The 54,593-nt window shown below is 62.1% G+C and carries 61 protein-coding genes and 2 pseudogenes (2 of these 63 cut by a window edge); 41 read left to right on the forward strand and 22 right to left on the reverse strand.

The features are described 5' to 3' along the window. The 4 genes from PQR54_RS22440 to PQR54_RS22455 form a co-directional block, all read right to left on the reverse strand. A protein-coding gene (locus tag PQR54_RS22440; protein WP_408249453.1) for an FUSC family protein crosses the window boundary here: on the reverse strand, window positions 1-683 show its 5' portion. It extends 1,393 nt beyond the left edge of the window; 683 of the gene's 2,076 nt are visible here — the first part of the coding sequence; it begins with the start codon at window positions 681-683; its stop codon lies off the left edge, out of view. Window positions 684-778: 95 nt separating this feature from the next. Continuing rightward, window positions 779-2,257, reverse strand: coding sequence for an aldehyde dehydrogenase (locus tag PQR54_RS22445; RefSeq protein WP_408249455.1), 1,479 nt, complete (start codon window positions 2,255-2,257; stop codon window positions 779-781). A 138-nt stretch (window positions 2,258-2,395) separates the two neighbouring features. Then, the gene (locus tag PQR54_RS22450; protein ID WP_408249457.1) at window positions 2,396-2,722 is read right to left on the reverse strand and encodes a DUF4148 domain-containing protein; all 327 of its coding nucleotides are present in this window, start codon (window positions 2,720-2,722) and stop codon (window positions 2,396-2,398) included. Between the two features lie 183 nt (window positions 2,723-2,905). Next, window positions 2,906-3,817 carry a LysR family transcriptional regulator gene (locus PQR54_RS22455; RefSeq protein ID WP_408249459.1) on the reverse strand — a complete coding sequence of 304 codons (912 nt, stop codon included), beginning with the start codon at window positions 3,815-3,817 and terminating at the stop codon, window positions 2,906-2,908. Between the two features lie 332 nt (window positions 3,818-4,149). Between PQR54_RS22455 and PQR54_RS22460 the strand changes: the two genes are divergently transcribed. Continuing rightward, complete coding sequence (locus PQR54_RS22460) at window positions 4,150-4,605, forward strand: NAD(P)H-dependent oxidoreductase (RefSeq protein WP_408249461.1); 456 nt, start codon at window positions 4,150-4,152, stop codon at window positions 4,603-4,605. A 124-nt stretch (window positions 4,606-4,729) separates the two neighbouring features. On the opposite strand, the gene PQR54_RS22465 is transcribed toward PQR54_RS22460, so the two are convergent. Next, on the reverse strand, window positions 4,730-4,915 hold the full coding sequence (locus PQR54_RS22465; protein ID WP_408249463.1) for a hypothetical protein: 186 nt from the start codon (window positions 4,913-4,915) through the stop codon (window positions 4,730-4,732). 353 nt (window positions 4,916-5,268) lie between these two features. On the opposite strand from PQR54_RS22465, the gene PQR54_RS22470 reads away from it, so the two are divergent. Next, complete coding sequence (locus PQR54_RS22470) at window positions 5,269-5,415, forward strand: DUF3563 family protein (RefSeq protein WP_408249465.1); 147 nt, start codon at window positions 5,269-5,271, stop codon at window positions 5,413-5,415. 152 nt (window positions 5,416-5,567) lie between these two features. Further along, the gene (locus PQR54_RS22475; RefSeq protein ID WP_408249467.1) at window positions 5,568-6,407 is read left to right on the forward strand and encodes an alpha/beta fold hydrolase; all 840 of its coding nucleotides are present in this window, start codon (window positions 5,568-5,570) and stop codon (window positions 6,405-6,407) included. 100 nt (window positions 6,408-6,507) lie between these two features. Here PQR54_RS22475 and PQR54_RS22480 read toward each other — a convergent pair whose 3' ends face one another. Next, on the reverse strand, window positions 6,508-7,572 hold the full coding sequence (locus PQR54_RS22480) for a LysR family transcriptional regulator (protein WP_408249469.1): 1,065 nt from the start codon (window positions 7,570-7,572) through the stop codon (window positions 6,508-6,510). An 18-nt stretch (window positions 7,573-7,590) separates the two neighbouring features. On the opposite strand from PQR54_RS22480, the pseudogene PQR54_RS22485 reads away from it, so the two are divergent. From PQR54_RS22485 to PQR54_RS22495, 3 genes and pseudogenes are all read left to right on the forward strand, one after another. Next, a pseudogene (locus tag PQR54_RS22485) lies at window positions 7,591-8,175 on the forward strand (porin); the annotation flags it as partial. Window positions 8,176-8,270: 95 nt separating this feature from the next. Then, a pseudogene (locus tag PQR54_RS22490) lies at window positions 8,271-8,522 on the forward strand (cupin domain-containing protein); the annotation flags it as partial. A gap of 477 nt (window positions 8,523-8,999) precedes the next feature. Continuing rightward, window positions 9,000-10,481, forward strand: a complete 1,482-nt coding sequence (locus tag PQR54_RS22495; RefSeq protein ID WP_408249471.1) for a diguanylate cyclase domain-containing protein — start codon at window positions 9,000-9,002, stop codon at window positions 10,479-10,481. 294 nt (window positions 10,482-10,775) lie between these two features. On the opposite strand, the gene PQR54_RS22500 is transcribed toward PQR54_RS22495, so the two are convergent. Continuing rightward, window positions 10,776-11,495: a hypothetical protein gene (locus tag PQR54_RS22500; protein WP_408249473.1), complete on the reverse strand. Its 720-nt coding sequence runs from the start codon at window positions 11,493-11,495 to the stop codon at window positions 10,776-10,778. 219 nt (window positions 11,496-11,714) lie between these two features. On the opposite strand from PQR54_RS22500, the gene PQR54_RS22505 reads away from it, so the two are divergent. Beyond that, on the forward strand, window positions 11,715-11,987 hold the full coding sequence (locus PQR54_RS22505) for a hypothetical protein (RefSeq protein ID WP_106313780.1): 273 nt from the start codon (window positions 11,715-11,717) through the stop codon (window positions 11,985-11,987). A gap of 248 nt (window positions 11,988-12,235) precedes the next feature. Here PQR54_RS22505 and PQR54_RS22510 read toward each other — a convergent pair whose 3' ends face one another. Further along, complete coding sequence (locus PQR54_RS22510) at window positions 12,236-12,523, reverse strand: hypothetical protein (protein WP_106313672.1); 288 nt, start codon at window positions 12,521-12,523, stop codon at window positions 12,236-12,238. Window positions 12,524-12,883: 360 nt separating this feature from the next. Then, entirely contained in the window at window positions 12,884-13,075 is a 192-nt protein-coding gene (locus PQR54_RS22515) for a hypothetical protein (RefSeq protein ID WP_408249476.1), read from the reverse strand. A gap of 339 nt (window positions 13,076-13,414) precedes the next feature. Between PQR54_RS22515 and PQR54_RS22520 the strand changes: the two genes are divergently transcribed. The 6 genes from PQR54_RS22520 to PQR54_RS22545 all read left to right on the forward strand — a co-directional run bounded on the left by PQR54_RS22520 (window position 13,415) and on the right by PQR54_RS22545 (window position 16,812). After that, window positions 13,415-13,546 carry a hypothetical protein gene (locus PQR54_RS22520; RefSeq protein ID WP_408249478.1) on the forward strand — a complete coding sequence of 44 codons (132 nt, stop codon included), beginning with the start codon at window positions 13,415-13,417 and terminating at the stop codon, window positions 13,544-13,546. Between the two features lie 137 nt (window positions 13,547-13,683). Further along, window positions 13,684-13,881: a hypothetical protein gene (locus PQR54_RS22525; protein WP_012433354.1), complete on the forward strand. Its 198-nt coding sequence runs from the start codon at window positions 13,684-13,686 to the stop codon at window positions 13,879-13,881. A 233-nt stretch (window positions 13,882-14,114) separates the two neighbouring features. Further along, complete coding sequence (gene phaP / locus PQR54_RS22530) at window positions 14,115-14,681, forward strand: TIGR01841 family phasin (RefSeq protein WP_408249480.1); 567 nt, start codon at window positions 14,115-14,117, stop codon at window positions 14,679-14,681. 156 nt (window positions 14,682-14,837) lie between these two features. Next, window positions 14,838-15,581, forward strand: a complete 744-nt coding sequence (gene phbB, locus PQR54_RS22535) for an acetoacetyl-CoA reductase (protein WP_408249482.1) — start codon at window positions 14,838-14,840, stop codon at window positions 15,579-15,581. Between the two features lie 39 nt (window positions 15,582-15,620). Then, window positions 15,621-15,767, forward strand: a complete 147-nt coding sequence (locus tag PQR54_RS22540; RefSeq protein ID WP_408249484.1) for a hypothetical protein — start codon at window positions 15,621-15,623, stop codon at window positions 15,765-15,767. Between the two features lie 379 nt (window positions 15,768-16,146). Then, window positions 16,147-16,812: a protein-L-isoaspartate(D-aspartate) O-methyltransferase gene (locus PQR54_RS22545; RefSeq protein WP_408249486.1), complete on the forward strand. Its 666-nt coding sequence runs from the start codon at window positions 16,147-16,149 to the stop codon at window positions 16,810-16,812. Between the two features lie 77 nt (window positions 16,813-16,889). Here PQR54_RS22545 and PQR54_RS22550 read toward each other — a convergent pair whose 3' ends face one another. Continuing rightward, a complete protein-coding gene (locus tag PQR54_RS22550) occupies window positions 16,890-17,234 on the reverse strand; it encodes a hypothetical protein (RefSeq protein WP_408249488.1) in 345 nt (114 codons plus the stop codon). A 705-nt stretch (window positions 17,235-17,939) separates the two neighbouring features. On the opposite strand from PQR54_RS22550, the gene PQR54_RS22555 reads away from it, so the two are divergent. Beyond that, a complete protein-coding gene (locus PQR54_RS22555; protein WP_408249490.1) occupies window positions 17,940-18,203 on the forward strand; it encodes a DUF2934 domain-containing protein in 264 nt (87 codons plus the stop codon). A 191-nt stretch (window positions 18,204-18,394) separates the two neighbouring features. Here the strand turns inward: PQR54_RS22555 and PQR54_RS22560 are convergent, their stop codons facing one another. Further along, a complete protein-coding gene (locus PQR54_RS22560) occupies window positions 18,395-19,312 on the reverse strand; it encodes a YihY/virulence factor BrkB family protein (protein WP_408249492.1) in 918 nt (305 codons plus the stop codon). Between the two features lie 227 nt (window positions 19,313-19,539). Beyond that, window positions 19,540-20,445, reverse strand: a complete 906-nt coding sequence (locus PQR54_RS22565) for a DUF72 domain-containing protein (protein ID WP_408249494.1) — start codon at window positions 20,443-20,445, stop codon at window positions 19,540-19,542. A 155-nt stretch (window positions 20,446-20,600) separates the two neighbouring features. Here PQR54_RS22565 and PQR54_RS22570 point away from each other — a divergent pair, with 155 nt between their 5' ends. After that, window positions 20,601-21,119 carry a hypothetical protein gene (locus PQR54_RS22570; RefSeq protein WP_408249496.1) on the forward strand — a complete coding sequence of 173 codons (519 nt, stop codon included), beginning with the start codon at window positions 20,601-20,603 and terminating at the stop codon, window positions 21,117-21,119. Between the two features lie 13 nt (window positions 21,120-21,132). Here the strand turns inward: PQR54_RS22570 and PQR54_RS22575 are convergent, their stop codons facing one another. Then, a complete protein-coding gene (locus PQR54_RS22575) occupies window positions 21,133-21,876 on the reverse strand; it encodes an SDR family oxidoreductase (RefSeq protein WP_408249498.1) in 744 nt (247 codons plus the stop codon). Window positions 21,877-21,974: 98 nt separating this feature from the next. Here PQR54_RS22575 and PQR54_RS22580 point away from each other — a divergent pair, with 98 nt between their 5' ends. From PQR54_RS22580 to PQR54_RS22615, 8 genes are all read left to right on the forward strand, one after another. Beyond that, window positions 21,975-22,877: an AraC family transcriptional regulator gene (locus PQR54_RS22580; protein ID WP_408249500.1), complete on the forward strand. Its 903-nt coding sequence runs from the start codon at window positions 21,975-21,977 to the stop codon at window positions 22,875-22,877. 195 nt (window positions 22,878-23,072) lie between these two features. Then, complete coding sequence (locus PQR54_RS22585) at window positions 23,073-23,510, forward strand: hypothetical protein (RefSeq protein WP_408249502.1); 438 nt, start codon at window positions 23,073-23,075, stop codon at window positions 23,508-23,510. Between the two features lie 11 nt (window positions 23,511-23,521). Continuing rightward, window positions 23,522-24,415 carry an RNA polymerase sigma-70 factor gene (locus PQR54_RS22590; RefSeq protein ID WP_408249504.1) on the forward strand — a complete coding sequence of 298 codons (894 nt, stop codon included), beginning with the start codon at window positions 23,522-23,524 and terminating at the stop codon, window positions 24,413-24,415. Window positions 24,416-24,597: 182 nt separating this feature from the next. Continuing rightward, window positions 24,598-25,077 (forward strand): carboxymuconolactone decarboxylase family protein, encoded by a 480-nt coding sequence (locus tag PQR54_RS22595; protein WP_012433340.1) that lies wholly within the window; start codon window positions 24,598-24,600, stop codon window positions 25,075-25,077. Between the two features lie 70 nt (window positions 25,078-25,147). Continuing rightward, complete coding sequence (locus tag PQR54_RS22600; RefSeq protein ID WP_408249506.1) at window positions 25,148-25,555, forward strand: cupin domain-containing protein; 408 nt, start codon at window positions 25,148-25,150, stop codon at window positions 25,553-25,555. A 102-nt stretch (window positions 25,556-25,657) separates the two neighbouring features. Further along, window positions 25,658-26,668, forward strand: a complete 1,011-nt coding sequence (locus PQR54_RS22605) for a LysR family transcriptional regulator (RefSeq protein ID WP_408249508.1) — start codon at window positions 25,658-25,660, stop codon at window positions 26,666-26,668. A gap of 250 nt (window positions 26,669-26,918) precedes the next feature. Continuing rightward, entirely contained in the window at window positions 26,919-27,674 is a 756-nt protein-coding gene (locus PQR54_RS22610; RefSeq protein ID WP_408249510.1) for an SDR family oxidoreductase, read from the forward strand. 23 nt (window positions 27,675-27,697) lie between these two features. Continuing rightward, window positions 27,698-28,213: an Ohr family peroxiredoxin gene (locus tag PQR54_RS22615; RefSeq protein WP_408249512.1), complete on the forward strand. Its 516-nt coding sequence runs from the start codon at window positions 27,698-27,700 to the stop codon at window positions 28,211-28,213. 201 nt (window positions 28,214-28,414) lie between these two features. Here the strand turns inward: PQR54_RS22615 and PQR54_RS22620 are convergent, their stop codons facing one another. Both PQR54_RS22620 and PQR54_RS22625 read right to left on the reverse strand, forming a co-directional pair. Then, window positions 28,415-29,890, reverse strand: a complete 1,476-nt coding sequence (locus PQR54_RS22620) for a UdgX family uracil-DNA binding protein (protein ID WP_408249514.1) — start codon at window positions 29,888-29,890, stop codon at window positions 28,415-28,417. A gap of 9 nt (window positions 29,891-29,899) precedes the next feature. Further along, window positions 29,900-31,108: a putative DNA modification/repair radical SAM protein gene (locus tag PQR54_RS22625; protein WP_408249516.1), complete on the reverse strand. Its 1,209-nt coding sequence runs from the start codon at window positions 31,106-31,108 to the stop codon at window positions 29,900-29,902. A 328-nt stretch (window positions 31,109-31,436) separates the two neighbouring features. Between PQR54_RS22625 and PQR54_RS22630 the strand changes: the two genes are divergently transcribed. Next, window positions 31,437-32,042, forward strand: coding sequence for a 2'-5' RNA ligase family protein (locus PQR54_RS22630; protein WP_408249518.1), 606 nt, complete (start codon window positions 31,437-31,439; stop codon window positions 32,040-32,042). Window positions 32,043-32,085: 43 nt separating this feature from the next. On the opposite strand, the gene PQR54_RS22635 is transcribed toward PQR54_RS22630, so the two are convergent. Next, window positions 32,086-32,319: a hypothetical protein gene (locus tag PQR54_RS22635; protein ID WP_408249519.1), complete on the reverse strand. Its 234-nt coding sequence runs from the start codon at window positions 32,317-32,319 to the stop codon at window positions 32,086-32,088. A gap of 271 nt (window positions 32,320-32,590) precedes the next feature. Between PQR54_RS22635 and PQR54_RS22640 the strand changes: the two genes are divergently transcribed. From PQR54_RS22640 to PQR54_RS22685, 10 genes are all read left to right on the forward strand, one after another. After that, window positions 32,591-32,992 (forward strand): DnaJ family domain-containing protein, encoded by a 402-nt coding sequence (locus PQR54_RS22640; RefSeq protein WP_408249521.1) that lies wholly within the window; start codon window positions 32,591-32,593, stop codon window positions 32,990-32,992. 104 nt (window positions 32,993-33,096) lie between these two features. Continuing rightward, window positions 33,097-33,726 carry a tRNA adenosine(34) deaminase TadA gene (tadA, locus tag PQR54_RS22645; RefSeq protein WP_408249523.1) on the forward strand — a complete coding sequence of 210 codons (630 nt, stop codon included), beginning with the start codon at window positions 33,097-33,099 and terminating at the stop codon, window positions 33,724-33,726. Between the two features lie 28 nt (window positions 33,727-33,754). After that, a complete protein-coding gene (gene ldcA / locus PQR54_RS22650; RefSeq protein WP_408249525.1) occupies window positions 33,755-34,681 on the forward strand; it encodes a muramoyltetrapeptide carboxypeptidase in 927 nt (308 codons plus the stop codon). A 313-nt stretch (window positions 34,682-34,994) separates the two neighbouring features. Beyond that, the gene (locus PQR54_RS22655; protein ID WP_106285568.1) at window positions 34,995-35,735 is read left to right on the forward strand and encodes a GntR family transcriptional regulator; all 741 of its coding nucleotides are present in this window, start codon (window positions 34,995-34,997) and stop codon (window positions 35,733-35,735) included. A 333-nt stretch (window positions 35,736-36,068) separates the two neighbouring features. Continuing rightward, on the forward strand, window positions 36,069-37,550 hold the full coding sequence (locus PQR54_RS22660) for an NCS1 family nucleobase:cation symporter-1 (RefSeq protein ID WP_408249527.1): 1,482 nt from the start codon (window positions 36,069-36,071) through the stop codon (window positions 37,548-37,550). A gap of 26 nt (window positions 37,551-37,576) precedes the next feature. Beyond that, on the forward strand, window positions 37,577-38,443 hold the full coding sequence (locus PQR54_RS22665; RefSeq protein WP_408249529.1) for an aspartate/glutamate racemase family protein: 867 nt from the start codon (window positions 37,577-37,579) through the stop codon (window positions 38,441-38,443). A 240-nt stretch (window positions 38,444-38,683) separates the two neighbouring features. Continuing rightward, entirely contained in the window at window positions 38,684-39,634 is a 951-nt protein-coding gene (gene puuE, locus PQR54_RS22670) for an allantoinase PuuE (protein ID WP_012433325.1), read from the forward strand. After that, window positions 39,631-40,152: a 2-oxo-4-hydroxy-4-carboxy-5-ureidoimidazoline decarboxylase gene (gene uraD, locus PQR54_RS22675; RefSeq protein ID WP_408249531.1), complete on the forward strand. Its 522-nt coding sequence runs from the start codon at window positions 39,631-39,633 to the stop codon at window positions 40,150-40,152. Before puuE ends, uraD begins: the two co-directional genes overlap by 4 nt. Window positions 40,153-40,224: 72 nt before the next feature. Next, window positions 40,225-41,238, forward strand: coding sequence for an allantoicase (gene alc, locus PQR54_RS22680; RefSeq protein WP_012433323.1), 1,014 nt, complete (start codon window positions 40,225-40,227; stop codon window positions 41,236-41,238). Beyond that, window positions 41,235-41,747, forward strand: a complete 513-nt coding sequence (locus PQR54_RS22685) for an ureidoglycolate lyase (RefSeq protein WP_408249533.1) — start codon at window positions 41,235-41,237, stop codon at window positions 41,745-41,747. Before alc ends, PQR54_RS22685 begins: the two co-directional genes overlap by 4 nt. A gap of 115 nt (window positions 41,748-41,862) precedes the next feature. Here PQR54_RS22685 and PQR54_RS22690 read toward each other — a convergent pair whose 3' ends face one another. The 4 genes from PQR54_RS22690 to uraH all read right to left on the reverse strand — a co-directional run bounded on the left by PQR54_RS22690 (window position 41,863) and on the right by uraH (window position 45,627). After that, a complete protein-coding gene (locus tag PQR54_RS22690; protein ID WP_408249535.1) occupies window positions 41,863-43,212 on the reverse strand; it encodes a type II toxin-antitoxin system HipA family toxin in 1,350 nt (449 codons plus the stop codon). Further along, entirely contained in the window at window positions 43,209-43,475 is a 267-nt protein-coding gene (locus PQR54_RS22695) for a helix-turn-helix domain-containing protein (protein WP_408249918.1), read from the reverse strand. Before PQR54_RS22695 ends, PQR54_RS22690 begins: the two co-directional genes overlap by 4 nt. Before the next feature lie 265 nt (window positions 43,476-43,740). Continuing rightward, complete coding sequence (locus PQR54_RS22700) at window positions 43,741-44,934, reverse strand: urate hydroxylase PuuD (RefSeq protein ID WP_408249537.1); 1,194 nt, start codon at window positions 44,932-44,934, stop codon at window positions 43,741-43,743. Between the two features lie 339 nt (window positions 44,935-45,273). Beyond that, window positions 45,274-45,627 (reverse strand): hydroxyisourate hydrolase, encoded by a 354-nt coding sequence (uraH, locus tag PQR54_RS22705; protein WP_408249538.1) that lies wholly within the window; start codon window positions 45,625-45,627, stop codon window positions 45,274-45,276. A gap of 186 nt (window positions 45,628-45,813) precedes the next feature. Between uraH and PQR54_RS22710 the strand changes: the two genes are divergently transcribed. Together PQR54_RS22710 and PQR54_RS22715 are read left to right on the forward strand one after the other, a co-directional pair. After that, the gene (locus tag PQR54_RS22710; protein WP_408249540.1) at window positions 45,814-46,167 is read left to right on the forward strand and encodes a hypothetical protein; all 354 of its coding nucleotides are present in this window, start codon (window positions 45,814-45,816) and stop codon (window positions 46,165-46,167) included. Continuing rightward, window positions 46,164-47,561, forward strand: a complete 1,398-nt coding sequence (locus PQR54_RS22715) for an 8-oxoguanine deaminase (protein WP_408249542.1) — start codon at window positions 46,164-46,166, stop codon at window positions 47,559-47,561. Before PQR54_RS22710 ends, PQR54_RS22715 begins: the two co-directional genes overlap by 4 nt. A gap of 54 nt (window positions 47,562-47,615) precedes the next feature. On the opposite strand, the gene PQR54_RS22720 is transcribed toward PQR54_RS22715, so the two are convergent. Next, window positions 47,616-48,548 (reverse strand): LysR substrate-binding domain-containing protein, encoded by a 933-nt coding sequence (locus PQR54_RS22720; RefSeq protein ID WP_074764203.1) that lies wholly within the window; start codon window positions 48,546-48,548, stop codon window positions 47,616-47,618. A gap of 251 nt (window positions 48,549-48,799) precedes the next feature. Between PQR54_RS22720 and PQR54_RS22725 the strand changes: the two genes are divergently transcribed. The 4 genes from PQR54_RS22725 to PQR54_RS22740 all read left to right on the forward strand — a co-directional run bounded on the left by PQR54_RS22725 (window position 48,800) and on the right by PQR54_RS22740 (window position 53,719). After that, window positions 48,800-50,401: an ABC transporter ATP-binding protein gene (locus tag PQR54_RS22725; protein ID WP_408249544.1), complete on the forward strand. Its 1,602-nt coding sequence runs from the start codon at window positions 48,800-48,802 to the stop codon at window positions 50,399-50,401. Between the two features lie 75 nt (window positions 50,402-50,476). Beyond that, window positions 50,477-51,583 carry an ABC transporter permease gene (locus PQR54_RS22730; protein WP_408249546.1) on the forward strand — a complete coding sequence of 369 codons (1,107 nt, stop codon included), beginning with the start codon at window positions 50,477-50,479 and terminating at the stop codon, window positions 51,581-51,583. A gap of 44 nt (window positions 51,584-51,627) precedes the next feature. Continuing rightward, window positions 51,628-52,557, forward strand: a complete 930-nt coding sequence (locus tag PQR54_RS22735; RefSeq protein WP_012433315.1) for an ABC transporter permease — start codon at window positions 51,628-51,630, stop codon at window positions 52,555-52,557. 67 nt (window positions 52,558-52,624) lie between these two features. After that, the gene (locus PQR54_RS22740; RefSeq protein WP_408249549.1) at window positions 52,625-53,719 is read left to right on the forward strand and encodes a BMP family ABC transporter substrate-binding protein; all 1,095 of its coding nucleotides are present in this window, start codon (window positions 52,625-52,627) and stop codon (window positions 53,717-53,719) included. Window positions 53,720-53,850: 131 nt separating this feature from the next. Here the strand turns inward: PQR54_RS22740 and PQR54_RS22745 are convergent, their stop codons facing one another. Further along, entirely contained in the window at window positions 53,851-54,057 is a 207-nt protein-coding gene (locus tag PQR54_RS22745) for a dodecin (protein WP_408249550.1), read from the reverse strand. Between the two features lie 171 nt (window positions 54,058-54,228). Here PQR54_RS22745 and PQR54_RS22750 point away from each other — a divergent pair, with 171 nt between their 5' ends. Continuing rightward, window positions 54,229-54,593, forward strand: partial view of an NAD(P)-dependent oxidoreductase gene (locus PQR54_RS22750; RefSeq protein ID WP_408249552.1) — the 5' end (the start) only. It continues 565 nt past the right edge of the window; 365 of the gene's 930 nt are visible here — the first part of the coding sequence; the start codon lies at window positions 54,229-54,231; its stop codon lies beyond the right edge, outside the window.

Raw genomic sequence — 54,593 nt, forward strand, 5'->3', positions numbered from 1 at the left:
CATAGCGCAGGCGACTCGGCGACCGCACTGTGAACGGCGCCGTCAAGCGTCAGGATATCGCTCAACTGGTTGCGCAGCCGTTGCGGGCCGGTGCCATCAGAGGCCCATGCGCGCGGCAAGCCGGCAAGCCGGTCCGCGGCCCAGGTGCATGCCGTCGCAATCGCGCGACGAATACGTCGGCTTGCGTGTCCGCTTTGCACGTCGCGCGACAGGAGAAGCACAAGCAAGGCGCTGGCGATACCGATGAAAATGCCGGCGCAACGATCTCGCCCCACCTCGAACAATTGACCGGCTTCGCCCGTGAGCGACATGGCAATGATGACCGCGCTATAGCCGGTCAGCACCGCCGCGTAGGCGCGGTAATGGCGCAGCGAGAGACCGGCATACACAGACACGGCGAGCCATGCTGCCAGCAAGCCGACGAGCAGCGGCTCGCTGCCTTGCGCCGCGAAAGTAAGCAGAACGCCGGTTGGCGCGCCGATTGCCGTCCCGATCGCCCGGTTGAGCGACTTCAGCAGACCGTCCCCGCGTGCTGGAAGCCCGACGGAAACCGCGGTCCATGCGGCCCAATGCGGTTCGTGCAGACCGAGGAGCAGCGAGCAGAGTAAGGCGAGCGTCGCGGCCAGTGCCACCCGGCCTGCGAACATCACGAGGCTATAAGAGGGTATCCATTTCGAACGCATTGCCTTGCCAACCTTTCAGTCAGTGTCCTTGCTTAAGGACGATCGTCAGCGTGTGACTACGTTGGCGATCGTCCTGGCCGCACAGCCTGCTCAGCTCAACTCAGCACGAACGGGTTTTCGACACCCGGTGTGGGATTGATGAAGACACTTTTGGCTTCCAGGTATTCGTAAATTGCACGAATACCATTCTCGCGGCCGATTCCCGACGCTTTCACACCGCCAAACGGCGCGAGATAGCTGACGAGGCGATAGGCATTGACCCACACGCTGCCGGCTTCGAGCTGCTTCGGTACCGTCATTGCGCGGCGCAGGTCACGCGTCCAGACGCCGGCCGCCAGGCCATAGTTGCTGTCGTTGGCAATCGCGATCGCTTCTTCTTCCGTATCGAACTTGATGACCGCTACGACCGGTCCGAATACCTCTTCCTGGGCGATGCGCATGTCGTTGCGAACATCGACGAAAATGGTCGGCTCGACAAAGAGGCCGTTCTCAGTGCCCGGCTGCGTGGAACGTCCGCCACCCAGAACGAGGCGTGCGCCTTCCTGCTTCGCCACGTCGATGTAGTACAAGGTCTTTTCGAGTTGCGGCTGGGTCGAGACAGGGCCCATGTTCGTCTCCGGCGACATCGGATCGCCCAGTCGCACGTCCTGCATGAACTTCACCAGCCGCTCGACGAACTCGTCATGGATGCTCGAATGCACGAGCAGCCGTGAGCCGGCCATGCAACTCTGACCCGTTGCCGAGAAGATGCCGGTCACGGCGCCCTTCACGGCATCGTCGAGGTTCGCGTCCTCGAATACGATATTGGCCGACTTGCCGCCCAGTTCCAGTGAGACGCGCTTGAAGGAACGTGCCGCGTTTTCGTACACATGGCGGCCACCGCCCTCGCTGCCGGTGAAGGCGACGCGTGCGACCAGCGGATGAGCGACGAGCGGTTCACCCACTTCTTTGCCGAAGCCGGTCACGATATTGACGACGCCGTCCGGCACACCGGCTTCCTCACACAGCTTCGCGAACAGAATGGACGATGCCGACGAGAATTCGGATGGCTTGATGACGACCGTGTTGCCTGCTGCGAGCGCCGGCGCTATTTTCCATACCGCGAGCAGCAGCGGCGAATTCCACGGCGCGATCGTCGCCACTACGCCGAGCGGCTCGAAAGTGCTGTAGTGGAAAATGCCGGGCTTGTCGAACGGCGTGACGTCGCCCTGAACCTTGTCGGCGAGGCCGCCGTAGTAGTAGAACCATTGCGGCAGATACTCCATCTGCTTGAGCATTTCGGCTTTCAGCTTGCCGTTATCCTTCACTTCCATGTCCGCCAGCTCTTCCGCATGCGCGGCGATCGCATCGCCGATCTTGTGCAGGACCATGCCGCGCTGGCTCGCTGTCATCGTTGCCCACGGGCCGCGCTTGAACGCTGCATGAGCGGCGCGCACCGCGGCGTCGACATCTTCGGCGGTGCCGCGCGGCACCTCGGCCCAGATCTCCCCGTTGTAGGGGTTCAGGCTTTCGAATGTCCGACCATCGCTCGCACCGCGCCACTCGTTGCCGATGCGCATCTTGAACTGTTCCATCACGTTACTCCTTGACTGATTACGGTGAGTTCATCGTAGTTGCCTGGCCGGCGTCACGGAACTCCCCATCGCTGCACGTCGCATGTGAAGAAATGCGCATCGGGTTCTGGAGATGCGCATGCCTGCTTTACGCGACGTTCATTGACCGAAATAGATGCTGTCCCGTGCTTCGGGCGCGCTCACGGTGCGGCGTCCGCTTTGAGAGTGGCCCGTGACAGTGCCGCCCACGGCCGCTGCGTTGGCGTTCGTGGCACCCGTGTTAGGGGCCTGCAGTGCGGCTGCCGCGCGCAACTGGGCAGCGGGGTACGTGGCATCGGGCGCGTCGAGCAGACCCGCTTCGCGAGCCTGGCTCAGTTCGGCCCGCACCTGCGCGCGAGTCTTGCCGTAGGTGGCCGGTTCGGCGAACACAGTGGATGATGCGATGAGAGTAGCAATAACAACTGCCGGGATCAGTACGCGTTTCATTTCATGCTCCTTGGAAGATCGAAGAGAAGACGTTCAACGACGAGGCGGAGGATCTACGCTCTGTCTCGTGTCGTTCGTCGATCGGTGAACTGATTATTGCTACCGGTCTTCTATCTGCCAATCCCCGAAATATGCGGATGATCCGTGAAGAAATGCACAAGCTTTTATGCTGTGCCGCGGGTATCAACCGTCGCCGGGGAAGCAGCTGGCGATGAACTGCATGACGCTGCGAATGGCCGGCGCGTGCCGCAGATCGTTGTGGATGGACAGCCATACTTCACGCGTCAAGGCTTCACCTGTACTTTCGACGAGGCTCAGGCTTTCGTCCCAATCGCCAAGAAAATAGGGCAGGGCGGCCACGCCGACGCCCGCCCGTGCCGCTGATACCTGCACATCGAGACTGTTGCTGCGGAACACAACCGGGCGCGAATTCGCCTGAGCGTCCAGCCACGTTTGTTGCACGGTTCCGTCCATGCTGTCGTCGTATCCAATGAACTCATAGTCCTCTGCGACATGGGACGCCAGATAGTCCGGCGACGCATAGAGTGCAAATGGAATAACGGCGATCTTGCGCGCGACAAGGTCAGCCTCCGTCGGCCGGCTCAAGCGCACGGCGATATCGGCTTCCCGCCGTATGAGCGACACGTTGCGTGTATCCGCGATAAGCCGTACATGTACCGCCGGATGTTGCACACGCAGTTTGCCGAGATGCGGCGCGATCACGCTGCTTGCCATCGAGGGCGGCGCGCTGATCACCACCTCGCCGGAAACGACTTCCTGCCCGGCGATCGACATCCGCTCGACAGCGAACGACTCTGCCTGCATGCGCTTGCCGCGTTCGGCGATGCGCTCGCCGTCTGTGGTCAGAACATAGGCGCGCGGGCGGCGATCGACCAGCTTGAGTTCGAGGGCCTGTTCGAGTGAAGCAATTCTCCGCGCGACGGTCGCGTGGTCGACCTTCAATTGCCGCGCCGCTTTGGCGAGGGACTCTTCCTGACTGAACGCAACGAAATAGCGTAAATCCTCCCAGTCGAACATGGATGCTCTCCTTTTCTCTTTTAATCGTCCGAATCTTGAGGTGACGCAGCTGGACAAAGATATTAGAGGCCGACTGGGCCGATCTCAATCAAATATTTTTGTGCCTACGATTGACTTTAGATGCAAGGCTGTGGATTTGCGCGGACTTGTGCATTGCTGCACACACGGCCCGCATGTTTGGGGAATTGGCGCAGGCCGCTCATGCGGGCAAGAATGGCTCAACGGATCGACGCACCGGAGCGCGAAAGCAGATCTTGCGCAGACACCGGGCCGCTAGGTCCCTTCTTATCCGTCAAGGAGCCTGACATGAAACGCATCGTGATCACATACAGCCCGGCTGCGCGTATCGAGCGCGACCGCATCGATTTCCGTCATTGAGGGAGGACATCATGAGCAGGAAAGCACTGGTCATACTCGCTCATCCGAAGCTTGCCGAGTCGCAGATCAATGCGGCGTGGCGATCCAGGCTCGAGGATGCTCACGGTCCGGTCACGATTCGGAATATTTATGAGCTATATCCGGACTGGAATATCGACGTCGCCGCGGAGCAGGTGCTTCTCGAACGCCATGAGAGGATCTTTCTGCAGTTTCCGCTGTATTGGTACAGCACCCCGCCGCTGCTGAAAAAATGGCTCGACGACGTGCTCGCTTATGGCTGGGCATACGGTCCGGGTGGCGACCGGCTGGTGCACAAAGAAATAGGGCTGATCGTATCGACCGGCAGTCCGGAAGCCGCTTATCAGACAGATGGCCGTGTGGGACATACGCTGGCCGAGCTGCTTCGTCCGCTCGAACAAACGGTTCGTTTTGTCGGTGCGTGTTATTTGCCCGTTTTCGCGTTATAAGGCGCGAATCACGTTATTCCGGCGGATCGGTTGAGTCGTAGCACGAACGACTATATCGAGCACATTCGGGCACCGCATGACCAGGGCGAAGCCATGGGTCACCAACGCATGCGAAGAGAGGCGCTCAGTTTGTGAAGACGAGTATCACGATCAACGGCCGTGCGGCGCACGCCACGCCCTTGACCGCAGGCTTCGACACCGCACTGTCGGCTTCCACGAGACCCGGCAGCACCAGTTCCTCTATCAACGCCGGGGTCCCCAGGCAGAACTTGTTGCCCGCAGCGCGTTCGGCCTCCGAAAAGTGTGCCATCGCAGACACGATCGACGACTCTTATCCGCCGGGACGTGCCGCCCGACACAGCGCGACACAGCGCGACACGTACTGATTACGTGTCTGCCGCAACCCGACTCCCACGCGCATAGCCGTCGGCCACACGACGACACTTCACCCCATCCGCATCCCTCAAAGTCCGCTGAAACGCCCATCAAACAAGGCTTGCTGAAATGTGGCATGGACTCTGCATGACATAGCGTCCAGCCGTAGCACGACCCGCCCATCCATCGAACCCGGATGTCCCGCACCGGATGCGCGCCTGGAACCCAGGTATCGCGCCCCGTTCGTGCCGATACGCAATCGACCAGCTCGCCGACCCGGAGGACATCTTGTTCATCTTGTTCATCTATCTATACCCGTTGTTGAGAAAGGCGTTTGACCGTGCTGAACATAATCGTCGTGACGCGTACCTCGCGTCCGCCGCCGACATGGGCGAACTCGAACGCCGCATGCATTGGACTGAGATTGACCGCTGAGGTCACACAAAAACGCGCCGTCGATCGAACAGTCTGGACGCCTGGACATGCGCGCCGGTGTTTCGATCATAGCCAGCCGCCCGCGCCGCGCCGATAGTGAGGACTTCCGCGTTCCGGCGTCCGTGCGCCCAACTCCTGAGCTCGTGAACCCTATGAATAACACTCTCACATCGCAAGCCTTTACGTCCGCGACGTCGGTGATCGCACTGCATTGCTCCGGCTCGGGAGCGGCCCAATGGCGCAAGCTCGGCGAGGCGCTCGGCCCGCGCCACGCGTTCGTCGCGCCCGAGCATTACGGCTGCGACAGCACGGGCCCGTGGAACGGCGAGCGCGCCTTCACGCTCGCCGACGAGGCGGCGAGGACCGTCGGCATCATCGACGCGTCGCATGGCAAGGTGCATCTCGTCGGCCATTCGTATGGCGGCGGCGTGGCGTTGCGCGCGGCACTCGAACGCCCGGAGCGCATCGCGAGCATTACGCTCTACGAGCCCTCGGCATTTCATTTACTGAAGGTGATGGGCGCGCACGGCGCGCATGCGCTTGCGGAGATCATCGATATTTCAAAGCGCACCGCCGATGGCGTGACCTGTGGCGACTATCGGGGAGCGGCGGCTTCGTTCGTGGATTACTGGGGCGGCCGGGGCGCGTGGGAAGCGTTGCGGCCCTCGGTACAGGCGGCGCTCACGCGCTGGGCGCCGAAGGCGCCGCTCGACTTCCGCGCGCTGCTCGACGAGCGCACGCCCGCCAGCGCCTACATGGGTCTGCGTGTTCCTGCGCTGATCATGCGCGGCCAGCACGCGCCCATCCCGACTCGCGCGATCGCCGAGCGTCTGCCGATGCTATTGCCGGCGGCGCGTCTCGCGATCGTCGAGGGTGCGGGGCACATGGGGCCGCTCACGCACGCTGAAAGCGTCAACGCGATGATCGTGCGGCATATCGCCGAGGCGGATGCGACAGCGTTCGAGGACCAAGCGCCGCTGTGCGCCGATTAAATCTGGTTGGAACGGGTCTGCTTCGCCAACTGAACGCAACTACGCGTCCGAAAGCCGGGCGATTTTCTTGCGCTATTCAAGCGCGTGCACGTGCGCTTGATCAGTTGTGCGACGCGGTCAGCATCCGCAGTTGCTCCAGCAACTTCACTGCCGGGCCGGGCAAAATTCCCTGCCGCCGCCGGAACGCAGTCAACGTGCGCCGTCCCAGTACGCCGGCAATTGCCAGCGTATCGAACACGCCGGCTGCGGCCTCGGTGTCGTACATCGGCGTGGCCATCCAGCTCAGAAATCCCGCGCGCGTCACGAGGCTTTTGAGTACGGTGATCGAGCGCGTCTCGACCGCGATCGGCGGCATGCCGAACCCGTGTTCCGCAAATACCTGTTGCATGTGCTCGAACGGACCCGTGCCGCGCGGCGGCACGCACCATCGCTGATCGAGCGTGTCGGCGAGGCGCAGGTCTGCCTTGCGCCGCAGCGGATGATCGAGCGCGGCGACCACATAACTCGTGTCTTCCCACCGGCAATCGGTAATCGCCGTGATCTCGTCCGTGTCGGGCACGGCCATGCTGAGCGCGAGGTCGATTTCGTGCTTCATCAGACTATCGGCAAGCCGGTCCCACACACCCTCCATGATCTCCACGCGTAGATTCGGCCAGCGCGCGAGCACGCCGCTCACCGCGAGCGGCAGCACGAGCGTGGCGATGCTCGCCACCGCGCCGACGCGTATCGTTCCTTTGGCGAGACCGCGCATCGCATCGATTTCCTCGCGCGCGTGCTCGGCTTCGCGTTGCAACAGAGTGGCATGAGGCAACAGCGCGCTGCCGATCGCAGTAAGCTGCATGCCCTTCGAGTGCCGTTCGAACAGCGGCGCGCCGACCTGATCCTCGAGCCGTTTGATGGTGCGGCTCAGCGCGGGTTGCGTGACGTGCAGCACTTCCGCCGCGCGGCCAAGACTGCCGCTCGCGACGATGGTTGCAATGCCCCAACGCGACGGCAATTCGCCGGTAATGCCCGGCATGCGCACGACGCGATCGCCCGCCGCGTCGGCATGCGTCACCAGTTCGATGCCTGTATCGATGATCCCGTACAACGTCACACTGCTCTGCGCGAACGATGAAGCGCTGATCCCGAGCAACACACTGCCCAATGCGAGTTGGTATTTCATGGTCTCCACGTCTCCTTGCAGGGCACGTGCGCCGGATCGATTCCGGGCAGTTCACAAAGCTGCCGCGAATGGTCGGCCATGCTGCGTTACGACATGAACGGCTATGGCGTCGCGGGTGCCTACGACGAACAACGCGGCGGCCCGGGCGCGGCGGCCAACCTGTACGACGGCACGGCGCCCTTTGCCTTGACGAATTCGGGCGACAAGGACGTGCGGATGCAACTCAACGGCTACGGGCACATCGGTCAGGTAAAGCTCGGCGCGGGCTGGCTTGGCCGTCACGTCGAAACGGTAGCGCCTGCTTTGCCGGACGTGCGCTCGAATCTGTACTACGTGACGACGGCGTATAACGTGACGCCTGCCTTTATCGTCGACGGTGGCGTGTACCGCATCGTCAATCGGGCCGACGACACGCGCGGCACGATCGCCGCGCTACGCACTACGTATCTGCTATCGAAGCGCTCCGCGGTCTACCTGCAGGGCGCTTATCTGTTCAACAGCGCCCATGCCGCGTACACCGTGAGTCAAGGCGGCGGAGGCACGACGCCGGCGCCGGGAATGGGGCAACTGGGTGTCATGGCAGGTATCCGCCACTCGTTCTGAGAAAAATCAGGTCCTGTCTATGACAATCCGGAGAGGTCGGTCATTGCCCTCCGCAACCCGTTATCATCGTTTGTCGTCCCCAAGGAGAACAAGCGATGGGCCGCCCCGATTTCATCAAACACTGGACCGAACTGGAAGAACCCGATGCGCATTGCTATCGCGGCGATTCCGAACCGATGGGCCTCGACGCGCCGCTCTCCGCCGCGATGGGTATTACGCGGATCGGCATTCATCATGTGAGGCTTCTGCCGGGTCGGCGCACCTCATATCCGCACGCCGAAAGTACTGAACAGGAGTTCGTCTACGTGCTTCATGGCAAGCCGGAGGTGTGGATCGACGGCGTTTTGCTTGCATAACCTTCACGATCTTTGGTATTGCCTGTCGTCGCTCCCCTTGACTGGGGTGATTATTTTATAAATTAAAAATCATTCAATCGCCGAATTTATTTATATGGAATTTGAATCGTCCGGATTTAAATAGATATAAACTTTTCTCGTTTTGACGGTATTGAGCCGCGATTACTCCCGTTGACCGTTTTGCCAGGCCTGGCGTGGCTTGCTTCGTTATCGGTTCTGTGCCTACTACAAGCATGGCATTCCATCTATCCTCAGACGAAACGACCGTCTTTTTTTATTTCATCAAAAACAATAAACTTTTTTTGCGGTTTGTCGTTATAGCATTGCGCGACCCGAAAACGGCCGACTCGCCATTTCATTTGAAAAAGCCAGGAATCGTGCTGGCGTCGTCAAGCGTGCTGCCGAAACGTCGTGATCATTCGGTGCACTGAGAGACTCGCGTTCGCCTGTGCAGTGTGAAAATGAACCATGGATCGAACAATCTACGCCACGAAAAGCACCAGATCCTCCCGCCACGCGCTAATTCTGGTGCCCGCGCTGACCGTCCTCGTCCTCGGCATATTGTGGGTCACCATCCTGTTGCGCCTGCAGGTCGAGAAGGCTTCCGTGATGCGCGACACGCGCGTGGCGGCCCGCACGTTGGCCGATGCTTTGGAAACCCATACGCTGAAGACCGTCCACGATGTCGACGAGATCGCGTTGCTGGTCAAATACGGTTACGAACGTACGCCGCAAGCCTTCGACCTGGCAGCGTACCGGGCATACGGACTGATTACCGCGGACACCGCGTTACAAGTCACTGTCGCGGGTGCCGACGGCCGCGTGATCACGTCGACTTTGCCATTTACGGGCACGGTGGATCTCAAGGACCGGGAACATTTTCGCGTCCACCTGTCCCCTGAAAACATCGGGCTCTTCATCAGCCAGCCTGTGATTGGACGCATTTCCAGGCAGTGGTCCGTTCAGGCAACCCGCCGTATCGACCGTCCCGCCGGAAGTTTCGGTGGGGTGGTGATCGTCTCGGAAGACCCGGCGTATCTGACCGATGGCTTCTACAACAATGCTGCGTTGGGCGAGCGCGGCATGATTGCCGTTTTGTCCGGTCGTGGGTTCATGTTGTCGCGTCGTGCGGGCAATTCCCCGAGCCGGTCCGGCGAGGCGCTGCCGAGCAGCTATGTGCCCCTCGGCAAGACGGGGCTGGCCGACTTCTTCGATCCGATCGATCACGTCGAACGTGTGGTAGCAAGTCGCCATCTCGAGAAATATGGTTTGACTGTCGTCGCCGGTCTTTCCGTGGATGAGGCGCTGGACGATTACTTCAGGATGCGCCGCGTGTATGTGACGATGGCCTCGACCATCACGGTGATGCTCGCCGCACTATCGGCCTGGATTACTGCTCTGATCGTCAAACTCCTCAACGGCAAAGAAGAATTGCGGCGTCTTTCTCAAACTGACCGGCTGACGGATTTGCCGAACCGCGGCAAGATTGTGGACCTGCTCGATGAAGCGATCGCGGCGCCGGGTGCGGTCGGAAAAGTCGCTGTCGTTTTTGTCGATCTGGATAACTTCAAGGAACTCAACGATACGTACGGCCACCAGTGCGGCGACGAAATTCTTGCGTTGGTGGCCGCGCGCCTGCACGCTACCGTACAGGCGCGTGGCGTAGTAGGGCGCCTCGGCGGAGATGAGTTTCTGGTTGTACTCGAGGCTGACGCTATAACCGGCGTAGTCGAGCAAATGGTCGCTGAATTGACGGCTGCACTGCGGGTTCCACTGAATTCACGTTGGGGGGTCGAGGCGGTCGGTGCGAGCTTCGGAATGGCTATTCTGAAAGCGGGTGAGGACTCCAATGAACTCATCCGGAAGGCGGACTTCGCGATGTACCAGGCCAAGAATCGCGATCCCGCTTGTCGAATAGACTCGAATACTGACCGCATTCTCGCCGGGTGAGTCTTCCTTTGCGCGGAGCAGGAGAGGCGACTCGGTTGGCTCATCGAAGAAGGCGATTCATCGTCAATGCGACTTTACGGACCGGTCAGCGAGATCGGGACGCTGGGATAGATCGCCATCCTAACCGATGCTTATCTGCCTCGAAGCAGCATGCCAAGCGGAGCGAGCGGGCCGGCGGCCGCCGGAAATCACGGCGATGTCCGTCTCGTCTAACGAAGCAAGCGCGCTCCGTTGGTCAGGGTCCGCTTTCAGAGCAGTACGGTGCGCAGGTCGGCTACGTCGCGCGCTCTGGCGCTACGCCAACGAGTTCGCGAGAGCGCGCAGAGTCTGGCCCGGATCCTCTTCGATGGGCGAACCGTGCGACACGAGAATGCGTTTCAGCGACTGAAGTTCCGCCCATTCCAGAAGCTGGACGCGCAGCGCCTCTTTATCCGCGACGAGAATCAACTTCACGGGCGTCGGAATATGCGGTTCGTCGCCCGCGAATCCCATCATGCGCAGAAACCAGCCGCCGAACCCGGATTCATGGCGGATGTTGCCGACCAGATCGTTCAGCACCAGCGTCGTGCCGTTCGGCGTGCGTATGACGAGCGCTGCCTCATGGCCACGCGTTCCAGGCACCGTCACGAACTGCACGTTCGGATCGCCGAAGCCCGGGTCCGTCGTGTCGACGTGCACCGCTTCTTCCACCTTGGTCCGCGAGCCTTCGGGCGCGACCACCTGCATCAACGGGTAGCGCTCTTTCCAGATTTTCGCGTCCAGTCGATGATGGTCGTTGGGCACTACCAGAAAGGCGGGGCGTCCGTAGTCTTCGAGCGCTTGCATCTCGTCTTCATCGAGCGCAATCGCGCTGAATATGACCAGTCGCGAATCGTTCAAACGCGCCACGGTCATGCGTCGGGGAAGGTCGGTGAGCGGCATGTGGAGTTCGCCGGTCACGGTAAGAATGTTGTCGTCGACTTCCGTGAGCTTGCCGTGCGGCAAGACTTTCCACTGCTGAAAAGGCTTGGTCATGGTCGGGCTCCTTGTCTGGAGACAGTCACTGTAAATAGGCAGTGTGCGCGCAAATAGAGGGCGGTCAAGCGGATGATGTGAACGATGCCATTCCGCGAACCTGGTATTGCAAGCGAACTATTCGGAAATCCCCTCGCCGCCTGGCTCAAGGTGCGATGTACACTTTCCTGCAGGGGCATTCCACGGTTTAACGACCGGGTAGAACACGCAGGATCGTCAATGAAAAGAATCTACGGGTATAAAGGCTTTGAGGTCACCGTGGAGCTAGAGCCGGTTTGGGAGACCGCGGGCAGCGTGACGCTGTTGCCTCCGCGCGGCTTCGTCGCCGTCGTGCAAGTCAGAACGATGGGTGCCGTGGGCGCCACGCGCCCCGTGGTTGCGCCGATCCGCCTCGGCGCGACCGTCCAGCAGCCGTTCCCGACACAGGCCGAGGCGCTCATGGCAGGGTATAGCGCAGGGCAGCGGGTAGTGGACGATACGTTCGCGCGCTGACGATAGTTTCTGGACGAAAAAAAGCCGCAGCAATCGCTGCGGCCCGAACACACACGCCGCGTATGAGGCGCTGGCGTTGGATCTATCCTACACAATCGAATTTCCGAAGCAACCAGGTGTCTCGTCTGAATATTGGCGCGAGGCCGCATTGCGGCATCCGCCGTGGAACGGGCCTGGATCGTCGCTGACGCAGGCGTTGCGCAATGGCGACACGGCCAGTCGTCCAGCATCAGGACCGCGGTATCTGCTTATCTGGCCGGAACCTTCGCTGGTCTTTCGTTCTGCCGGGTCAACGAACCGGGATCCGTCATCGCCAGGTGATCGTCGCGCGCATCGATCCACTCAATTGCCCATTGTCGCGCTACCTCGATTGCCTCGTCTTCGGTTTCGAACCAGGCAAGATTGCGCTCGATGTGCATTTCAGTGTCCACATCGTCGTCAGGTGATGTTCTGATGATCCGCGCATGCGCGAAGAACTGGCCAAGCGAAAAATCCGGGGTTGCGTCGATGACCCAGCCGCCGTACTCGTACTTCATGTTGCCTCCGATACCTGCTAATCGAGATTCGAACAGACAAAGCATGGATTCATCAGGCTGTCTTCGCTAAACCTCCACGGTTGAGTTGTCGACTTTAAGTGCGGCCGGGCAGCACGCAGCCTGGCCATTCCGGGGCGCCTTATTGTTATAGATCAGTCGTGGTTGAACTGGCCGCGCGGAACGGGGGCACCGCGGTGTGCACAAGCTAACTCTGAGACTTGTCAGCGGTACTTCTGGTTCTGGAAAAGCCGCCAGGTTTTCAAAAAAATTCAGCCTGTCAATGTCGGCGAGCTTCTTAAGCGGGATCAGGTTGGCCGCACGGAGCGCGATCGCGCGGCGTCACCCCAAACACGCAGGCATTCAATTGTCGTCCGACCTGCTCGGCAGATGCTCGTGCGGCGCCGGTTCCGCTTCCGCGGCATCGGGAACATCGGGCTCGGCGCGCGGCGCAGATTCAGTAGCTGGCGACTGGCTGCCCGGCGTCACGCCGCGCACTGGGTGGTCTGGAATTCCTGGCCGGTGAGTGGGGCGTGTGGGCGGGGTTGAAGGCATGATTTCCTCCTGCGCAAACGTGACCAGCAACGTCCATCATACCTCCGTCGAAGACGAAGAACGTGCCCGCCGGGTCCAGTATTTTGGCGACCATCGGCCGAACCAGAGATGGCTGACATGGGCCGCCGAGTGCTCGCGAGCGGTGGCCCTCGGTTTTACCCGGCAACGCCAGACAAATACCTCCACTGTAATAAATCTTTCGCAATTTTGAGGTAATCATAACGAACAAGCCACGGCTTATAAATACTCGATTCAAATATAAATAGGCCAATAGATTTTCGCCCAATTCAGGTCGTTAAGTAAGTGAGCTATTAAAACAGTAATATGTGAGCTGAATAGATGGAAGCCATGCTGGTAGGGGCTTTAGACGATGGCGTGGACGAATTGGAAAGCCTTTGCGTTGGCATCCGTTATAAAAAGAAAACCGATCGGCGTAAAAAAAGCATTTCACATATTGCGTTCAAAAATTGAACGGTTATGATGGCGACTCCGTGATTCGAGTTCTCACCGGATTGATTCACGGAGGGGCGGCAGGAATAGTTGCCGGCAGTCACGCAGGAGAGGTAATTCATGCTTTCCGCGTAGAGAGACTAAATCGAGGAGACGCTATGTTGAGTCCCCATGAATTCGCTACCTTGATGCTCATCAAGAACGCACCGGACCAGATCGAACTGGATCGCGCCGAATTGGACACGCTGCTGGAGCGGCAACTCATCTCGCTGGAAAATTTTGCGTCAGGACGCCCGCGTGCTCACCTTACGAGCGACGGCGATTCCATTCTCAAGGCGGTTGCCCGGATGCGCTAGACATTCGCGGCGCGCGCCTCCCGGCGAGCGCGCCGAAGACACAGTCACGAACGCAGCGCCGTGACTGCGGGTTGGTTTGCAGTGCCTGTTGATGTAACGACCGTCGAAGTTCTCGCGACGCATTCTGCTGACAGGCGTCCTTGCGCTTTGATTTTTTCACCATCGCGATCCGTCGCAACACACCCGTGCGATCGGGCGTTTCGTGCACCGGATCGAATTTTGAGGAATCAACCATGGCTCTATCGAGTCCCGACCAAGCGGCTGCCGTGATGGCCAGCCTCGACGCATTTTTCGGGCTGACTGGGAAGATTTTTGAAGGCGCGGAGAAACTGGTTGCGCTGAACCTGCAGGTCGTCAGGTCCACGCTGGCCGAGGCGCAAGAGAATATGACGAAGGCGCCCGGCACGACAGACCCGCTGCAGTGGTTCGCGCTGCAATCAGGCCTCACTGGGCCTTTCGCGGAGAAATCGCTGTCATACGGTCGGCAAGTGTTCGACATCGCATCGGCCACGCAGGCTGAACTCACGCAATTCGCACAGGCGCAGTACGAACGGCACAACGCACGTGTGCAGGCATTCGTCGAGGAAACGGCGAAGAATGCGCCGGCAGGTTCCGAAGCAGCGATCGCCGCGTGGAAGTCCGCGATCAGCGCCACCACGACGCTTTACGAAACGCTGCAGAAAACCGGGCAACAGGCCGTGCAGGCCGCCGAAAGTAATTTCAACTCGGTCACCGCCACAGCGTCGAAGGCCGCGCGACGCGCCGAGCAGGTTCCCGTAGCCGCCGGCGCGAAGGGATAAGGCCGACGCGGGCAGATACCCGCGTTGCCGTTCTTACTTTATATGCAGGAATACTGAGGGAGAGGCGGAAACCGGTTTTCCAGTACATCAAGTTCTTGACTGAATGCAGTGTGGCTCCAGATATCTGCGAGGCCAATTTTTTGCGAGGACAATCCGATGGCAAAGCAGATCGCGGTGGTGACGGGCGGAATGGGCGGACTTGGTGAAGCCATCAGCATCAAGCTGCATGACGCCGGGTATGCCGTCGTGGTCACCTGTTCGCCGGCCAACACCGGCGCGAACGAGTGGCTCGCACGGATGGAAGCGCAGGGGCGACAGTTCCGCGCGTACGCGGTCGATGTCGCCGACTACGACTCGTGCGGCAAATGCGCGGCGCAGATCGTTGCCGAAGTCGGCCCGGTCGATATCCTGATCAATAATGCCGGCATCACGCGCGACGCAAGCTTCAGGAAGCTGGACAAGATCAATTGGGACGCGGTAATCCGAACCAACCTCGACTCGGTGTTCAACATGACGAAGCCGGTGTGCGACAGCATGGTCGAGCGGGGCTGGGGCCGCATCATCAACGTGTCGTCGATCATCGGCTCCAAGGGCGGCTTTGGCCAGACCAACTATGCGGCGGCGAAGGCCGGCATGCATGGCTTCACGAAATCGCTGGCGCTCGAGGTGGCGAAGAAAGGCGTCACCGTCAACACGATCTCGCCAGGTTATATCGCAACGAGGATGGTGATGGCGGTGCCCGAGGAAATCCGCGAGACGAAGATCATTCCGCAGATTCCGGTCGGCCGGCTCGGACAGCCCGACGAAGTCGCCGCACTCGTGCTGTACCTGTGTTCGCGCGAAGCCGGTTTCGTGACCGGAGCCAACATTGCGATCAATGGCGGGCAACACCTGCAATGAAGCGGATAGTCAGCAACGGGGGTTCCGATGGATGAAGCAGTGGCAATCGTCGTAGGTTCGTTCGTGATGGCGACCGCAGCCGTGTTCGTCGCCGCTCACTATCACCAGGAGCAAATGCGTCGGAAGCGGCTTAGGCAGATGGGCCACCATCACTACTGGCCGCATTGGCGCAGCGCCAGGCATTGAGCAGCATTACCGCGTTAGGAGGCGCGGTGACCGGCCGCGAATTCCGCTGGTCCCCTCGACCAGCGGAATTCCCCGAACCAGCGCGACGAACACACTTTGCTCGTAACGCAGCTCGTCTACGCCTGATCCTCCCTAGGCGCGCCATCCGATGATCGGATGCGATTCCCGATAACGGTTCCCCATCTGCAACATACGAATCGCCCATGCGGCGTCAGTTGCTGACAAGATAGGCGGTCATGAACCCGGATCGGAATTTTGCCGCGAACACCCTGGTCTTCGTTTTCAGGTCATGTCTTCTGGCGTTTTCCGCGCTATCGTGATGCATGGTAGAAGCAGCCCCCGGGACAGCGAGCCGCTGCACAACGAGGGGAGAAGCACGGTGCACGAAGATCTGGCGGCGTCGCGCGAAGCGATGGTCGAGCGGCAACTGATTGCGCGCGGCATCGCGGAGCCGCGCATTCTGAACGCGATGCGGCGCGTGCCGCGCGAGGCCTTCCTGAGTCCCGATCTGCGCGCATGGGCTTATGCGGACGCGGCCCTGCCGATCGAAGCCGGCCAGACGATCACGCAACCGTTCATGGTCGCGCGGATGCTGCAGGCGGCGCGGCTCAAGCCGGAAGACCGCGTGCTCGAGATCGGCACGGGTTCCGGCTACGCGGCGGCCGTGCTCGCGGAAATGGTTGCACGCGTCGATACGGTCGAGCGTCATCCGCAACTGGCTGAGAGCGCCATGGATCGGCTGCGCGCGCTCGGCTACGACAACGTGAACGTCTACACCGCGGACGGCACGCTCGGGCTGCCGGCGCGTGCGCCGTTCGATGCAATCGTCGCCACCGCGTCCGGCCCGGGCGTGCCACCTGCGTGGAGCGCGCAACTCGAAATCGGCGGCCGGATCGTGATGCCGGTGGGTCCGGATCCGGACCATCAGCGGCTGATCCGGCTCACTCGCGACAGCAGCACGACCTACCACGAGGAAATGCTCGATCTCGTGCGTTTTGTGCCGTTGATTGGTGCCCAGGGCTGGGGCGACATGGAAGGGCGGTAAGCCGATGCGGGCATAGGCGTCGACCGACGCGCGCGCATCGGGCATTCGTCAGGCGGCGGGTCCCGGGAGGCAACTGCTTACCCCTGTGCCAATGCACACGGAGAAAAGTGCGCGTCGAGCGCCCACGGGAGCGCGACCAGCCGGCCCACCATCGCCGTGAGTGTATCGGGCGACACCGCCGTGAACGTAATGGTCATTTCTTCGTAGCAGTGACGGCGATCCACGCGGATCCGGACGTGGTCAGCCTGCGGTGCCTCGCAACCGAGAACCTGCCACGCGGCAACGACCCTCAGATGCCCTGCCTTTGCGCGCACGGTGAGCCGGTAACGATCGTGCTGGCCCGGTGTACTGTTTCCAACCGCCGTCTCTTTCGCGGCGGGATCGTCCGGTGGCACTGCGACTTGCTCGTCGGTCGATTGCATTCTGAACTCCGAATGGCCGGTCATGCGGAGGCGGGAGTAGAGTCGATCCGCCGCTCGCAGGACGTTCGCTGTATGAGTACCGTTATAGTCCGCGAGTTCGCCGAACGTTAGGATTGCGCGCTGGAATCTGCGACGGTCTGTGCGCCGGGGTCCGCTGAATCGCTCGTCGATACTATGGTTTGGCGTGTCGTTGCCATCATGCGACTGCTTAGTCAGGGAGAGGGGCAACTAGCGATCCCTTAGCGGTTTATAGAAGAAACGCCCGTGCCCGCGCGAATTTTTACGCTGCATTGCAACTTGAGCAAGGCATCGTAAGCCGTGTGAAAACGCAACTTTCGCGATACATCTATGAGCATGTTTTCTGCCACATCTTGGAGGGGCGGCGCGTGATCAGCCACACTACGACCACCAAGCAGTGACGTCGCTAACCGCTGACGCGCCAAACCCCCATGTGCCAGAGCCGCGCGGGTATGGGCTTTGCTCATCCTCACACTGCCATTCTTATCACGCAGCGTAAGTCCACACATGACGGACGACGCTGTCTGGCTGCTGTTAGTCGGCGCGCGGCACACCTTCATGGTCCATCGCGCGCGGGCCGATCAGCGGACGACAGCAGGGCGCCGGACTCGCAGCGACACCGGCTCGCATCGCCGCACGCCCCCTATCGCGCGTTGCTGCGACCATTTTTTTACGGAGAAACGCAGCATGGACAACGATCTCGAAGCCCGCATTCGTACCCGGGCGTATCAGCTCTGGGAAAACGATCCGTCACCGGACGACAACGCGGAAAAGCACTGGGAGGAAGCGCGCCGGCAGATCGAAGCCGAGGGTGACGATTCGCAGGACAGGCCTGAACCGAGCGCCGACCAATCGGCGGAACGGGAGCGGGGCGGCCGCGTCGCGCCGGAAGAGCAACTGCAGGACGTGGCTGGCGGTGATGCGGATGCGGCGAGTCGAGAAAAACGGTAGCGCCGGCGCTGCCGTGGCGTTCGGGGCGCAGGGCTCGCAGATGCTGCTTGCTTGCTGATCGCACTATCCGAACTGCGTTGCGAACGTCGACGGGATCGCGTCGCGCCGATGGGGGTCGCGTGCGAGGAATTGACGCCGCACACTCGCCGCCTCGGATGTCAGTTTCACATCGTCCGTTTTGTTTGGGCGCTTCAATGTGCAGCGTTCAAGCGAGCCTTGACGTCTGCCGCGTTACCGTCTTTCGGCGTTTGACACAGCGAAGCCGTAACCTCCGCGCCGAAAAGAAAAACGATGGCGCAAAAATACAGCCACATCATCAACACAGCGAGCGAACCCGCTGCGCCGAATGCGCCCGCCGTTCCAGCATGCGCGAGATAGAAACCGAACAGGTGCCTGCCCACGGTGAACAGCAACGCCGCGACCGCCCCGCCGATCAACGCGGAACGGAAGTTGACCCGCTCGTCGGGGAGCCACTTGATCAGCGCGCCGAGTCCGAAAGTCAGTATCACAAGGCCGAAAACAGATTGCGCGACGTCGGCAACGACGCTGAGCGTCGAACTGCCGAAAACGGCACTGCCGGCCGTCTGCAACGCGGCGTCGAGGACCAGCGAGACCACCAGCAGAAAGCTGAGTCCCATGAGCAGGCCGAGCGAGACGAGTCGCGCCCGTATCACCCACGCGAGGCCGGCAAGGCCTTTAGGCGATTTCGCCGCAAAGACGACATCGAGTGCTGTATTCAGGCAGGAAAACGTCGCCGAAGCCCCGACGAGAAGCAGCACGACAGAGAACGCCGCAGCCATGCCGCTACCGTTCGAACGATGCGCGTGTTCGACGACAGCCTGCATCGCAGTGGCGGCGTCATTGCCGAGCAACTGCCTGATCTGACCAAAGAACTGCCCCTGCGCGATGTCGCGGCCGACGAACCAGCCCGTAATCGCGAGGACAATCAGTAAAGTCGGGGCCAGCGAAAACGCGGAGTAGAAACCGATGCTCGCGCCCATCATCGCGCACCGATCCGACGAAAATCGCTCGACGGCGTCCTTCATGACGGCCACTGCGCTGCCTGCCCGGCCGGATCGTGAGCCTGCGTTGCGTCGCTGATATTCCATGCTGTTCTCCCGCAGGCTGGTTGCCTTCAGTGTCTTCGGGCTGAGCAATTTCCGAGCCGCCGGGATGTCGGATAATCGTGGCTTGTCGGGGCCTGGTGCGATTCGAGCCACATCGGCTGATGATCCGAGGCCTCGCTGTCCGGATCGACCTCGCAAGCCGCCATGCGCGATGTCGGATCCTCCGTTACGGAAATGTTTGTGGTCCGCGCTAAGAGCCTGCCTTCCGCTTACGCCACCGAAGGCACTGCTTGTAAGCCAAGCCGCTCCATCAAACGCTGTGCGTCGAAGGGCGCATGTGTTTTGGCGTCGTTGTCGAAATAGCAGTACACGTCCCGCCGCGTCCGAGCCGGTGGACGAAGATGCGGCGCGATCAGCCGCGCGTCGGCCGGCTGAGAACCGCGACGCCACGCGTCGATCCGGGCGGCCCAGTCGTCTAGCGCTTCGTCCGCGTAGGCGCCGGAATACCGCGATTCGGTGCCGTGCAGCCGGATGTAAACGAAGTCAGCAGTAACGTCTTCTACCAGCGGCCACGGTTCGGTCGAGTCGGAGACAACCAGCGCGGTGTCGTATTGCCTGAGCAACTCGATGAATGCAGGGTCCATAAAACTGGCGTGGCGTATCTCGACGGCATGGCGCAGTCTGCGCTTGCGGTCCATCGAGACATACGGCGTCTTGACCCGCTCATCGTGTTGCTGCGCCAAAGCGAGCGCGGCCGCGGTGTCGCGAGGCAGGAAACGTAAAAAGCGTTCCATGGCCGCCGGTTCGAAGCGGAACGAAGGCGGGAACTGCCACAGAATAGGCCCCAGCTTTTCGTTCAGGGCGAGCAGGCCCTGCGCGAAAAAGTTGGCGCTGGCGACTTGCGCGCTGTCGTCGCGGAAGCGCAGTAGATGCGTCAGATACCGCGCGCCTTTCACACTGAAGACGAAGTCGGCAGGCGTCTCGGCATACCAGTGCCGCCAACTGTCGAGCGACTGAAGGCTGTAATGCGTACCATTGATTTCGATGCTCTGGAACAGCGACGACGCGAACTGCAATTCGTCGGCCTGTTTCAGCCCACGGGGATAGAAGCTATCTCTCCATCCCTTGTAGCGCCAACCGGAAATGCCGATACGTACGTCGCCAATCTGTTTCATGGGTATGTCGCGCGATTGCATCTCTGGACTGAATGCAGACGACGCGAGCAACCGGTGTTCCCGTAATGGCGCCGCGTGTGCCAGAGTTCAGTTCACGAGGTATGAACGTCTGACAGCGAAGCGATCAACAACGGACTATCGAGGAGTAAGAAGTCGTGCCGAAAGCTTCTCCATCAACTGCATTTGGAATTTTCGAGCGGGTAGTCGTGAGCCTCTACGACGGCGGCGTTCTGTCGCCGGCGGTGCTGGAGCGTGTCATTGGTGCGTTCGCGCAAGCGGGTGCCGACTGGCATGGCACCCCACGGGGCCGTTCCGTCGACGGCCGCTCGCTGCATGAAATCGTCGTACGGACGATGCTTCCTGGCGATGACCTGCAGTCGGCTTCGACGTCGTTTATGACGGTGGTCGAACATATCGCGCAAGCCGCGCTTTCAGCTGGCGCTGCGAGCGAAACTGCCAAAGAGGCTGAACCGCGGCGCGCCAGAAGCAGAAAAACCGCCGACGCAGACGAAGACGAAGACGAAGACGCCAGCGCGAATGAACTGCTGGCGCAATTGTCCGGCAGCACGCAACCAGGCAAGCGGCGTCGCTCGAACAAAGCCGATACGCCGGCCGGGTCGGGCACATTCAACCCGTTTCTGAATGCGGCGCTGCCGCGTACGAAGAAGTCGTGACAGCCGTCCCGCTTCACCGTGAATTCGCCCACGCGATAGCGTCCGCACCGGCAGGGATGCGAAACGGCGTCGATGGGTCGTTCGCCGCCCGCCACACGGCTTGCGCTACGTCGAGCGAGCGTGTGATCGCCGACTCCTGCTGCCATTGGGCGAATACACGCTGCGCCAGATCTGAGTACGCTTCGGGAACGCCGCCCTGCATGCGGGACTGCGCGTTCTCGCCGAAGCGGGTTTCCGGCGCGCGTCCCGGCAGGACGAGGCGCACGCGCACATTGAACGGCTCGAGTTCCAGCGCGACGGATTCGCTGAACGCGTTGATCGCCGCCTTGCTGGCGGTGTAAACGGAGAGCAGATGGAGCGGCCTCAAGGTCACACTCGAGGTGACGTTGACGACGACGCCTCCTCTGCGTTCCCGAAACTGAGGCAGAACCGCCTGGGTCATCGCTATCGTGCCGAGTGTGTTCGTTTCGAACACTTCGCGAGCGACGTCCATCGACGTGCCTTCGAGGGCGTTCAGCACGCCAACCCCCGCGTTATTGACGAGCACGTCGAGCGGCCCGGCCGCCTCCACGGCATGACGGATGCTTGCCGGATCCGTCACATCGAGGGCGAGTACGTGCAGACGTTCGGAGCGCGGCAGAACATCCTCGCGCGGCGTGCGCATGGTGGCGATGACGCGCCAGTCACGATCGAGGAAATAGCGGGCGGTGTCGAGGCCGAATCCGGACGAGCATCCGGTGATCAGGACGGTTTTCATGGCGAGTCCAGTAGAGAGTGGCAGGACCTCCACAATAAGGCGCCGACACCGGACTTGCTACAATCGATCGTCCAGTTTTCATTCGAAGGAGTCCGGTTATGGTCGATCCTCTCGCCGAGATCGTCACGCTGCTGCAACCGCTCGCTACGTTCTCGAAGGTGGTTAGTGGCGCGGGTCGCTGGCGCGTTCGCCGCTCGGAAGCCGGGCAGCCGTTCTACTGCGTGATCCTCGCCGGTTCGTGCCGCCTCGTGACGAACGGGCACGAGCCGGTCATCCTTCAGGCAGACGACTTCATTCTGATCCCTGAGGGATGCGGCTTCACGATGTCGAGTCTCGAGCCACCTGAACAGGAGGACGCCGACACCTCGCCCGTCGCGCTGCTCGACGGCGGATTCAGGCTGGGCGTCGAGGACGGCCCGGCTGAGGTTCAACTGCTCGTCGGCCACTGCGTGTTCGGTTCGCCGGACGCGGCCTTGCTGGTGTCACTTCTTCCTGATCTCGTGCATGTTCGTGGCGAGCCCAGGCTGGCCACGCTGGTGAAGCTCGTGAGGGAAGAGTCTCGTGAGCAGCGGCCCGCGCGGGACGTCGTGCTCGCGCGCCTGCTCGAGGTGCTTTTCATCGAAGCGCTCCGGTCGACGGGAACTGCGGCGTCGCCCGGCCTTGTGCGCGGACTCGCCGACGGACGTCTCGCGCTGGCGCTACGTCAAATGCACGAAAGTCCTGACAAGTCCTGGACGGTTGCGCAACTGGCGGCGGCCGCCGCGTTGTCCCGCTCGGCATTTTTCGAACGCTTCAGCCGCGCGGTAGGCGTCGCGCCGATGGAGTATCTGTTGTCCTGGCGCATGGCTTTGGCCAAGAACCTGCTGCGACGGAAAGACGGCGGCGTCGCGAAAATAGCGGAGCGCGTCGGCTACAGTTCGGCGAGTGCGTTCAGCGTCGCGTTCACTCGCCATGTCGGACTACCGCCGACTCAGTACGCGCATGAGCAGAGCGACACGTGAGGCCCGTCACATACGCCGGATGCGGTCAAGTTGCCTGCACGTTTTCAGGTAGTATTTGTTCGCGGTGAACTGCAACATCGATTAGAACAAGTCATGCATTCGGCGCGAGACGCTCTTGCCAATCAGGCCTGTACCAGTCAGCTTCGAGTGTCTCCGGCATTGCTGCAGAGCGAGGCCGCTCAAGGAGGAACTGCCATGAATACGAAGCAGGGTAAAAAGGTACATCTCGATGCTGCTGCATCGCATCACGAGCAGGCAGCGCGCTTTCATCGGGAGGCAGCGCAGTACTACGAGGCGGCCAAGAATTACGATCACGCCGCTCATCAGGCCGTATTGGCGCAAGGCCACGCACTGTATGCCATTGAGGAATCCAATCTCGCCGCCAGGCATTCAGGCGCACCATTGCCGGCAGGGTCCGTCGATAGTGGCCTGACCGCTGCGCAACATCATGCAGCGGCGTCGGAACTTCATGGTCAGGCGGCGCAACATCTGCGGCGCGCGGCAAAAGTTTTCGATGAAGATCGCAGCGCAGTCGCCCATGAAACTCAGGTGGGATTTTCTCTGGCGTCACGGGCGCTCGCGCATGGCAACGAAGCCGCCAAACAATATGTCGCCTCGCTGCGGGAAAAATAGGAAATCGGTGCATGGATGACGACGTACTTGCCTTTAACGGGCTGCGCCCGCGATTGCAGAAGATCGCGTATCGAATGCTGGGGTCCGTTGCCGAGGCCGAAGATATCGTGCAGGACGTCTGGCTGCGCTGGCATGCAACAGCCCGTGAAGCCATCGACAACGCGGAGGCGTGGCTGGTCGCGGTCACGACGCGGATGTCCATCGACCGTCTGCGCGCGGCGAAGATTCAACGCGAACACTACGCGGGCATCTGGTTGCCCGAACCGGAGACAACCGATTTCCCGGCTACGCCGGAGGAGGCCACGGAGCGCGCCGACGACGTCTCCGTGGCTTTTCTGGTGCTGCTCGAGCGGCTCACGCCTGAAGCCCGTGCGGCGTTCCTGCTGCGTGAGGTATTCGACGCCGACTATGACGAAGTCGCACGAGCCATCGGCAAGACGGAGGCGGCGTGCCGCCAGCTGGTAAGCCGCGCAAAAGCGCAGCTAAAAACGCAAGTAGGCGACGAACGTCCGCGTGCCGAGGTATCGCGCGAAACGCATCTGCGCTTGCTGCAAACATTCGTGCAGGCGCTGCAGCGCGGCGACTTTCACGCGATCAACGCATTGCTCGCCGAAGACGCAAAGCTGATCGGCGACGGCGGCGGCAAAGTCCAGAGTTTCCCGAAGCCGATGGTGGGCGGCCGGCGCATCGCGCAGCTGTTCTACGCGTCGTCGCGGCGTTATGGCGACGAACTCAGCGTCAAGCTCGTGGTGCTCAACGGCCAATGGGCGCTGCTGCGGTTTATCGAAGGCAAACTCGAATCGGCACAGTCGTTCGAAACAGACGGCGAGCGCATCGTCCGTATTCATGTGCAGCGCAACCCTGACAAGCTCGCGCGCATCGCGGCAGCACACGCCAACCGCTGAACGCCGGTCTCTCCCGGCGCGTGCGCGTCGACGCGTCGATTGGTGCCGCGCGGGCAACATGGTGAGCGCGTCTCCAGGCCTACCGTGACATCCCGCGCCCGCCTACGATGACTTTGTGCGGCTCATTGCCGCTAACGGCACCCGCAAGGCGGAGTGGCCAGTCATCGTCGCCAGGAGAAAACATGACGCAGCGTATCAACTATGTGCAGCAATCGCCGGAACTGTTCAAGAAGTTTTTCGAACTCAGCAATCTGCTGAAAGACAGCACAATCGAAGAATCGATCCGTGACCTGGTGTCGATCCGGGCGTCGCAACTCAATGGCTGCGGATTCTGTCTGGACATGCACGTGAAGGAAGCACGCCTGCACGGCGAGCGCGAGTTGCGCGTCCATCACCTCGCGACGTGGCGCGAGTCGACGCTTTTCGCGCCGCGCGAACGCGCCGCGCTGGCGTGGACGGAAGTGTTGACCCGGCTTCCCGAGCACGGCGTGCCCGATGAGCTCTACGAGCGCGTGCGTACCCAGTTCTCCGAAAAGGAACTCTCGGACCTGACGTTCGAAGTAATGGCGATCAACGGGTGGAACCGCGCGAACGTCGCGTTCAAGACTGTGCCGGGTTCGTCCGACAAGGCATTCGGTCTGGACAAGGCGAACCTCGTCTGAGCAGACGCGTTTCATCTTTGTCCAGTTCAGGCCCGCGCGAGCGGGCCGCGTTACTCTGGGACACACTATCATGCTTCGTTTGAGAAATACGGCTCTGGCCGCGCTCGTCGTCGTGAGCGCGTCGCTGAGCGTGGCCCGCGCCGAGGCGCCCGCCGCAATCGTCACGCCGTTGATGACGCAGCCTCTTGACGACTATCCGGGCAAGGAAGCCCTGATGATCACCGTCGAGTACCCGCCGGGTGCGGTGGACCCCGTCCATCGACATCATGCGCACGGGTTTATCTATGTACTGGAAGGTTCGATCGTGATGCAGGTCAAGGGCGGCAAGGAAGTCACGCTGACACCCGGACAGACCTTCTATGAAGGTCCAAACGATATCCACACGGTCGGACGCAACGCGAGCCAGACGAAGCCGGCCAGGTTCCTCGTGCTATTGCTGAAGGATAAGGGCGCGCCGGTTCTCGTTCCGGAGAAATAGCCGCCTCTGCGCGCCGCATCCGGCTTCAGAAAATGGCGGACCGTGTCACAAATGGCAGCGCTGATACGTCTAGTCGCTATGGACTTTACGAACCGCGCTTCCATGTCAGACGACCTATCACGCCACCGCATCGCCGGCGCCGCCGACCCGTTCGCAAGCAGTTTTGCGACCAGCTATGCCGGCGTCGTTTCTTTTCTCGCCGTTGCCAACGAAGGCAGCTTCGCCCGCGCGGGCGATCGCCTCGGCATCGGGCGGTCCTCCGTTAGCCGCAACGTGCAGAAACTCGAGGCCCTGCTCGACGCGCGCCTCTTTCTGCGCACCACGCGCAGCACGTCCTTGACGCGCGAGGGCGAGCTGTTTTACGAGAACTGTCAGCCTGGTATCGAGCGCATCGCCCAGGCGCTGGAAGACATGCGGGAGCTGCGCAACGGGCCGCCGCGCGGCCATCTGCGCATCGTTTCGTCACCAGGCTTCGGCCGCAAGATCGTCGCGCCGTTGCTGCGAGGCTTTCATGCGCGCTATTCCGAGATCTCCCTCGAACTGCTGCTGAACGATCGACCCGCGGACTTCACTGCCGACCGTGTCGACGTTTCGTTTCACGACGGGCGTTTGGCAGACAGCGGGATCGTGGCGCGCCAACTGATTCCGATGCAGATGCTGGTGTGCGCGTCGCCCGCTTATGCGCGACGACACGGGTTGCCGCGGCATGTCGATGAACTGGCGGATCATCGCTGCATCAACTTCCTGGCCGCGTCCGGCCGCATCAGTGAATGGGAGTTCAAGGTGGACGGTCTCCCACAGCGGCACCAGCCTGTTGCACAGCACACGTTCAACGACCCGGATCTGATCGTGCAGGCGGTGCTGGACGGGTTGGGTCTTGCGCAGTTGCCCGCATATCAGGTGTGCGACCTGCTGGCCGGCGGGCAGTTGCTCAGTTGTCTCGCACAGCACGCGCCGGAAGATGGCGGCCACTATCTCTGCTATCTCAGCCGCAAACAGCTTCCCGCGCGAGTCCGCGTGTTCGTCGACTACATGACCGAGCACACGCGCGCGCTCGACCTGCAGTGTCTGACGGCGATGACGACTCGATCGTCGTTATCGACGGTCGAGTGACGGCATCTGAACGACCTTGCGTCGATTGATGCTCTTCATGCAACACGGTGCGTCCCGCCGCGGCTCTACCGTAGGACGCGGTGCGTACTTACCATGTTTTCCGTACGGACGGCATGCGAAGGATCGCGGCACGTCCGGGAAAGCACCGGCAAACCTATGCACGTTCGTACCGTTCGCAACGCGGTGCAAAGCCGGAGTCGAACAATTGGCGGCGGCGCGAGAGCCGCACGCCGCCTCATGGAGAGACATCGTGAAGATCGTCGTGATCGGTGGCACGGGACTCATCGGCAGTAAAGTCGTCAGGAATCTTCACGCGCGCGGTCATGCGGTCGTTGCCGCGTCGCCCGCATCGGGCGTGAACACAATCACTGGCGAAGGTCTGAACGAGGCGTTGACGGGCGCGAATGTCGTGGTCGATCTGGCCAATTCGCCGTCGTTCGAAGATGCCGCCGTGCTCGAATTCTTCGAGACAGCCGGACGCAATCTGTTCGCGGCGGAGATTGCCGCCGGCGTACAGCATCACGTCGCGCTCTCGGTCGTCGGCACTGAGCGGCTCGCGGAAAGCGGCTATTTTCGCGGCAAGATCGCGCAGGAAAAGCTGATCCGCGAATCGGGCGTGCCGTACACGATCGTCCATTCGACCCAGTTCTTCGAGTTTCTTGGCGGCATCGCGCAATCGGGTAGCGACGGCCAGACCATACGGCTGTCTCCGGCATTCTTCCAGCCGATCGCATCGGACGATGTAGCGGCAGCCGTCGCGGACTTTGCCGCTGGCGAACCGCACAACGGCATCGCGGAGATCGCTGGCCCGGAACGCGTTCGGCTCGCCGACATGGTGCAGCGTTTCCTCCTTGCGGCTCACGATCCGCGCAAGGTGGTCGAAGACCCGCAAGCCCGCTACTTCGGCGCAAAGTTGCAGGACGACACGCTTGTTCCGGGGGCAAATCCGTGTCTGGGCGCGATGAACTTCGAGGCGTGGTTCGCCCAGACGCAGGCCGCGAAGTAAGCCACGAGCCGTCGAGGCGTGCCATGACCCCATTGCGTCCACCGCAGCTGACATTGCTCGACAAGTATCACGGGCGCGACCCCCAAACGCTGTATTCGACCACCGTCACCGTCACAGGCGGCGAAGCGGGTCACGGGCGCGCGTCGGGCATCGCGCGTTCCGACGACGGCAATCTCGTCGTCCACTTGCGATTGCCAGAGGCGCTGGATGGGCCCGGCGGCGGCACTAATCCGGAGCAGCTGTTCGCGGCCGGTTACGCGGCCTGCTTTCATGGCGCGCTGAGTTTGCTTGCGGCACGGGCTAGCATCCCGATTCCTGATGCCACGGTGCAAGTCACCGTCGATTTTGGCCGCGACCCGGTCGACGGTCTGTTCGTCCTGACCGCTCAGACCCGTATCCGACTGCCCGGTGTCGAGCGGGTCGTCGCCGAGGAGCTGGTCCGCAACACTGAACGGTTTTGCCCTTACACCAAGATGGCGCGGCAGGGGATTGGGAATGTCGTTGTGCTGGTGCAGCTGGATGACGCTGGGGAGTCGTAGCGTCGTATGAGTTTTCGTTGGTAGCCTTGTTTGACGGAGATTTGTCGATTTATGCTCGGACGGTTCGATAGATCGAATGGCCTGAAGTAACCATCCGCAATCGTTTCCAGATACAGCGCTGCTTTATCAGGCAACGTTCAAGCAGGAATGGATTCAGCGGACTAACAGCGCGGAAGAGCGCGCTGCGGCGTCGTTTGTTATTCACTGCTGCTGTTTCGTCGTGTTCAGCGCGGCGGATTCGGCCAGCTCACGCGCCCGGATAAGCGCGTTGCTGATCTCGGCCAATACTTTGTCGCGGTCCGCATCGGTCTGCTGCCGTAACGCGAACGACGGATGATAGGTGGCGATACCCCAGCCCCCTTCCACTCTGAACGGTGCTTCGAGATGGTCTCTCAGGCTGACCTTCTCGCGCAGCAGGGCGGTCAGCGCCGTAGCGCCAAGCGTGACAATCACCGCCGGGCGCACCGTGTGCAACTCCCTTTCGAGCCAGTAAGAACACGCTTCGATCTCACGCTGTCCCGGCGTCTTGTGCAGCCTGCGCTTGCCGCGCGGTTCCCATTTGAAATGCTTCACCGCGTTGGTCAGATAAACCTGCTCGCGCGACAGGCCGGCGCGCGTAATCGCGGTCTCCAGCAATTGCCCCGCTGGCCCGACGAACGGCTGGCCACTCAGATCCTCCTGGTCGCCGGGCTGCTCGCCGATCAGCATGATGCGCGCGTCGCTCGGCCCCGAACTCCCGACCGATTGCGTCGCATTGCGCCACAGGTCGCAACGCCGGCAGGTATCGAGCGATGAGGGTTGGTCGCGGGCCGGTTGCGCCATGTCGGCTTCGATCGGAATGGTTTTGCCGCCCAGCGCGCCGACGCCGCTCGCCTGCGCCACACGACGCGCGCCGCTCTTCGCTTCACTGATCATGGCGGGGATCAGATGACCCTCCGGCAAGCCTTTCCAGAAGCGTACCGGCATGTGCTGTTCGAGCGCCGTTTCGTTCAGCCGGGCCGGGTTGAACGTGCTGCGGTAGTAGGCGAGCCATAGCGCCTCGGCTTCGTCGGCGGTATCGCAACGATGGTCGCCTGGCAGCGCGCGGCGCTGCTCCAGATGCAATTGCTCACCGTCCCAGAAGGCCGCGCCGCGCGGCGTGGTGATCATCCAGGTCGCGCGTCCCATGCGTTGCGAAAAGTGTTCCGCGGCCCACGCCAGCACATCATGTTCGGGCTCGTACCAGGCGATATATTCGGGCGTCTGCACCGTCGATGCTGACGCCGGCGCCTGCTTGCGAAACCGCACGTAAGCGATCATGTCGTGCTTGGCGCGCCGCACGCTTTTGGCCATGCGATGCAGGCGTGCGCCATCTTCGTCCGCCGGCGAGGCGACCGCGCGGTCGCCATGGTGCCAGCGCCATAAGACCTTGTACAAAAACGCCCAGCGCTGTGATTCGCGGAACAGCGCGGCGTCTTGCAATAGCGCGGCTAGTTCCTTCGAAACATGCACGGCAATGGAGCGGGGCTCTGTTTGCTCGGACGTCGCGCCATAGTCGATCAGCGCCTGCTCCAGCGGTGACTCAGGTTCCTGCTTGACGCGCCATTCAATCGCCTCCGGTGCTAGGCCTTCGGCTAGAGCGCCCAGCGATGCGGCGCGCCAGGCGATGAAATGGTCTTCGATAACAATGGAACGCATCGCGACGCTTCACAACAACGCCAGTTGCACCGGCGGCGCCAACACCCGGCGCAAGCGGGCCGACGACGTGTCATGCAGCGCCGCGCAATAGTCTTGCGTCACGACGAACGGCTTGATCTTGTCCAGCGGACAACGCAGCCGCACGAGATCCTCGTAGCGCACACGGCGCGAACGCCGTAACTCCACCAGGCGTTTCGCGTTGCGCATGCCGATGCCCGGCACGCGCGCGATCATGCGCAGCGGCGCGCGGTTCAGGTCGACCGGAAACTGGTCGCGATGCGCCAACGCCCACGCGAGCTTGGGATCGATGTCGAGCGACAGGTTGCCGGGTTGCTCGAACAGTTCATCCGCACTGAAGCCGTAGCCGCGCATCAGGAAATCGGCCTGATACAGCCGGTGTTCGCGCAACAACGGCGGCGCCTGAGCCGGCAATGCGGAAGGACTGTCGGGAATCGGGCTGAAAGCGGAGTAGTAGACGCGCTTGAGCTTGTACGCGCCGTAGAGCGTCGCGGCGGTCTGCAAGATCGTGCTGTCGTTCGTCTGATCCGCGCCGACGATCATCTGCGTGCTCTGGCCCGCGGGCGTGAACTTCGGCGCTTTGGCGTCGCTATGCGCTTCTTCCTGCGCAAGGCGGATCGAGCCCATGGCGAGCTTGATGGTGTGGACGTTCTTTTCCGGTGCGAGCCGCGCGAGGCTGCTGTCCGTAGGCAGTTCGATGTTCACGCTCAAACGGTCGGCATAACGCCCGGCTTGCGCAATCAACTGCGGATCGGCATCGGGAATCGTCTTCAGATGAAGATAGCCGCGAAACTGATGATCCTCACGCAACGACTGCGCGACGCGCACGAGCTGTTCCATCGTGTAGTTCGACGACCGAATGATTCCGGAACTCAGAAACAGTCCGTCGATGTAATTACGCCGGTAGAAATCCAGCGTCAGCTCGACGACTTCCTCGGGCGTGAAGCGCGCGCGCGGCACGTTGCTCGAACGCCGGTTGACGCAGTACTGGCAGTCATACAAACAGAAATTGGTGAGCAGGATTTTCAGCAGCGAGACGCAGCGCCCGTCTGGCGTGAAACTGTGGCAAATGCCCGCGCCGGTGCTAGCGCCCAGACCGGCAACGCCGCGCGAGCCGCGTTTGGGCGCGCCGCTGCTTGCGCATGAGGCGTCGTACTTTGCGGCGTCGGCCAATACTTCCAGCTTTTTGAGCAGTTCCACGTTGCCACCGATACTGTATGAATGTACAGTATCGTCCGTGGAGAGACGTGACTGCAAGCGGTTTTTTGTAATGGGAAACGGGCGTTGGCTTCGCGGCGTGTCCGGCGAACAAGCGGGGCGCAAGCGCTACAACGGAAATGGGCGTGCGCGGGAATTGGGTTGCGTTTGCCTGCAACACAGCGATATCTCCAGAGTAACGATCGGTTTGATAAAAGGCGATTGCGGAACCTCGCACAGTCGGGCGGTCTGCATAGATCAGGTACGCGGGTGAGCCCGCACAATGAACGGAGATTCATCGACATGCCGGCTTTATCCGGTAAGGAACGCCATGCCTGAACAACTCTGGCTGCCTGGGCTCGAGGCGCCGCCAACGCCGACAGACGGCCTGTTCTTCGCCGTCTTTCCCGATGCCGCCACGGCGGCCAGCATCTCGAAGCTCGCGCAGCAGCTTTGCGGGGAGACGCGCGCGCGGAGCAAGCCGCTTGTTGCGGGCCGTCTTCATGTCACCTTGCATCACCTGGGAAATTTCGCGGGTGGTTTGCCGCAGGAGCGGGTCGATGCGGCGATGCAAGCGGCTGCGTCGATCAGAATGGAGCCGTTTAGCGTCGAATTCGACACGGCGGTCAGCTTTGCGTCGAAGCCGCGACCGGGACCGCTGGTGCTGGGCGGAGGCGAGGGTGTCGCTGGCCTGCACGTACTGCACGACGCCTTGGGCCGTGCGCTGCAGAACGCGGGTTTTGGGGACCACGCGGGTTCATCCGCGGCGCACTACACGCCGCATGTCACGCTAGCGTACGGGATGCCGTGGGCCGCGGCACGTCCCGTCGAGCCGGTCTGCTGGAACGTGCGCGAGTTTGCGTTGATGCACAGTTTGCTCGGGCGAACGCGGCATGTCGCGTTGGCTCGCTGGACTCTGGCTGGCGCCGAATCATAGCGCGCGTTGTCTCGGTGAGGGCGGCGTGTCGAAGGGCGCCGGGCTAGAACCGCATGCCGGTCGCGCAGCCGCCGGCAAAGCCGCCACCGCTGCCGCCCGCACCACCGCAGAACACGCCACAACCGGAAAGGGCGAGCGCCATGGTGACTGCAGCTAGCGTCGCGCGTAGCCACGGTTTTTGAATGCGTTTGCCGGCATGCACGAGGCTCGCGGCGGGATGGGGATTGATGCAGGCGTCGAAAGTGATAGGGGCGTGGTTGCGGCTTGAGTTGATCATTCGGAATGGCACAACGTTGATGGCGCTGGAGAGCGGGGAGCGAAGGCGCGTAAGCATCGTTCGATGAAAGTGTTTTGTCAGGTTTATCGCAGGAAAATGGGACGGCAAGGAGAGTGGCAAAGGCACGGCCGCGAATCGCTGAGGCTAGCGCACGGCCGTATGTCTTCAAACACGAAGAATCTGCAAACGTAGGAGGTTTCGTCGGTTCGAGAAGCGGAACGATCGTGCGCTCCCTGATAGAATGCTCGGGCCGCAACGTAGTGGATTGCAGATGAAATTGCTTGATGCGTTAGTCGAACAGCGTATTGCCGCCGCCGCCGCGCGAGGCGAATTCGACGAGTTACCGGGCGCGGGCGCGCCGCTCTCCCTGGACGACGATGCTCTGGTCCCCCAGGAAGTGCGCGTCGCCAACCGGATTTTGAAGAATGCGGGCTTCGTGCCGCCCGCTGTCGAGCAGTTGCGCGCGTTGCGCGACCTGCAAGCGGAGTTGAATGCCGTGAGCGACCGTGCTACCCGTTGCCGTCTCCAGGCGCGCATGCTGGCGCTCGACATGGCGCTTGAATCGCTGCGTGGCGGCCCGCTGGTTCTGCCGCGCGAATACTGCCGGCGCATTGCCGAGCGGTTATCCGAGCGCGCGGGCAACCTTGATACGGCAGACGCGGGTTCGCAGTGAGCGAGCCGCTTGCTCACTCCACCGTGCCGCATTCAGACTCTGTCGAGTCTCACACGGCGCTGAATGTGCCGGGCCCCCAACGTTCAGTGAGCGGTGTCGCTGAATTGGCTGCGACCGATTCGGGCGCTACCGCCGCCTCGGCGGGTTCAGATCCCGCCCTTGGCGAGCCGCTTACATCTTCCACCGTCCCCGAAATCTCGGAGCGCGATCGCCGCTTCATGGCGCTCGCGCAAGCCGCCGCCGAACAAGCGCGCGCCGCCGGCGAAGTGCCCGTCGGCGCAGTCCTCGTGCGCGGCGAAGAAGTCATTGCCACCGGTTTCAATCATCCGATCGGCGGGCACGACCCGTCGGCGCATGCGGAAATGGCCGCGTTGCGCGCCGCGGCGCAAGCCGTCGAGAACTACCGTTTGCCGGGCTGCGAACTTTATGTGACGCTCGAGCCGTGCCTGATGTGCGCCGGTGCGATCATGCATGCGCGCATCGCGCGAGTCGTATTCGGGGCGCGCGATCCCAAAACTGGCGCGTGCGGCAGCGTGGTCGACGCCTTCGCGAATCCGCGGTTGAATCATCACACCACGGTGATCGGCGGCGTGCTCGAAAACGAATGTGGCGCCGCGCTCAAATCGTTCTTTGCCGAGCGGCGGCGCGCGAGCCGCGAAGCACGCGCAGCGGCACGTGCCGACGCAGCCGGCGTACCGGGCAGCATCGAACCGGGCCCGGCTGAGTCGCTCTAAAACAACAACGTCCAAGCAGGTCTTGCCAATGACCGTCCATCGCACCATCCAACTGATCGCGCCGTCCGGGTATCCGCATGACCCCGAGGTGCTGCATCGCGCGTTGCAGCGCTTCCATGCGCAGGGGCATCACGTCGAGGGCGTGGAGGCGACGAAGCGTCGCTACCAGCGCTTTGCTGGCACCGATGGCGAGCGCGCGGCGGATCTGAACCGGCTCGCCGATTCGTCGCGTAAGTTGCCGGACATCGTGCTGGCCGTGCGCGGCGGCTACGGCGCGGTGCGCATCCTGCACGGACTCGATTACGAAGGGTTGCAACGGCGCCTCACCGATCAGCCGATCGCGCTGGTCGGACACAGCGATTTCACCGCGATCCAGCTTGCGCTGCTGGCACGCGCCGGCGTGAAGACTTTCGGCGGCCCGATGCTGATGAGCGACTTCGGCGCGGAGGACCTGAGCGATTTCACCATGCAGCACTTCTGGTCGGCGGTGACGAAGCCGACCATGACGATCTCGAACAACACGCCGCAAGCGCAGCCGGTCGACGTCTCGGGCATGTTGTGGGGCGGCAATCTGGCGGTGCTGACGTCGCTGATCGGCACGCCGTACATGCCGCCGGTGCAGGGCGGCATCCTGTTTCTCGAGGACGTCAACGAGCAACCGTTCCGGATCGAGCGGATGATCTATCAGTTGCACCTGTCCGGCATTCTTGCGCAGCAGCAGGCGCTCGTGCTGGGCGATTTCTCCGGCGGCAAACCCTATGAATACGACAACGGCTACGACCTGCACGCAATGATCGAGCAAGTGAGGTCGGTGATCGGCATTCCCGTCGTCAGCGGGCTGCAATTCGGGCATGTCCGCAACATGCTGACGCTGCCGGTGGGCGCGGACGCGCATCTCGTCGCGGATGCACACGGGTTCAAACTGAGCTTGTCGGGCTATCCTTACCTCACCTGAACCGGCGGAGGAGGGAAGCGGGCGGTTGTCCGCTTTCTTTTTGCCCTTAATAACGCAACTAACGGTCAATCTTTGCAACCTACTTCCAGCAGAAGCACCATGAAGGTCCCCCGATTTTGTTGACAAAACCAGCCGTCAATAGACGACCGCCGCGTCACCTAATTAAACTCATGCTGAGGCGGCACAGGGCGCGCGGGCCATACTAGCGGCATATCAGCTAAGCCTCACCACGAAGATTGTCGAAATTCACGGCAAAAATTGTTGACAATTTTTATGTCCATCCTATGATGACCAACATACCGAGACGAACATCATGTCCGACACAGACTCCGCCGCCGCGAATAGTTTGAAGCCCGAAGCGATCACCGAGCGCATCCGCGCGGCGATCCTCGAGCATCGGCTCGCGCCGGGCGCCAAGCTGACAGAAGCACAGTTGTGCGAAGTATTCGGTGTGAAGCGCGGCCCGATCCGGCAGGCGCTGGCGCAGCTGGCCACCGACCACCTCGTCGATCTCGAACCGAATCGCGGGGCGTTCGTGGCGAGTCCGTCGCTGCAGGAAGTGCACGAAGTGTTCGAGATGCGCCGCATCATCGAGCTTGCGGTGGTCGAAAAGATCTGCAGCGGCCACGGCATGCGGCGTTTGAAGAGCATCGGCAGCATGATCGGCCGGGAACGCAAAGCGTTCGAAACACGTGATTTTCCGGCGTGGATTCGTCTGTCGGGCGAGTTTCACACCGAGTTGGCGGGACTCACGGGCAACGCCGTGCTGTGCGACTGCCTGAACGGCCTGGTGGCGCGCTCCACGCTGATTTCCGCGCTGTACGAGTCGCTTGGACGCAGCCCATGCTCGTTCGAGGACCACGAAGCCATTCTCGCCGCGCTCGACGCCGGCGATGCAAAAGAGGCGGCGGCATTGATGTCGCGCCATTTGCAAAGCGTCGAGTTGAAGATGCTGGACCGGCCCGCGCGTGGGGCGGCTGATCTGCACGAAGTATTCGGCGCACTCAACGGTGCAGCCAGAGATTCATCGAAGACAAAGTCCGCGCCAGGCTGAGGCAGGCGGCCGGCGTGCGCCCGTTCGCGGTGCGCGCCGCACTGAATTGAACTGAACCAATCAAGCGTTGCAAGGCGGCTCGGCGTGAGCGCTGCCGGCTTGTGCACGCGTGTCCGCCGCCGGGCGACGGACTTCGGGTAGTAACGCATCGCCGGACTTCGCGGCTGCTGGCGGTGCGATAACCACAAGTACTTCAAGTACGGAGACATCCGCGGCACGGCCGGACAGACGCGCCAGGACCCTCGATTCATACGGACGAGGCGGGCGCGACTGGCATGGCCGATGCAACGTCCCTCGATTCGCTATCGACGGTCCCTATTCCAAGGAGGAATCATGGCTCAGTTCAGTGCAGCGCCCGGCAATCCCGCAATTCCCGCTTACGCAGACGACGGCGCATCCAGCGAACCGTCGATGCCCGCAGGCTACAGCGACCGCCTCTACAACGAGGATCTCGCGCCGTTACGGCATCAAACCTGGGGCGCCTACAACATCTTTGCGTTCTGGATGTCGGACGTGCACAGCGTCGGCGGCTACGTATTCGCGGGCAGTCTGTTCGCGCTCGGGCTGACGAGCTGGCAGGTGCTGATCGCGCTGCTGGTCGGCATTACGATCGTCAACCTGTTGTGCAACCTGATCGCCAAGCCGAGCCAGGCGAACGGCGTGCCGTATCCGGTGGCGTGTCGCGCGACCTTCGGCGTGCTCGGCGCGAATATTCCCGCGGTGATTCGCGGCCTGATTGCGGTCGCGTGGTACGGCATCCAGACTTTTCTGGCGTCCAGCGCGCTAGTGATCGTCGTGTTGAAGTTCGTCCCGCAATTGCTGCCTTACGCCGACGTTCATCACCACGGCTTCCTCGGGCTTTCGACGCTCGGCTGGGCCGGCTTCATGCTGCTGTGGGTGTTGCAGGCGCTGGTGTTCTGGCACGGCATGGAGACCATCAAGAAGTTCATCGACTTTGCCGGTCCCGCCGTTTATGTGGTGATGTTTATTCTCGCGGGCTACATGGTGTATCGCGCAGGCTGGCGCAACATCGGCATCAACCTGGGCGGCGTCAAATATCACGGCATGCAGGTCGTGCCGGTGATGATCACGGCGATCTCTCTGGTGGTGTCGTATTTCTCCGGACCGATGCTGAATTTCGGCGACTTCTCGCGCTACGGCAAGAGCTTTCGCAGCGTGCAGCGCGGCAACTTCTGGGGCCTGCCGGTCAACTTTCTGGCCTTCTCGCTGGTGACGGTGATCACGACCGCGGCCACGCTGCCGGTGTTCGGCGAACTGATCACGGACCCGGTCGAAACCGTGGGCCGCATCGACTATCCGACTGCGGTGATTCTCGGCGCGCTAACTTTCACGATCGCGACCATCGGCATCAACATCGTCGCGAATTTCGTTTCGCCGGCTTTCGACTTTTCCAACGTCGCGCCGCGCCTCATTAGCTGGCGCATGGGCGGCATGCTCGCGGCGGTGGCGTCGATTTTCATCACGCCGTGGAATCTGTTCAACAACCCGGCCGTGATCCACTACACGCTCGACGTCCTCGGCAGTTTCATCGGACCGTTGTACGGTGTCCTGATCGTCGACTACTTCCTCGTGAAGCGTCAGAAGATCGTTCTCGACGATCTGTACACGGTCTCGCCGACGGGTTCCTACTGGTATCGCAATGGCGTCAACTACCGGGCGGTCGCCGCGTTGCTGCCGGCTGCCGTGATCGCGGTGGCCTGCGTGATGGTGCCCGCGCTCGACGGCATGGCGAATTTCTCGTGGTTTATCGGCGCAGGCCTCGCTGCGTTGTTCTATCGTGTTCTTGCACGCTGAATTTTGCAGACGCAACAGGAGTCGATATGCGTATCAAACTGATCAACCCGAACACGACCCAGCGCATGACGGAAGCAATGGGCCGCTGCGCGCGCGAAGTCGCCGCGCCGGGCACCGAAGTCATCGCGGTGAATCCGACCATGGGGCCGCCGTCAATCGAGGGCTATTACGACGAAGCGCTCGCCACGCCGGGCTTGCTCGCCGAAGTCGCCGCCGGTGAGCGTGAAGGCTGCGACGGCTACGTGATCGCCTGCTTCGGCGACCCAGGCCTGTACGCCGCGCGCGAGCTGGCGCGTGGCCCGGTGATCGGCATTGCCGAGGCGGCGATGCACGCGGCCAGCGTGCTGGCGCCGGGCTTCTCCGTGGTGACCACGCTGGCGCGCACGTGCGGCATGGCGTGGCACCTCGCCGAGCGCTACGGCATGAAGCGGTTTTGCCGCAACGTGCGCGCCACCGACGTCGCCGTGCTCGACCTCGACAAGCCGGGCTCGGCGGCGCGCCGCATCATCCTCGACGAATGCCGGCGTGCGCTCGCGGAAGACGGTTCGGACGCGATCGTGCTCGGCTGCGCGGGCATGGCTGAGCTGTGCGCGGAGATCGAAGACGCGCTCGGCGCACCGGTGATCGAGGGCGTGACGGCGGCTGTGAAGTGGACCGAGGCGCTGGTCGCGCTGCGTCTTTCGACGGCCAAACGCGGCGATTACGCCCGGCCGCTGACCAAGCGCTACGACGGCGCGCTGGCGTCCTTCAGTCCGGCCGATGCCGATCCGAATCCGCGTGCCCCGCGCGGCTCTACCGTCATTTCCGCGGCAAATGCGCCGGAAAACGCGGGAACGGCCGATTTATTGCGGGTAAACACTACAGAATCGGGGCCGCACATACATTCAGTCTGACACGCACTATCTGCCCGGGTGTATGGGCGCACCCGGGTGTTTTCGCTACACTGGTCCAACTCGGCGCGGGCTGCCTGAAAGGCTTTTTTCTGCTGCTTTTCAGAGCTCTTTCTGACGCTGTCTCTCTAGCGCCCGCATCAGTCATTTGCATGCCGCACGCAAACTCAAGCACGACCTCATGTGCACACCACATGAGTTCCACGCGAATTTTACGTACCGTCACCACGCATTCGTCAAACCATGCCACTCGACCCGAACTACCCACGCGATCTGATCGGCTACGGCCGCCACCCGGTGCAGGCAAACTGGCCGGGTCGAGCGCGTGTCGCGGTGCAATTCGTTCTGAATTACGAAGAGGGCGGTGAAAACTGCGTGCTGCACGGCGATCCCGGCTCCGAGCAGTTTCTGTCGGAAATCGTCGGCGCCGCGTCTTTCCCGGCGCGCCACATGAGCATGGAGTCGATCTACGAATACGGTTCGCGCGCGGGCGTCTGGCGCATCCTGCGCGAATTCGAGAAGCGCAAGCTGCCGCTCACGGTGTTCGGCGTCGGCATGGCGGTCGAACGGCATCCGGAACTGGCGCGTGCCTTCGTCGAACTCGGGCATGAGATTGCTTGCCACGGTTATCGCTGGATTCACTATCAGGACATGGCGCCGGAGAAAGAAGCGGAGCACATGCGCCTCGGCATGGAAGCGATCGAGCGCGTGACGGGTGAGCGTCCGCTCGGCTGGTACACCGGCCGCGACAGTCCCAACACACGGCGTCTGGTCGCTGAATACGGCGGTTTCCTGTACGACTCGGATTACTACGGCGACGATCTGCCGTTCTGGATGGACGTTGACGTGACAGGCGGCGCGAAAGTGCCGCAACTGATCGTGCCGTACACGCTCGACACCAACGACATGCGCTTTGCGAGCCCGCAAGGCTTCAACACCGCAGACCACTTCTTCACGTACCTGCGCGACGCATTCGACGTGCTCTACGAAGAAGGCGACGAAGCGCCCAAGATGCTCTCTATCGGTATGCACTGCCGTCTGCTCGGACGCCCTGGGCGTTTCCGCGCGCTGCAACGTTTCCTCGACCATATCGAACAGCACGATCGCGTCTGGGTGACGCGGCGCGTCGATATTGCGCGCCACTGGCGCGAACATCATCCTTATCAACAAAACAACCGCGGGGCTGCGGCATGAAGGCGATGCAATACACTCTTGATCAACTCAACAGCACCTCGACCGACGCGTTCGTGGCAGCGCTGTCGGGCATTTTCGAGCACTCGCCGTGGGTCGCGGAAATCGCCGCGCAGCAACGGCCTTTCGCCAGCATCGACGAACTGCATCGCAAGATGTCGGACATTGTCGAGACTTCAGGCGAAGAGAAGCAACTGGCGTTGATCAACGCCCACCCGGAGCTCGCCGGCAAGGCCGCGGTGCGCGGCGAACTGACCGCCGAATCCACGCGTGAGCAAAGCGGCGCCGGCCTCGCGCAATGCACGCAGGAAGAATTCGACAAACTGCTCGCGCTGAACGCCGCGTATCGCGAGAAATTCGGCTTTCCGTTCATTCTCGCCGTGCGTGGGTATGACCGTCACGGCATCATCGCGAACTTCGAGGCGCGCGTGAACAATAGCCGCGCCGACGAACTGCGCGCGAGCCTCGATCAGATCTACCGTATCGCACGTTTCCGGCTCGACGACCTGATCGACGCGTAAGGTTTTGCCGCGCGTCGCTGGACTCGAACCGAAACGTTTTTTGAGCACTGACTAACACTAAGGAAGACAAAGATGGCACTCCCGATTCTCGACCCCAACGCACCGGAATTCACGCGCCGTTATGTGAATCTGGCGGACCCGCGCCTGGGCGCGCAGGCGCTCGAGGCCAGCGACGATTTCTTCGCACCGAAGGAACGCATGCTGAATCCGGAGCCGGCCGTCTTCATTCCGGGCAAGTACGACGACAACGGCAAGTGGATGGACGGCTGGGAAACGCGCCGCAAGCGCGCCAACGGCTATGACTGGTGCGTCGTGAAACTGGCGCGGCCGGGCGTGATCAAGGGTCTCGACCTCGACACCAGCCACTTCACGGGCAACTTCCCGCCGGCGGCGTCGGTGGAAGCCGCACGCGTGGTGGACGGCGCACCGAACCAGTCGACGCAATGGACCGAAATCGTGCCGTCCACCACGTTGCAAGGCAATAGCCACCACTACCACGAAGTCAGCGACGCGAACGCGTACACGCATCTGCGCGTGAACATCTATCCGGACGGCGGGATCGCGCGTCTGCGTGTGTATGGTCAACCGCAAGTCGATTGGGCGGGCGCGAGCCGCACCGAGCAGTTCGATCTGGCGGCGATGGAAAACGGCGCGTATCTGGTCGCGGCCAACAACCAGCACTTCGGCGCTGCGTCGACGATTCTGATGCCGGGCCGCGGCGTGAACATGGGCGACGGCTGGGAAACGCGCCGCCGTCGCGAACCGGGCAACGACTGGGCGATCGTCGCGCTGGCGCAGCCGGGCGTGATCAAAAAGATCGAAGTCGATACGGCGCACTTCAAGGGCAACTTTCCGGATCGCTGCTCGATTCAGGCCGCGTACGTGACGGGCGGCACGGACAGTTCGCTGATCACGCAGGCCATGTTCTGGCCGGTGCTGCTCGGCGAACAGAAGTTGAAGATGGACAACCAGCACTATTTCGAAAGCGAAATCGCGGCGCTGGGTCCGGTGACGCACGTGCGCTTCAACATCATTCCGGACGGCGGCGTGTCGCGTCTGCGTCTGTGGGGCACGCTCGCATCATGAAAACGCTCGCGATCGAACCGTTGACGAAAGAAGCGTTCGCCGCGTTCGGCGACGTGATCGAACTCGAAGGCGCGAAGCAGATTCCGATCAACCTCGGCACGACGATCCGCTTTCACGATCTCGCGAAAGTGGACGTCACCGACGAGAACGGCCGCACGCTCGTCAACCTGTTTCGCGGACAGCCACGCACACTGCCGTTCGAAGTGAAGATGCTCGAGCGGCATCCGCTCGGCAGCCAGGCGTTCGTGCCGCTGAACGACAAGCCGTATCTGGTAGTCGTGGCGCCGGCGGGCGAGCTGGACGCGTCGAAGATTCGCGCGTTCGTGACGAGCGGCTGGCAGGGCGTGAACTATGCGAAGGGCGTGTGGCATCACCCGCTGATCGCGTTGGGCGACGTGAGCGACTTTATCGTCGTCGATCGTGGCGGCGATGGACTCAATCTCAATGAGCAGGATCTCGTGGAGTCGTTGTGGCTCACTGAAGATGCGTTGAGCGCGGTAGCGGTTTGATCGTTATTGCTTCGATGTAGCGAGCAGGTTGATTAAAAAGAACCCACAGCATCATTCATGCTGTGGGTTCTTTTTTGCGGTGAACCTTACCGGTAGCGCCGCCATTGTTCTGCGTTTAGCTACGTTTGGCAAGAAGCGGTGAATGCCCGATCACTTCGCGCGGGCGTTCCGCCGGTTCAGGCGCGGAAAAACCCGCGGCTTCGATCGCCGGTTTGAGTCCCTTGAATTGCAGGCTCTTCTTCGGCGAGCGCAAGGACGCCATGCCGTCGTCCCAAGCGTGAAGCATGTGCTTCGCAACGGTGTGCCATTGTTTTTCGTTGCGCGCCGCTTCAATCAACTCATGACCGACGGCGACAGCCGAATCGCACAACGCCTCGACCATCTGCGCGTATTGTCGCGGCGCAATGCCCATGCGCGTGTTGAAAAAACGCTCCAGCGTTTTGCCGGCCGCCCAGGTTTTGCGGCCGTCGATCGGCAAGCCCGGCGGATTGGCTGCAAAGCGCGGGTACGCTTGCGTCGTGACGATGTCGAACACAGGCGTGAACGCGACATCATCGACCGACGTATAGAGCAACGCCACGTTCTTCGTATGACAGTCCGCGTTGCGTACGACGTAGTTCGTCAGCAGATGCCAGCCAAGCTGTTCGAGTTGCGGCCGCATGGTGTCGCGATCGAGCAGATAGGCTCGCGCGGCTTTGAGCATTTTCTCGCTGGTCGAGTTGTATTTTTCGTGCGGCGGCAAACCCAACAGGCCGCACATGTCTTCGACGCCGTAGGCCGGCAATCCCTGTGCGTCGACGTCGAAGCGCTCGACGATCAGCGCCCGCCCATCGTCCGACATCTGCGTGCGCGCGACCGGCGCGACGCCGAGCCGCTCCAGCACGCGCATTGAGTAGAACTCGTTGAAGCCGAGAAACGGCGTGCTGTCGTCTGAACCTTTGACGATGTGGCGACTCGTCCGGATGGTGGGCTTGCCGAGCGGCATCGGCATGGACGTGCCGGAAATATCGCCCTCAGGTGCGATGAACTTCGGCACGGCGCCCGAAATTGCCGCGCGCGCATAGTCGCGCACGAGGCGCGCGAAATGTTCAGCCGTGTTGTCGCCGTGCAAAATGTCCTGCACGTCGAGCGCTTGCAGTTCTGTGCCCGGCGCGACGCCTTCAGGCGTCACGGTGACGCGGCCAATCCCCATTGCACCTACGACGGCCAGCAGCGACAGGTCGGTGCCGTCGAGCAACGGTCCAAATTGCTCGCGGATCAGATTCAGCAGATAACCCTCCGGCAGGTTCTGCCGGAAAAACGGATGCAGATCGCGCGGCCAGCGCCAGGCCTCTTCGCGCACCGGCATGGTCAGGCTGACGAAGTCTGCCGCGCTCGCGTCGCGGTTGTATTTGAGGACGTAGTCGTCGCGCTCGCGAAATAGCGTGGCGACGTTCCTGCCCAATACCTGAACGTCGAGCCTCATTGGTTCGCGTCCGGACTGCGTTGTTCAGCGAGGATGTCTTCGAGTGTGCGCCCGTGTCCGTGCGCGACGAACTTGAGGTCGTAGCCTGCCGCTTCGAGCAGGCGCACGAGCACGGACACGCTCATATCGTTTTTGGCGAGCGTTTCCATACGCGCGACGGTGGTGCGCGCGACGCCGGCCCGGCGCGCCAGCTCCTCTTGCGACAGATTGCTATCGTGGCGCACGGCCTTCAGCATGTCTGATACATCGGCAAGGTTGGTCATTTGTAGCCCCAAGGCGTTAATTTCGATGAACACGCCCGATATTGTAGCCTGTAAGGCACAAATTTGATTAATGTGCTTGTGCCCCATGGGCTACAAATTTTCTTTTTTTCGCCATTTTGTAGCCTTCGGGCCACAAGTAACCGAGTTGCCGTTAAAGCGCCAGCATCGACGCACACAAAAAAGCGGACTTCCCGCTCGCGCGAAAAGCCCGCCTCAATGTTGCTTCATCCATTGCCAGGCCGGGTACCCACGCCCGGCCCGATGATTACTTCACCGCACCACCCTGAAACCACGCGGCGATCTTCATCCGCTCGTCGTCGGTCATGTGCGTCACGTTGCCGAGCGGCATGGCCTTCAGCGTCACGGCTTGCTGGTAGATCCGCTGCGCGTTCTGCGAGATTTCATCCGGCGTATCGAGCAGCACGCCGGCCGGGGCGCTGCCCATCATCGTCGGATGCGCGGAGTGGCACGCCACGCAGCGCTGTTGCAGCACCGGCGCGATATCGGCCACGCGGACCACCGGCGCGTTCGCCGCTTGTGCTTGCGGCACCATCGGCTTCGGCATCGTCCAGAAGAGGGCGCCGAACATCAGCGCGATGCCCACCAGCGGCAGATACCACAGCACCTGGCCACGGTGACGCATCACGAAGAACTGACGGATCAGCGCGCCGGCCAGCATGATGACCAGCAGCACGGCCCAGTTGTACGGGTGCGTATAGGTCATCGCGTAGTGGTTCGACAGCATCGCGAACACCACCGGCAGAGTGAAATACGTGTTGTGCACCGAGCGCTGCTTGCCGCGCTTGCCGTAGATCGGGTTCGGCGTCTCGCCCTTGAGCATCGCGTCGACCATCTTGCGCTGGCCCGGAATGATCACGAAGAACACGTTGGCCGACATGATCGTCGCCAGCATCGCGCCCATGATCAGGTAAGCCGCGCGGCCCGCGAAGATATGGCATGCGAGCCACGCCGCGATCAGCACGTACACGCCGACGCAGATGCCGAGCACCTTGTCCTTGTTGCCGAGAATGCGGCACAGCGAGTCGTACACGATCCAGCCGGCGGCGAGGAAGCCGAGCGCCGAGGCGACGGCGACCACCGGGCCCATATCCAGCACGTTCTTGTCGATCAGGTAAGTGCTCGGCGAGAACAGATACAGCACGGTAAAGAGACCGAAGCCCGACAGCCACGTGGTGTACGACGGCCACTTCGACCAGTGCAGATCCTCCGGCATTTCCGGCGGCGCGACGGTGTACTTCTGCATGTTGTAGAAGCCGCCGCCGTGCACGTGCCACAGTTCGCCGAACACGCCGCGCCTGCGCTGATTCGGGTCCGTCGGCGGTTTCAGGCTGTTGTCGAGCGCGACGAAATAAAACGATTCGCCGATCCATGCAATCGCGGCGATGACGTGAAACCAGCGAATCGCCAGATTCAACCAGTCTGTGATAAAGCCTTCCATGAAACTCCTCCACTTCTGATTCGTTGTACGCGCAGCGACGTTGTATGCCTTTCTAAAACCCGGCTGACGGGTCGTTGGCAGGGCAGCACGTCGCTGCGCAGACTGCGGGGTGAAGACGCGATGCGCTCAGTTCGCACAGCGCCGGTTTTTATTGGCTCGATGCGTTGGTCGGGTTGGGTTCGAATCGGGACGAGTCGCGTGCGTTCGATTGCGTTTCGCGGGTGCTCGCCTGGGTCTCCCTGAGCATCTGCGCAATGCAATCGAGCGCGATCGTCATGCTGCGCGAACTCGACCTCGCTTCCTCCAGCCTCTTTCCAACACCAAGCGGCAGATGTCTCCTTAGCTGCCGCGATACGTGCTGTATGACCACGGCGACACAAGCAGCGGCACGTGATAGTGCGCGCCGGCATCGGCCACGCCGAAGCGCAACACGACTCGATCGACGAAGCGCGGCTCCGGCACCTTCGTACCGATCGACGCGAAGTAATCGCCGGCGCCGAACACGAGTTCGTATTCGCCCGCGACTAGCGCGTCGCCCTCGAGCAGCGGCTGGTCGCAACGACCGTCGTCATTGGTGGTGGTGGTTTTGAGCGCGCGGCGCGTGTCGCCTGAGAGCGCGAAGAGTTCGACCTTGACGCCCGCGCCGGGACGGCCGTTCGCGGTGTCGAGCACATGGGTAGTGAGCTTTCCCATTCGCAATTTTCCTTGTGTGTTTGCGAGGTTTCGGCGGCAGCCCGATCCAGATACGTTTGCGGCGGATCGAGGCTCCACGTCAGTGGCTACATACCCGTCGGCGAATTGAAGCGAGCGCCGTGACAGCCATTGTAAAAAGGATGTTCCGTTCAGCGCGCGCGAGATAGGAAAGATAATAGCTGGCGCATGACGGACAGCCTGCTGAAAGCCGCAAAGACCGATTCCTTCGACTATTACAGCGCAAATGCCTTACGGGCGGATCGTACCGGCGCCAAAAAAGACCCACTATATCGACGGCCTGAAGTTGGGTATCGCATCGGCGTGAGTTGTCAGCATTATTTTGGCCGTCGAAGGTTACGCCTGTGCGTTGCAGCAAACGCGAATCGACGACGATTCAGCCGCGGCGCACACCCCGAAGACGGCGGAAGCACGCTGGGTAACCGGGCCAACGGCGTTCGACGGGACGCGGCGGCACGGCAGCGCCGTCACATCGCGTTCGAACGGCTTTGCACGGAAGCAATGAAGCGGAGAAACGAATGACGATGGAACAAGCGGCTAATCAAACGAATAAGCCCAAAAAAACGATGCTGGTGAAGCACGCGGATGTGCTGGTCACGATGGACGGCGCCCGGCGCGAACTGCGCGACGGTGGCCTGTATATCGAGGACAACCGCATCGTCGCGGTCGGACCGACGGCGGATCTACCGCAAACCGCCGACGAAGTGCTGGACATGCGCGGGCATCTGGTGATTCCGGGCCTGGTGAACACGCACCACCACATGTATCAGAGCCTCACGCGCGCGATTCCGGCCGCGCAGAACGCCGAGTTGTTCGGCTGGCTGACCAACCTTTACAAGGTGTGGGCGAATCTCACGCCGGAGATGATCGAAGTCTCGACGCTGACGGCAATGGCCGAGCTGTTGCTCTCCGGCTGCACGACTTCGAGTGACCATCTGTATATCTATCCGAACGGCAGCCGCCTCGACGACAGCATCGCCGCGGCGCGCCGGATCGGCATGCGTTTTCACGCGGCGCGCGGCAGCATGAGCGTGGGGCAGAAAGACGGTGGCTTGCCGCCGGACTCGGTGGTCGAACGTGAAGCGGACATTCTGCAGGACACGCAGCGCCTGATCGAGACGTACCACGACGAAGGGCGTTACGCGATGTTGCGCGTGGTGGTCGCGCCGTGCTCGCCGTTCTCGGTGAGCCGCGATCTGATGCGAGAGTCGGCGGTGATGGCGCGGCAGTATGGCGTGTCGATGCATACGCACCTGGCGGAGAACGTCAACGACATCGCGTATAGCCGCGAGAAGTTCGGCATGACGCCGGCGGAGTACGCGGAAGACCTCGGCTGGGTCGGCCATGACGTATGGCATGCGCACTGCGTGCAACTCGACGACGCGGGCATCGAACTGTTCGCGCGCACCGGCACCGGCGTCGCGCACTGTCCGTGTTCGAACATGCGGCTCGCGTCGGGCATCGCGCCGGTGAAGCGCATGCGTTTGGCGGGCGTGCCGGTGGGCTTGGGCGTCGACGGTTCGGCGTCGAATGACGGCGCGCAGATGATCGCCGAGGTGCGTCAGGCGTTGCTGTTGCAGCGAGTCGGCTTCGGGCCGGATGCAATGACCGCGCGCGAGGCATTGGAAATCGCGACGCTCGGCGGCGCGAAGGTGCTCAATCGCGACGATATCGGCGCATTGGCGCCAGGCATGGCGGCGGATTTCGTGTCGTTCGATTTGCGTCAGCCGCTCTTTGCCGGCGCGTTGCATGACCCGGTTGCGGCGCTTGTGTTCTGCGCGCCGTCGCAGGTGAGCTATAGCGTGATCGGCGGCAAGGTGGTCGTGAAAGAAGGGCAGTTGACGACGCTGGAACTCGGACCGGTCATCGAGCAGCATAACCGGTTGGCGAAGACGCTTTACGAAGCGGCGGCGTAAAAGAAGGAGCGGGTTATCGGCGAGCGCCGATAACCCGCAAAGCAAAGCAAAAACTCAAGGCTTGTCGATCAACGTCTTGGTCGCTTCGGCGACCAGGCTGCGCAACCAGCGCACTTCATCGGAGTAATGCACGCGCTCGTGCCACAGTTGGTAGTACTGCATCGGCGGAAAATCGAGCGGCGCCGGCACGACCGTGAGCGGCAGGAACTTGGCGTAGTAATCGGCAAAGAGGCGCGTTGTCGTGAAGATCAGATCGGACTTGATCAGCACATACGGCGCCAGATTGAAGTACGGCAACGTCACGACCACATGGCGCTTGAGCCGCTCGCGTGCGAGATGCACGTCGATCGCGCCGCGCTGGCCCACCGAATAAGGAGTAGGCGCGAGATGCGGAGCGTTCAGGTACTGGTCGAGCGTGAGACCGCCGCGTTTGGCGAACGGATGCGTGTTGCTCATCAGGCACACGATCTGATCGACGAACAGGTTCGACAGGTGCAGTTGCTCCGGCGGCTCCGGCCAGTTGCCGACCACGATGTCGAGCTTGCCGTCTTCGAGTGCGAGTTCGTAGTCGAAGGCCGGCCCGAGCGAGTGAAACTCGAGCGTCGCGTTCGGCGCGGCCTGACGAAAGCGTTCGACCACCGTCGGCACGAACAGCACGTTCAGGTAGTCCGGACAGCCTATCCGGTAGCAACGGATGGACGTAGCCGGATCGAAGTTGTGCTGCTGGAACTTGATACGTTCGATCTCGCGCAGCGCGTTCTGCACCGGTTCGAGCAGCCGCAGGCCGTATTCCGTCGGCACCATGCCGGATTTGCCGCGCACCAGCAGCGGGTCGCCGGTGATGTCGCGCAAGCGGCGCAGCGCCGCGCTGATGGCGGGTTGCGATTGATTCAGTTTGACGGCCGCGCGCGTGACGCTGCGTTCCATCAACAGGGTGTGCAAGACGCGTAACAGGTACGTATCGATCGCCTCGCGTTGCTGACTCATGACTTCTCCGAAATATATGTTCTGGCTGATCGAACGGGCGTGGGGGTATATGACTTTTAATATGAACGAAACGCCACGTCAAGAGTGGGATACCCGCAGAGCGCGCTACGGCGCGGGTTTGCGGGGAATTTTGGCGGCTCGACTGAGTGGGTCGAATTAGGTATTGTCATCCGGTTGTGGTGACGGATCGCTTGCCGGCAAGGTGGGCGGACGCGCTGTAACCGGCAGTCACTGACGTACTACGGAATCACATGAGCGACTCTTCTTATAGCGACGGCGCCGCCGCGCAGCCGGCAGACAGGCCGGAACAGGCGGCGCCCCGGTTGATGCTCCAGGGCATCACCAAACAATACCCGGCCGTGCGCGCCAACGACGACGTCACGTTGATCGTCGCGCCGGGCGAAATCCATGCCGTGCTCGGCGAGAATGGCGCCGGCAAAAGCACGCTGATGAAAATCATCTACGGCGCGGTGCGGCCCGACGCCGGCGAGATTCGCTGGGAAGGCCAGACGGTCGCGATCGCCAACCCGGCGGCGGCGCGCAAACTGGGCATCGGCATGGTGTTCCAGCACTTTTCGCTGTTCGAGACGCTCACGGTCGGCGAAAACATCGCGCTCGCGCTCGACGAACCTTTCGATCTGAAGACGCTATCGAAGCGCATCCGCGAAGTCTCCGCGGATTATGGCCTCGATATCGATCCGCAACGCCACGTGCATAGCCTGACCGTGGGCGAGCGGCAACGCGTCGAGATCGTGCGTTGTCTGCTGCAGAATCCGCGTTTGCTGATCATGGACGAGCCGACTTCGGTGCTGACGCCGCAAGCGGTCCGCAAGCTGTTCGCGACGCTTCGGCGGCTCGCGGCCGAAGGCTGCAGCATCCTCTACATCAGCCACAAGCTCGACGAAATCCAGGAACTGTGCGACACCGCGACGGTGATGCGCGGCGGCCGCGTGACGGGTCACGTGAAGCCGAAGGGCGAAACCCATGCGTCGCTCGCGCAATTGATGGTCGGCCACTCGCTGCCCGATTACACGCGGCGCGAACACAATCCGGGCGCCGTGCTGCTCGACGTCAAGCAACTCTCGGTGGAAAGCGACGACCCGTTCGGCACCTCGTTGAGCGACGTGTCGTTCGGCGTGCATGCGGGCGAAATCTTCGGCATCGCGGGCGTCTCGGGCAATGGACAGGCGGAACTGCTGTCGGCGCTGTCGGGCGAAAAGCGCGGCGTGCGTGCCGACGCGGTCACCATTTGCGGCAAGGCGGCGGGACGCCTCGGCGCAGGCGGCCGACGTGCGCTCGGCTTCGGCTTCGTGCCGGAAGAGCGCCTTGGCCGCGGCGCGGTGCCGGCCATGACGCTGTCGGAAAACGCGCTGCTCACCGCGCATCGTCAGCAGATGGTGAGTTCGGGCTGGATCAAGGCGGGCGCGATGCGTGCGTTTGCAAAGCGCTGCATCGACGCTTTCGACGTGCGCTGCGGCGGCTCCGAAGCGCTCGCGCAAAGTCTGTCGGGCGGCAATCTGCAGAAATACATCATGGGACGCGAGATTCTGCAGGCGCCCAAGGTGCTGGTGGTCGCGCAGCCCACGTGGGGCGTCGACGTCGGCGCGGCGTCGTTCATTCGGCAGCAGTTGCTCGATCTGTCGGCGCGCGGCGTGGCGATTCTGGTGATCTCGGAGGAGTTGGAGGAATTATTCGACATCTGCGATCGCATCGCGGTGCTCGCAGGCGGCAGACTCTCGCCGGTTCGCGCCACGGGGGCGACCAACGCCGAGGAAATCGGCCGCTGGATGGCGGGCCTGTTCGGCGACCGCGAGGGCTCGGCGCCTTCGGCGGAACAACCGGCGCATGCCTGAGCGGGCGTCTGTCTCGCGAATACGCGTGAGCTCGCCCGGCATCAGAACGAGAACCATATAAATCACACGCTACCCATGATTCTTCCGTATCGACTCGAAGCACGCACGACGCCCTCGCGCACCATGCAGCTCGCCGTGCCGCTGATCGCCGCGTTGCTCACGCTCGCGATCGGCTTTCTGATCTTCAGCCTCGTCGGCCGCGATCCGTTGCAAGCCATGCACGCGTTTTTCATCGAGCCGCTCTCCAGCGTGAACGGCTGGTCCGAGCTGCTGCTGAAGGCGTCGCCGTTGTGCCTGATCGGGCTTGGTCTTGCCATCGGCTATCGCGCCAACGTGTGGAACATCGGCGCCGAAGGGCAGATGCTGCTCGGCGGCATTGCCGCGAGCGGCGTCGCGATCTATTTCGATCAGGCCACCGGCTGGTGGATCCTGCCGACCATGATGATCGCCGGCGTGCTCGGCGGCATGGCGTGGGCGGCGATTCCGGCGCTGCTCAAGAGCCGCTTCAACACCAACGAGATTCTCGTCAGCCTGATGCTCACGTATGTGGCGACGCAGTTGCTGATCTATCTGGTGAGCGGCCCGTGGCGCGACCCGCAGGGCATGAACTTCCCGCTCTCGGAGATGTTCAGCGGCGACGCGCTCTATCCGACCTTCTCCGGCGACTGGCACATCAAATGGCTGCGCGGCACGCGTTTGAACGCATCGGTGTTCGTCACGCTGATCGCGATTCCGCTCGTGTGGATTTTCATGCGCAAGAGCTTTGCGGGCTACCGCATGAACGTCGGCGGTCTCGCACCGCTCGCCGCGCGCTACGCCGGCTTCTCCGACAAGAAGACTATCTGGACGTCGCTGCTGATCAGCGGCGGTTTGGCGGGCCTCGCCGGCATGGGCGAGATCTCCGGTCCGATCGGGCAGTTGCAGGCTACATGGTCGCCGGGTTATGGCTTCACGGCAATCATCGTCGTGTTCGTGGGGCGGCTGCATCCGCTCGGCATCGTGCTCGCGAGCCTGCTGATGGCGCTGCTGTATCTCGGCGGCGAAGCCGTGCAAACCTCGATGCAACTGCCGCAGGCGCTTTCCGGTGTGTTCCAGGGGCTGCTGCTGTTCTGCCTGCTGGGCGCCGACCTGTTCGTGAACTACCGCGTGCGCCGACGTACGCTGGCCGCCCAGGCTCACTGACTCGCTCACTGCTCATCGCTCACTGATTTTTGCGCCGGATCCAAATGGACATTCAACAAGCCAGCTCGCTCACCTCGAGCGCCGTCACCGCCGCGATTCCGCTGATGTTCGCGGGCGCGGGCGAACTCGTCACCGAGAAATCGGGCGTCCTCAACCTCGGCGTCGAAGGCATGATGCTGATGGGCGCGGTGACCGGCTACGCGGTCACCGCGATCACCGGCAGCCCGTGGCTCGGCGTGCTCGCCGCGATCGGCGCCGGTCTCGCCATGTCGCTGCTGTTCGCGTTTCTCACCCTCACCATGCTCGCCAATCAGGTCGCCACCGGCCTCTCGCTGACGATCTTCGGCATCGGTCTGTCGGCTTATGTCGGCAAGCCGTACACATCGGCGGCGGTGCGCGCGACCATCGACACATGGACCATTCCCGGCCTCTCGAAGATCCCGGTGCTCGGTCCCGCGTTCTTCAGTCTCACGCCGCTCGATTACCTCGCGTTCCTGATGTTCGCGGTGATCGGCTGGTTCCTGTACCGCACGCGCGCGGGTCTGGTGTTGCGCTCGGTCGGCGAATCGCCGCAGGTGGCGCACTCGGTCGGCTTCCCGGTGATCGGCGTGCGCTACGGCGCGGTGGCGTTCGGCGGCGGCATGGCCGGGCTTGCGGGCGGTTACTACTCGATCGTCAATCTGCACCTGTGGCAGGAGCAGCTTACTTCGGGCCGCGGCTGGATCGCGCTCGCGCTGGTCGTGTTCGCGACGTGGCGCCCGGGGCGTCTGCTGATCGGCGCGCTGCTGTTCGGCGCCGTGACCGGCCTGCAGTTCTACGCGCAGGCGATCGGCGTGCCGGTGCCGACGCAATTCCTCGCGATGCTGCCCTACGTCGCGACGGTCGTCGTGCTGGTGCTGATCTCGCGCAATCCGAACACGATCCGTCTGAATGCGCCCGCCTCGCTGGGCAAACCGTTTTTCTCGGCGGGCTGACCGACCATCGACTCCGCTTTTCACATCATTGATAAACACGCATTCGATAAACACGACAGGAGAAAACATGAAGAGAAGAAATCTGCTGACCGCTTTCGCTTGGGGCGCGGCCTCGCTGGCGCTCGCCGCGCCGCTCGCGCAAAGCGCGCAGGCCGCCGATGCGCCGGGCGTCGCGTTCGTCTACCTGGGCAATCCGGGCGATGCGGGCTGGACCTTCGCGCACGATCAGGGATCGAAGGAAGCGGAAGCGAAGTTCGGCAACAAGATCAAGATCACGCGCATCGAAAACGTGCCGGAATCGGCCGACTCCGAGCGCGTGTTCCGCGATCTGGCGAACAAGGGCAACAAGATCATCATCGGTTCGAGCTTCGGGTATCAGGACTTCGAACTGAAGGTCGCGAAGGATTTCCCGGACACCGTGTTCCTGCACGCAACCGGCTACAAGAAGGCGCCGAACTTCGGCACCTATGACGTGCGCATGTACCAGGGCGCGTATCTCGCCGGCGTCGCCGCGGGCTATGTGACGAAGACCAACACGCTCGGTTTCGTGGCGTCGGTGCCGATTCCCGAAGTGATCCGCAACATCAACGCGTACACGCTCGGCGCGCGCTCGGTGAATCCGAAGGTGCACACCAAGGTCATCTGGATCAACAGCTGGTTCGATCCGGGCAAGGAAAAGCAGGCGGCTGAAACGCTGATCGGCCAGGGCGCCGACGTGCTGCTGCAAAACACCGATTCGAGCGCCACGCTCGCCACGGCGTCGGCCAAGCACGTGCACGCGTTCGGCTGGGATTCGGACATGAAGAAGTTCGGTCCCGACGCGCACCTCGGTTCGGTGGTCGCGCACTGGGGCGTGTATTACAACGCGGCGATCCAGCAGGTGCTGGACGGCAAGTGGAAGAACGATCCGGTGTGGTGGGGTATTCCGCAGAAGGCCGTCAATCTCGAGGATCTGAACACGTCCGCAATCTCGGCTGACGCGCAGAAGCAGGTTTCGGCGAAGCGTGACGAACTGGCGGGCGGCAAGTGGGACGTGTTTACTGGTCCGATCAAGGACCAGTCCGGCGCGGTGAAGGTCCCGGCCGGCAAGACGCTGACCGATCCGGAATTGCAACGCCTGAACTGGTATGTGGAAGGCGTGGACGGCACGCTGCCGAAGTAACGTCGTCAACAGGTCGACCAGGCGGCGGTCTCAGCAACCGCTGCTTTGAGGAGCTGCGTCCAGTGCGGACGCAGCTTTTTTTTGCCTTAGAGTTTTAGCGCGCTTGCGCTGACGGCTGGGCTCTCTGCGCGTCAATCGATGCGCAAGCCTACCTTGATCGTCACCTGCCAGTAAGCCACCTTGTCGTTCTCGATCTGGCCCCGCGCTTCCGTTACTTCGAACCAGTGCAGATTGCGCAGCGTCTTCGACGCCTTCGCGATTGCAGTGCTGACCGCGTCATCGCTCGATTTCGTCGACGAGCCGGTCAGTTCGATCTGTTTGTAGACGTGTTCGGACATGGACTTCCTCCTTTGATCTTCGTTGGTGTTCAAAAAGTATAGGCAACGAGAAGCGCCGCGAACGGCCTCGTGAGGGAGTCATGTCGCACATGCCGTGCCCGGTATGCCGTGGCGAGGCGCCGCCGTTATCATGTCCGCGCAACTCAATCTGATATCCGACGAGGTTCGAAAGTGGAAATTGGTTTTTGCGGTCCCGGTTTGATGGGTGCGCCGATGATCCGGCATCTGCTGCGCGCGGGGCATACCGTGCATGTCTGGAATCGCACGCGGGCGAAGGCGGAAGCGCTGGTGGCCGACGGCGCTCGAGTGGTCGACACGCCGCGCGAACTTGCCGCACGGTGTGAAGCCGTGCTGCTGTGCGTCGCGGATGCGGCGGCGGTGGAGGAGACCGTGTTCGGCGCTTCGGGCCTTCTTGGCGCCGATGCGCCCGTATCGGGCCGGTTGCGCTGGATCGTCGATCACTCCAGCATCCCGCCGGCCGCGACGCGCGCTTTCGCGCAGCGCGCGGCGGCGTTGACGACGGTTCGCGCGGTCGG

Source organism: Paraburkholderia phytofirmans (assembly GCF_046028095.1).
Taxonomy (GTDB): Bacteria; Pseudomonadota; Gammaproteobacteria; order Burkholderiales; family Burkholderiaceae; genus Paraburkholderia; species Paraburkholderia phytofirmans_A.

Excerpts from the sequence above, each read along its gene's own strand:
- PQR54_RS22445 (WP_408249455.1), bottom strand. The coding sequence starts at position 2,257 with ATGGAACAGTTCAAGATGCGCATCGGCAACGAGTGGCGCGGTGCGAGC.
- PQR54_RS22450 (WP_408249457.1), bottom strand. The coding sequence starts at position 2,722 with ATGAAACGCGTACTGATCCCGGCAGTTGTTATTGCTACTCTCATCGCA.
- PQR54_RS22460 (WP_408249461.1), top strand. The coding sequence starts at position 4,150 with ATGAGCAGGAAAGCACTGGTCATACTCGCTCATCCGAAGCTTGCCGAG.
- PQR54_RS22465 (WP_408249463.1), bottom strand. The coding sequence starts at position 4,915 with ATGGCACACTTTTCGGAGGCCGAACGCGCTGCGGGCAACAAGTTCTGC.
- PQR54_RS22475 (WP_408249467.1), top strand. The coding sequence starts at position 5,568 with ATGAATAACACTCTCACATCGCAAGCCTTTACGTCCGCGACGTCGGTG.
- PQR54_RS22480 (WP_408249469.1), bottom strand. The coding sequence starts at position 7,572 with ATGAAATACCAACTCGCATTGGGCAGTGTGTTGCTCGGGATCAGCGCT.
- PQR54_RS22495 (WP_408249471.1), top strand. The coding sequence starts at position 9,000 with ATGGATCGAACAATCTACGCCACGAAAAGCACCAGATCCTCCCGCCAC.
- PQR54_RS22500 (WP_408249473.1), bottom strand. The coding sequence starts at position 11,495 with ATGACCAAGCCTTTTCAGCAGTGGAAAGTCTTGCCGCACGGCAAGCTC.
- PQR54_RS22505 (WP_106313780.1), top strand. The coding sequence starts at position 11,715 with ATGAAAAGAATCTACGGGTATAAAGGCTTTGAGGTCACCGTGGAGCTA.
- PQR54_RS22510 (WP_106313672.1), bottom strand. The coding sequence starts at position 12,523 with ATGAAGTACGAGTACGGCGGCTGGGTCATCGACGCAACCCCGGATTTT.
- PQR54_RS22515 (WP_408249476.1), bottom strand. The coding sequence starts at position 13,075 with ATGCCTTCAACCCCGCCCACACGCCCCACTCACCGGCCAGGAATTCCA.
- PQR54_RS22520 (WP_408249478.1), top strand. The coding sequence starts at position 13,415 with ATGGAAGCCATGCTGGTAGGGGCTTTAGACGATGGCGTGGACGAATTG.
- PQR54_RS22525 (WP_012433354.1), top strand. The coding sequence starts at position 13,684 with ATGTTGAGTCCCCATGAATTCGCTACCTTGATGCTCATCAAGAACGCA.
- phaP (WP_408249480.1), top strand. The coding sequence starts at position 14,115 with ATGGCTCTATCGAGTCCCGACCAAGCGGCTGCCGTGATGGCCAGCCTC.
- phbB (WP_408249482.1), top strand. The coding sequence starts at position 14,838 with ATGGCAAAGCAGATCGCGGTGGTGACGGGCGGAATGGGCGGACTTGGT.
- PQR54_RS22550 (WP_408249488.1), bottom strand. The coding sequence starts at position 17,234 with ATGCAATCGACCGACGAGCAAGTCGCAGTGCCACCGGACGATCCCGCC.
- PQR54_RS22555 (WP_408249490.1), top strand. The coding sequence starts at position 17,940 with ATGGACAACGATCTCGAAGCCCGCATTCGTACCCGGGCGTATCAGCTC.
- PQR54_RS22560 (WP_408249492.1), bottom strand. The coding sequence starts at position 19,312 with ATGGAATATCAGCGACGCAACGCAGGCTCACGATCCGGCCGGGCAGGC.
- PQR54_RS22565 (WP_408249494.1), bottom strand. The coding sequence starts at position 20,445 with ATGAAACAGATTGGCGACGTACGTATCGGCATTTCCGGTTGGCGCTAC.
- PQR54_RS22575 (WP_408249498.1), bottom strand. The coding sequence starts at position 21,876 with ATGAAAACCGTCCTGATCACCGGATGCTCGTCCGGATTCGGCCTCGAC.
- PQR54_RS22580 (WP_408249500.1), top strand. The coding sequence starts at position 21,975 with ATGGTCGATCCTCTCGCCGAGATCGTCACGCTGCTGCAACCGCTCGCT.
- PQR54_RS22585 (WP_408249502.1), top strand. The coding sequence starts at position 23,073 with ATGAATACGAAGCAGGGTAAAAAGGTACATCTCGATGCTGCTGCATCG.
- PQR54_RS22590 (WP_408249504.1), top strand. The coding sequence starts at position 23,522 with ATGGATGACGACGTACTTGCCTTTAACGGGCTGCGCCCGCGATTGCAG.
- PQR54_RS22595 (WP_012433340.1), top strand. The coding sequence starts at position 24,598 with ATGACGCAGCGTATCAACTATGTGCAGCAATCGCCGGAACTGTTCAAG.
- PQR54_RS22600 (WP_408249506.1), top strand. The coding sequence starts at position 25,148 with ATGCTTCGTTTGAGAAATACGGCTCTGGCCGCGCTCGTCGTCGTGAGC.
- PQR54_RS22605 (WP_408249508.1), top strand. The coding sequence starts at position 25,658 with ATGTCAGACGACCTATCACGCCACCGCATCGCCGGCGCCGCCGACCCG.
- PQR54_RS22615 (WP_408249512.1), top strand. The coding sequence starts at position 27,698 with ATGACCCCATTGCGTCCACCGCAGCTGACATTGCTCGACAAGTATCAC.
- PQR54_RS22620 (WP_408249514.1), bottom strand. The coding sequence starts at position 29,890 with ATGCGTTCCATTGTTATCGAAGACCATTTCATCGCCTGGCGCGCCGCA.
- PQR54_RS22630 (WP_408249518.1), top strand. The coding sequence starts at position 31,437 with ATGCCTGAACAACTCTGGCTGCCTGGGCTCGAGGCGCCGCCAACGCCG.
- PQR54_RS22635 (WP_408249519.1), bottom strand. The coding sequence starts at position 32,319 with ATGATCAACTCAAGCCGCAACCACGCCCCTATCACTTTCGACGCCTGC.
- PQR54_RS22640 (WP_408249521.1), top strand. The coding sequence starts at position 32,591 with ATGAAATTGCTTGATGCGTTAGTCGAACAGCGTATTGCCGCCGCCGCC.
- ldcA (WP_408249525.1), top strand. The coding sequence starts at position 33,755 with ATGACCGTCCATCGCACCATCCAACTGATCGCGCCGTCCGGGTATCCG.
- PQR54_RS22655 (WP_106285568.1), top strand. The coding sequence starts at position 34,995 with ATGTCCGACACAGACTCCGCCGCCGCGAATAGTTTGAAGCCCGAAGCG.
- PQR54_RS22660 (WP_408249527.1), top strand. The coding sequence starts at position 36,069 with ATGGCTCAGTTCAGTGCAGCGCCCGGCAATCCCGCAATTCCCGCTTAC.
- PQR54_RS22665 (WP_408249529.1), top strand. The coding sequence starts at position 37,577 with ATGCGTATCAAACTGATCAACCCGAACACGACCCAGCGCATGACGGAA.
- puuE (WP_012433325.1), top strand. The coding sequence starts at position 38,684 with ATGCCACTCGACCCGAACTACCCACGCGATCTGATCGGCTACGGCCGC.
- uraD (WP_408249531.1), top strand. The coding sequence starts at position 39,631 with ATGAAGGCGATGCAATACACTCTTGATCAACTCAACAGCACCTCGACC.
- alc (WP_012433323.1), top strand. The coding sequence starts at position 40,225 with ATGGCACTCCCGATTCTCGACCCCAACGCACCGGAATTCACGCGCCGT.
- PQR54_RS22685 (WP_408249533.1), top strand. The coding sequence starts at position 41,235 with ATGAAAACGCTCGCGATCGAACCGTTGACGAAAGAAGCGTTCGCCGCG.
- PQR54_RS22690 (WP_408249535.1), bottom strand. The coding sequence starts at position 43,212 with ATGAGGCTCGACGTTCAGGTATTGGGCAGGAACGTCGCCACGCTATTT.
- PQR54_RS22695 (WP_408249918.1), bottom strand. The coding sequence starts at position 43,475 with ATGACCAACCTTGCCGATGTATCAGACATGCTGAAGGCCGTGCGCCAC.
- PQR54_RS22700 (WP_408249537.1), bottom strand. The coding sequence starts at position 44,934 with ATGGAAGGCTTTATCACAGACTGGTTGAATCTGGCGATTCGCTGGTTT.
- uraH (WP_408249538.1), bottom strand. The coding sequence starts at position 45,627 with ATGGGAAAGCTCACTACCCATGTGCTCGACACCGCGAACGGCCGTCCC.
- PQR54_RS22710 (WP_408249540.1), top strand. The coding sequence starts at position 45,814 with ATGACGGACAGCCTGCTGAAAGCCGCAAAGACCGATTCCTTCGACTAT.
- PQR54_RS22715 (WP_408249542.1), top strand. The coding sequence starts at position 46,164 with ATGACGATGGAACAAGCGGCTAATCAAACGAATAAGCCCAAAAAAACG.
- PQR54_RS22720 (WP_074764203.1), bottom strand. The coding sequence starts at position 48,548 with ATGAGTCAGCAACGCGAGGCGATCGATACGTACCTGTTACGCGTCTTG.
- PQR54_RS22725 (WP_408249544.1), top strand. The coding sequence starts at position 48,800 with ATGAGCGACTCTTCTTATAGCGACGGCGCCGCCGCGCAGCCGGCAGAC.
- PQR54_RS22730 (WP_408249546.1), top strand. The coding sequence starts at position 50,477 with ATGATTCTTCCGTATCGACTCGAAGCACGCACGACGCCCTCGCGCACC.
- PQR54_RS22735 (WP_012433315.1), top strand. The coding sequence starts at position 51,628 with ATGGACATTCAACAAGCCAGCTCGCTCACCTCGAGCGCCGTCACCGCC.
- PQR54_RS22740 (WP_408249549.1), top strand. The coding sequence starts at position 52,625 with ATGAAGAGAAGAAATCTGCTGACCGCTTTCGCTTGGGGCGCGGCCTCG.
- PQR54_RS22745 (WP_408249550.1), bottom strand. The coding sequence starts at position 54,057 with ATGTCCGAACACGTCTACAAACAGATCGAACTGACCGGCTCGTCGACG.